A 52,274-nucleotide genomic window follows, 5' to 3' on the forward strand; every position below is an offset into this window, starting at 1 on the left:
ACCTGGGACGTCTCGATCCCGCCGGCCGCCCGCAGCTAGTTGTGGACGGCGGCCCACCAGTTCAAGGAGGCGGCGAACACCAGCCACGCCACGTAGGGCAGCAGGAGCAGGCCGGCAGTCCTGCTGATCGGGCCGAACTGCAGGACAGTAATGGTGACCGCGGCAATCAGCGCCAGGATGATGGCCAGCGCCAGCCACAAGGCAGCGGTGCCCAGCGTGGGATACAGGCCGAAGAACACCGGCGTCCAGACGAGGTTGAGTACGAGCTGGATGGCGTAGGCGGTCAGCGCGGGCCTGGTCTTCGCTGTCCTCTTCCGCCACACAAGCCATGCCGCAACGGCCATGGCCGTGTACAGCACGGTCCACACCGGTCCGAACACGAAGTTCGGCGGCGACCAGGGTGCTTTATCCGCCGTGGAGTACCACCCCTCCACGTTGTTGATGGTGGCCAGCCCGCCCAGCGCCGCGACCAGGAAGGACGCTGCCAGCAAGCCGGCCAGCACGGCCGCCTGGACCCCGCCGCGATACGGCACCGCGTTTTCTTCCGGCGGCGGCTTCAACTGTTCCCGGTCTTGCTGCATCCTTCCACCCTTGCGAGCCCCGGTGCCGGAGTCAAGGCGGAAGGCCGGTCCATCCGCAGGCTTTAGACTTGAGGCTGCATGTCCGCACACATCCACGAGTACCGAAACCGCGCATCAACCCGATTGGACACGGCCCCCTTGCGAGAATTCACCGCACGTTTTGCCACCGCCGAGGAAATTGAAAACTGGGACAAGCACGTCACGGCCAACCCGAACGGCGGCAACATGCTGCAGTCGGCCGCTTACGCCACGGTGAAAAACGGCAGCGGCTGGAAGGTCCGCTTCCTGGTGCTGGAAAACCCGGAAACAGCAAGCTACAACCTGGTACTGGAAAAGAAGTTCCCCGTGCTCGGCCGGCTGTGGTACCTGATCAAAGGCCCGGACCTTGCCGCGGCGGAAGATCTGAAGGCTGCGCTGCAAGCCTGCGCCGCGCTTGCCCGCGGGCGCAAACTCAACGTCTTCACCATCAAGATCGAACCGGACATTATCGACTCCACTGATGCCCGGGCGCAGCTGGCCACCGCCGGACTGGTCAAGGCGCCGAACATCCAGTCCAACGACTCCACCGCCCTGCTGGACATCTCCGGATCCGAAGAAACAGTCTTCAAAAACATCTCCTCCCGCGCCCGCAATGCGATCCGGCGGGCCGAACGGGAAGGCTGCGAAGTTGTGCGCATGGAACAGGGGCCCGAAACGTACCGCGCCCTGTACGACCTCATGGCGGACACGGTCAAGGCCAAGGGCTCGATGCCGCTGCGCAGCTATGAGTACTACGCCGCCTTCTGGGACGAATTCTGCAACCGGGGCCAGGGGAACTTCTTCTTTGCCTACGAGGACGGCAAGCCCAGTGTGGGCGCCTTCGTGATCAATTACGGCGCCAAAGCGACCTACAAGGACGGCGGCTCCATCCAGAACCGCAAACAATACGGCGACTCGCACCTGGTGCAGTGGGCAGCAATCCGGCGCATGCAGGAACTCGGCTGCATCGAGTACGACTTCTGCGGCACGCCACCGGCCTCGAGGATCAAGGACAAGAGCCACAACCTTTACGGCATGGGCATGTTCAAAACCAGCTTCACCAAAACGGTTACGGACTTCGTGGGCTGCCACGACTACGTGCTCTCGCCACTGCGGCACCGTCTCTGGGTCAAGGGCGCAGAAAGGGTGTTCCGCCGGATTGAAACGGCGCGGACCGGCCAGCAGTTCTACTGACCCCCACCTGTCCCGCGGCGCCGGCACCGGCACTGCGCCGCCCCAAGCCCCTCCCGCACCGCGGCGCACTGCCACGCCGCGAGAACACCGAAGAAGGTAACCCCTTGAATCCAGTCCCCACCGCCACCGGCCTTGAGTTCGCGGTCCTCAGCGATGCCGAGTTCGAGGCCTTCGCCCTGAAGCATCCGCAGAACAGCTTCCTGCAGTCCGTCGACTTTGCCCGGTTCCAGCGTGCCCGCGGCCAGGAGGTGGAACTCTTCGGCGTGCGCAGTGGCGGCGAACTCGTGGCAGCCGGCAAGCTGAACTACACCACGACGCGCCTTGGCTACACGGTCTGCGAATGCGCGAAGGGGCCGCTGGTGGACTACGCGGACACGGAACTGGTGCGCGCCGTCGTCGAACTCCTGCGGAAGCGAGCCGCCGAACGCAAGGCCGCCGAGCTGCGCATCTTCCCGAACGTCCACTACATTGCCCGGGACGAGGACGGTGCAGAACACCCCGAAGTGCTGGACAACCGTCCCCTCGTGGCGCAGCTGGAGGAGCTGGGGTTCCGGCACCAGGGCCTGGACATGGACTTCGTGAACGTGAACTGGATGTTCATCAAGAGCCTCGAAGGCATCCGGGACGCGGAAGAGCTGATCATGAGCACCAGCTACCGCACCCGGAAGGCAATCCGGAAGGCAGAGAAGAACGGTGTGTTCCTCGAGCAGGCCACGCTGGAAACGCTGGACGAGTTCTACGCCGCCCTGAGCCGGGCCGGGGACGAAAAGGGCTTCGTATACCGCGAGCGGGCCTACTACGAGCACCTGCTCCGCACCACGTCCCCCGAGTTCACCAAGCTCATGATGGCCAAGATCGACATCCCGGCCTACCGCAAGTCCATCACCGACCGCCTGGCCACTGAGTCCGCCACTGCCGCCGACCTCCGGCGCGAAGTGGAAGAGACCGGCAGCAAGAAGAAAGCCAACCGGCTCAAGGTGGTCCAGGACCTGGTGGACAGCTACGAGCGCAGCCTCAAGGACATCGAGCGGTTCCCGGACTCCGTGGGCGTTGCCACGGTGGCCGCCATCCACTTCGTCTGCTACGGCGACGAGGTGGTCTGCGTGATCGGTGGCACCGTCCAGGACTACATCTACTTCAACGGCGCCACGTCACTGTACTGGGGCATGATGCTGCACGCCCTGGAAAAGGGCTACCCGCGCTACAACTTCTACGGAACGTTCGGCATCTCCGGCCAGGACCAGGAGGGCCACGGCGGCTACGAGTTCAAGAAGGGCTTCGGCGGCGAAGTGGTCCAGCTGGTGGGTGGCTTCGCGATGCCCGTCCGGCCAGCCGTGTTCCATGCCAACCGGCTTGCGCGGGCGGCCGTCGCGGCGGCCCGCACCGTGCTGGGCAGGCTGCCCGGCAAACGCACATCCTGACCGGCACTCCGCACCGTATCCACACCGCCCCGGGAGGAGGGAACCCATGACCGACCGGCCCGAGCGCCCCGCGGCAGACCGCCCGCAGCGGGCAAAACCTGAGCCCGCAAAGCCTGAACCGGCCACCACAGGACCGGAACGCGCCGGAGCCGGACGTTCCGGCGCCGGATATCCCGGGGTCCGGCCGCACACCGACGGGCTGCCAAAGACGCAGCCGCTGACGGCTGCCCAGATGAGGCAGAACGCTGCGGCCAAGAAAATGCTGCGCCGGCTGGTCCAGGGCGAAAACCCGCCGACGGCGCCGCTCAGCATCGTGGACCGTCTGGCCGGCAGTCCCTACGCAAACCCCACCATCCAGGTGGGTGGCGTGGACACCTCGGCGCGCAAGACGCTCGACTTCGCCCTGCACCTGGCCGAGACCATGTTCCGCTACGGCGCCGGCGCGCTGGAGGTGGAAACCAGCATCATCGCGGTCACCGCGGCACTGGGGCTGAAGAACATCGAGGTGGACATCACCAACCAGTCCGTGGGCATCAACTACGCCCCCAAGGACCAGACGCCCATTGCGCTGCTGCGCGTGGTGCGGTCCTGGACCAACAACTATGCGGGCCTGGCCAAAGTGCACCAGCTGGTGACTGACATTGTGGCCGGGGGAGTGGGCCGCGACGAGGCCATCCGCAGGCTGAACGAGGCAATCACCAGCCCCAAGCCCTTTCCCCGCTGGATGGTCACAGTGGCCTTCGGCATTTTCGCGGCGGCGTTCGTGGGCGTGCTGGGCGGCGGCCCGGTGTCCTCGGCCATCGCGTTCGTTGCCAATATCGCCATCAGCCTGCTGGCGCGCCAGCTGGGACGGTGGCGCGTGCCTGACTTCTTCATTACCGCCAGCTGCTCCTTCGTGGTGACCCAGCTGGCCCTCCTGCTCTGGCAGTTCGGCCTGACCACCTCGCCGGCGATCGTGGTGGTGGGCGGCATCCTCCTGCTGCTTCCGACCGGGCGCCTGGTCTCGTCCGTGCAGGACGCCATCAACGGGTTCCCCGTCACGGCTGCCGGGCGGTTCCTGTCAACGCTGCTGACCTTCGGCGCCATCGTTGCGGGCATCGCCGTCGCGTTTGTCGTGGGTGAACTGACGGGGATGCAGCGCATCGACGTCACCCAGACGTTCCCGCCGGCCTATGACCTGTGGGTCCTGGTGATCCTTGTGGCGGTGGCTGTGATGGCCATCGGCATCACGGAACAAACCACTTGGCAGCTCCTGCTGCCCACCGCGGCTGTGGGCGTCGCCGGCTACTTCGTCCTGCTGGGCGGCGGGCTGCTCGGCATCGGTGACCGCTTCTCGCCCGCCCTCGCCGCAGTGGTGATCGGCCTGCTGGCGCGCGTGGTCGCCCTCCGCCTGGGGGCGCCGCAGCTGGTGGTGGCAGTCCCCGCGGCGCTGATCCTGCTTCCGGGCCTCACCATTTTCCGTTCCATGTACGTGCTCACCATCGAGGAGGCCGAGATCCTGCTGGGCGCCGGCGGCATGCTGAGCGCGGGCGCCATTGTGCTGGGAACGGCCGGGGGAATTGTCCTGGGCGACACCCTTGCGCGGCCCCTGACCCGGAGCCTGGCGAGCAACGAGCGGCGCCGCGCCCGCCGCCGGTAGTCCGGCACGCGGGCGGTTCCGGGCTGCGGGGCCGCGGGTCAGATCTGGCCGACCGGGAGCTTCTTTTCGGCCTGGAACACGTCCTCCACGCGTCCCTGCGCCCAGTAGCCGGACAGCGACACCTGCCTGCGTTCCAGGCCGCGCTGGGCGAAGAAGATCTCCCGGAGAGCCTTCATATAGCCCCGCTCGCCGTGTGCAAAAACGTCCACCGTCCCGGCCGGCCACTCGGCGCCGGCCACAGCGCTGACCAGCTGGTCGCTGGACCCGGCAGGTACGCCGTGACGGAACAGCCAGGTGATCTTCACGCCGGCGGGTGCGGAGAGCGGCTGCACGTCGGCGTCGGAATCCACCTCGAGGAAGGCCAGGCCTGTCGCCTCCGGAGGCAGCGCCTCCAGGCTTGCCGCGATGGCAGGCAGTGCTGCCTCGTCGCCGGCAAACAGGTACCAGTCAGCCTCCGGGTTTGGGTTGTAGGCGCCACCCGGACCGGTGAAGGTCAGCGGATCGCCGGGCTCGGCCTTGGCCGCCCAAGGGCCGGCCAGCCCCTCATCGCCGTGCACCACGAAATCTATGGCCAGTTCCCGGGCAGCGGGATCAACCCAGCGCAGAGTGTACGTGCGGGTGTAGGGCCACTGCTCGCGCGGCATGGTGTCCCGGATGCTCCACAGGTCAAGGGGAGCGGGGTATTCGACGCCGGGCTGCGGAAAGACAATCTTCACGTACCGGTCCGCGAAGCCGTTGTTGACGAAGTCGGCAAAGCCCGGCCCGCCGGCCACGATGCGCACCATGTGCAGCGAGAGCTGTTCCCGGCGGAGCACTTCAAGGCTGATCTGGGGACGGCTCTTTTTGGTGGCGGTGGTGGCGGCGGGAACAGTGCTCATAAGGCAAGCCTAACCTTAAGGAACCGGTGGAAGCTCCCAGGTTACGTCCCCTGCACCCTGCTCCCGCAGGAGCCGGTTCACCTGGCTGAAGGGCCGGGAACCGAAGAAACCGCGCGACGCGGACAACGGGCTCGGATGGGCGCTGGACACCACCGGCGTATCGCCCAGCAGCGGCCGGACGGACTCGGCCTCCTTGCCCCACAACAGCGCCACCAGCGGCATCGGTGCGCCGTCCGGGGACTGCCGGGCGGCAACTGCGGCGACGGCCGCCGTCGTGATTTTCTCCCAGCCCTTGCCCCGGTGCGAGCCCGCGGCACCGGCGCGTACCGTCATCACCCGGTTCAGCAGCAGCACGCCCTGCTCCGCCCAGGCGGACAGGTCGCCATGGACCGGGCCGGGATGCCGAGGTCCGCCTCCAGTTCACGGTAGATGTTCGCGAGGCTGCGGGGGATGGGCCGGGTGCGCTTGTCAACGGAGAATGAAAGGCCGACGGCGTGACCCGGCGTGGGGTAGGGATCCTGGCCCACCACCAGGACCTTCACGCCGGCAAGGGGCTGGCGGAACGCGCGCAGGACGTTCGACGGCGACGGCAGCACCTGGTGCCCCGCCGCCACCTCATCCGCCAGGAAACCGAGGACGGCACGAAGCTCGGATTCCACTCCTGCCAGCGCCCCGGCCCAGTCCGGAGCCACGAGGTCCGCAAGCGGACGCCGCGCGAGTTCTGCGAACCCGTCCGTTCCGGCAGGGTCCTGGTCCAGTTCGAACAAGGCGTCTGATTCAAGCACCGTCCCATTCTTGCAGGGGAGTTGAGTCGCCGGGCCACGGACAGGACTCCGGCGCAAATGACAAGGCTGTTATTCGTCCGTAGCATGGGGGTAGGACATTTTCCCCTAGACCTCGAAGGAGTGTGCCGTGGCGGAACCGGCCCGGGAACATCTGCCCGAGGAATTGCCGGAGCAGGAACCACGGAACACCCTGCTGGCGGACTTCAGGCTGCGCGAGTCACCGCTCAGCGAACGCGAGCAGCAGATGCTGGCGCTTGAGCGCCAGTGGTGGAAGTACGCAGGGGCCAAGGAACAGGCCATCCGGGAGCACTTCGACCTCTCTGCCACCCACTATTACCAGCTGCTGAACGCCCTGATCGACCGCGAGGATGCACTCGCCCACGATCCCATGCTGGTCAAGAGACTGCGTAGACTACGTACGTCCCGCCACCGGGCCCGGACTGCCCGGCGCCTGGCTCCGACGCCTAGGACCCCCGCGCCCCCAGCAGCAATTTCCCAAGGAAGTCAGCCATGACCAGATACGCCCGCGACGAATTCGACAAGGTCCCGGAAAACCCGCAGCGGCAAGGTGTGCACCGCACTGCTTCCGCACCCTCGCGGGTACGCCTCTGGCCCATCCTGGCAGTAGGGGTGGCGGCGCTGGCCATCGGGCTGGTGTCGTTCCTGATCCTTCCCAAACTTGGCTTTAACGGCACTGGCGCGCAGGTATCCTCCAGCCAGGAAGCGGCCCCGCTGGCGGAAACGGGCACAACGCCTTCCGCTACTCCCGAGAGCACGCCGGAGCCCACCACGGACGCCGTGCCATCGGCGTCAACCGGGCCGTCGCCCAGCCCCGAGGCAGTACCGGAGGTCACCACGGCGGCGCAGGCGCAGGTGGTCCTTGACCGGACCCAGCCCGTCGCCGTCTTCAACGCCACCGGAACGGCAGGCCTGGCCGGCCGGGTGGGCGGAACCGTCCAGGCGGACGGCTGGACCCTGGGGCAGGTTGGCAACTGGGCCGGAGCGCCGCAGCAGGGTTCCACGATCTTCTACGCAGGACCTGAACAGCTGGCCAACGCCCAGGCCCTTGCGCGGCTGCTGGGCGTCAGCACGCTGGTCAGCAGCACCGACTTCCAGGTTCCCCTGGTTGTGGTGCTGGGTCCCGGATACCGCTAAGCATTGCCGTTCGGCCGGTTACGCGTGAATAACTATTCCCGGCCCCACTCCGGGACACCTGCAGGGCAAACCCGGCATTGGCTAAAGTGAAGTCCAGGGTCCGGTCCGGGGCAGGCAAGCGCAATTCGGGCTCCTGGGTCCCCGGTCTCTACGGAAAGAGTTGGTCAGCATGGCACAGGGAACCGTGAAATGGTTCAACGCGGAAAAGGGCTACGGCTTCATCACCGTTGACGGATCCGGAGACGACATCTTTGTCCACTGGTCCGCCATCCAGGGTGAGGGCTACCGCGCGCTGGATGAGGGGCAGCGCGTTGAGCTTGAAGTCGGCGAAGGCGAGAAGGGCCCGCAGGCCGAAAGCGTCCGGCCCGCCGAGTGAAGCTTTTTCCCCTTTCCGCCGTCCATGTCCGTCCGGCGCTCGCCCTCTCCGCGTGCGCCCTCCTGGCTGCCACCGCTTGTTCCGGTGTCACCGGCAACGCCCGGGTGGAATCAGTCGAGGCGTCCGGCGATGGCATCCTGCGGGTTGGCCTGGTCCTGGACAGCACCGGTGACAGCAGTTTCCTCAATGACTCCCAGCTTGCCGCGGCGAAGCTCGCGGTCAAGGAGATCAACGCGACCGGCGGGCACAAGGGCAGGCCGGTGGAACTGCTGCCGGTCGAGGCGGGCCAGGATGCTGCGGCACAGGCACATGCATTGGTGGCGGGCAAGGCAGACGTTGTCATTGGACCCACCGATTCGAGCCACGCGCCCGCCGTCATTGATGTTCTCTCCCGTGCCAGGACGCCGCTGATCTCGCCGGCCAACACCGCAGCAGGACTTACCGGGACGGACTCCGGCGGCTACTACTTCCGCACTGCCGCCGCGGACGTCGCCCAGGCACCCGTCCTGGTGAAGCTTGCGAAGAATGCCGGTGCGGCCTCCGTTTCCGTCGTGTACCAGGAAGGGGCCTACGGCAAGGACGTTGCCGATGCCATTTCCGAGGCGGCGGCCCAGGCCGGATTGGAGGTGGCGGCATGCGAGGAGTTCCCGTCGGGGGAGGCGGGCAAGGCCGCCGGCGCGGCAGGGGAAGCCGACGCCGATGCCGTCATCCTGGTGGCCCGCGAAGGAGCCCAGGGTGCACTCGCGGAACTGGACAATGCCGGGATCGACGGGCCCCGCATCATCCTCAGCGACGGAGCCTTCGCCCGCTACGGGTCCAAGCTGGGCGCCAAAGCACTGGAAGGCGCCCGTGCAGTGGTCCCCGGCCAGCTTCCCTCCGCCGGATTCCAGGAACGGCTGCTCGCCGTCGACGGCCAATTGAAGGATGTTTCCTTCGCCGCAGAGACCTACGACGCCGTCACCCTCGCGGCCCTGGCCGCGGCCAGGGCCCAGGACGACGCCGGCCGTTCCATCGCCGCCAACCTTCTCAGTGTGTCCGGCGGCAGCGCCGGCGGGTCCGCCGAGGCCCCCGCCTGCTCCACCTACAAGGACTGCGTCACCGGGCTGGCGACGGGCGCGGGGATCAATTACGACGGCGAATCCGGCCCCGTCGCGTTCGACGCCAACGGAGACATCACCACGGCGAACTTCTCGGTCTTCACCTATGGTGCGGACAACCTGCCGGCCCCCAGCGGCAGCGAGACAGCGGGCCGCCCTGGGAACTGACGAGCTGATCGCCGTCAGCGAATAGACCCCGCCGCCCCGCCGCTTCCGGCGCCTTTCGCTTGCACTCTCACGTAGGGAGTGCTAATTATTGACTTAGCACTCTGACGTACCGACTGCTAACGCAAAGCCTGCTTCAAGCCGGCGGCGCGCGGCACCGGGCAAAGAGCGAAGAAACACCTGACTGGAGTGAGGTCCGCACCCGGAGGCATACAGAGGCCGCCGGCAAAGGACCGTCCGTCGCGGGCACTGCAGCGAAGGTTCATTCTTAACGACCGTCCCGAAAGGACCACTGCCGTTATGGCCAAGATCATTGCATTTGATGAAGAGGCACGCCGCGGCCTTGAGCGGGGCCTGAACACCCTCGCCGACGCCGTTAAGGTCACCCTCGGCCCGCGTGGACGCAACGTCGTCCTCGAAAAGAAGTGGGGCGCCCCCACGATCACCAACGATGGTGTTTCCATCGCCAAGGAGATCGAGCTGGATGATCCCTACGAGAAGATCGGCGCTGAGCTGGTCAAGGAAGTTGCCAAGAAGACGGATGACGTCGCAGGCGACGGCACCACCACCGCTACCGTGCTGGCCCAGGCCCTGGTCAAGGAAGGCCTGCGCAACGTTGCCGCCGGCGCCGACCCGCTGTCCCTGAAGCGCGGCATCGAAAAGGCCGTTGACGCTGTCACCGCCGAGCTGCTGAACTCCGCCAAGGAAATCGAAACCAAGGAAGAGATCGCCGCCACCGCCTCGATCTCCGCCGGTGACGACGAAATCGGTGCCCTGATTGCCGAAGCCCTGGACAAGGTTGGCAAGGAAGGCGTCATCACGGTCGAGGAATCCAACACCTTCGGCCTGGAGCTCGAACTCACCGAAGGCATGCGCTTCGACAAGGGTTACATCTCCGCTTACTTCGTCACCGACGCAGAGCGCCAGGAAACGGTCCTCGAGGACCCGTACATCCTGATCGTCAACTCCAAGATCTCCAACGTCAAGGAACTGGTTGCTGTCCTGGAAAAGGTCATGCAGTCCAACAAGCCGCTGCTGATCATCGCCGAGGACATCGAGGGCGAGGCCCTGGCCACCCTGATCGTCAACAAGATCCGCGGCACCTTCAAGTCCGTTGCCGTCAAGGCTCCGGGCTTCGGCGACCGCCGCAAGGCGCAGCTGGCCGACATCGCCGTCCTCACCGGCGGCCAGGTCATCTCCGAAGAGGTTGGCCTCAAGCTGGAGAACGCCGGCCTGGAACTGCTGGGCAAGGCACGCAAGGTTGTTGTCACCAAGGACGAGACCACCATCGTTGAAGGTGCCGGCGACGCCGACCAGATCGCTGGCCGCGTGTCCCAGATCCGTGCCGAGATCGAAAACTCCGACTCCGACTACGACCGCGAGAAGCTGCAGGAGCGCCTGGCCAAGCTGGCCGGCGGTGTTGCAGTCATCAAGGCCGGCGCCGCAACCGAAGTTGAGCTGAAGGAGCGCAAGCACCGCATCGAGGACGCCGTGCGCAACGCAAAGGCTGCCGTTGAAGAAGGCATCGTCGCCGGTGGCGGCGTGGCCCTCATCCAGGCCGGCGCAAAGGCATTCGCCAACCTGCAGCTCTCCGGCGACGAAGCAACCGGCGCCAACATCGTCCGTGTTGCCATCGACGCCCCGCTGAAGCAGATTGCCTTCAACGCAGGCATGGAGCCCGGCGTTGTGGTGGACAAGGTCCGTGGCCTGCCCGCAGGCCACGGCCTGAACGCCGCCACCGGCGAGTACGTCGACCTGCTGGCTGCCGGCGTGAACGACCCCGTCAAGGTGACCCGCTCTGCCCTGCAGAACGCGGCCTCCATCGCCGGCCTGTTCCTCACCACTGAGGCAGTCGTGGCCGACAAGCCGGAGAAGAACCCCGCTCCTGTCGGCGGCGGCGACGACATGGGCGGCATGGGCGGCTTCTAGCCTTCCTGCCGGGCCAGTCCCGCAGCTACAAGAAATGCGGCCCCTCTTTCGAGGGGCCGCATTTTTGTTGTCGGGTGATGCCAGGGGGAGGTTACTTCCGTGCGCTCGAGAGCATCCCTTCCACTTCCTTCTTGAAGGCTTCGGCGGCAGCCTGGGGAGTGAGCCGGTCGTAGAGAACTTCGTCCGTGTACCGCTTGATGACGTTCTGCACGCTGCCGGCACCCACCGGCGGGACCGGCGGTGCGTCCTTCATGTCCGGAGCAATGTCCTTGAGGAAGGACACCACGGTTGTGTCTGCGGGCTTCAGGTCAGGCGTGATGCTTTCGACAATCTCCGGGTTGGTGGGCACGCCACGGTCCGTCATCAGGATGGCGCCTGCCTCGGGACTGTTGGTCAGGTAGTTGATGAAGGTGGCGGCCTCGTCGGGGTGCTTGGAGCGGGACGAGGCGGACCAGAACATGGTGGGCTTGTAGTACATCCCGTTGTCCGCGGCGGATCCGTCAATGCTGGGAGCGCGGAGCATCTTGATGCTGCTGCCCGTGGTGGACTCCAGCGAACCGAGCTGGTTGGTCCACCACCAGGCCATGCCGACCCTGTTGGTGCCGAACAGGCTTTCCTCCAGGCCGGCGCCCGAATCCTCGGTGGCCACGGTTGCCGGCGGGCTGGCCTTGGAATCGCGCTGCTCCTCCAGCCGCTCCCAGAAGGACGCAGCTGTTGCCGTGTCGAAGTCCAGTTTGCCGTCGGCGGAGTAGAGGTTCTCGCCATGTTGGCGCAGCCAGATGATCAGGTCCGCCTCGTTGCTGCCGTACGCGGCCCCGTAGTTCTTCCCGTCACCAGCCGCGCTGATCTTCGAAGCCGTCTCCATGAAGTCGTCCCAGGTCCAGGTGGTGTCGTCCGGGAGGGGTACGCCCGCCGCCTCGAAGACCTTGGTGTTGGCCATGATGACATAGGCATTCTGGCCGGTGCTCAGGCCGTACTGCGCACCGTCGTACTGGCCTGACGCCAGGGCTTCCTTGTCCAGCTTTGAGGTGTCGATCCCGTCCTGCTTTCCCAGGTCCAGGAGGGCACCCCGCCCGCCGTACTCGGCGATGTACTTCTGGTCCATCTGGATGACGTCGGGAGCATCATTCGCGGCAGTCTTGGTGGCGAGCTTGTCCCAGTAGCTGGACCATTCGCCCGGTTCTGATTCGATGTTGATGTTGGGATGCTTCGCCTCAAAAGCGGTGATGACCTTTTCGGTCTGGGCATTGAGGTATTCGTTGCCCCACCAGGCGAAGCGCAGGGTGACCTGCTCGTTGCCGCCTGAGCCGCCGGGCGCACCGCAGCCGGTAGCAAGGATGGAGAGGGCCAGGGCCGCTGCGCCGAGCTGGAATTTCCGCCGGCTCACAGTCCGAATCGTCATTGATGTGCCTTCCTGAATGCCGCCTTCCTCCTCTGAAGCACCCATGCCCAGGAATAAGAAAGCGTTTTCTCGAGTAGTACTGCGATTGTTTCCCGAATGGCTCCCGCCCGTCAAGAACTTTCGGTAAACGTTTTCCCACTTGTCTTGGCTCCGCGCTGCGCAGGGGAAGCTGGCACGTGCCGCCATTGTCGCGCCGGTCTGGCAGGATGGACCGGTGACGATTACTGCAGCGGCTGACGGTTCGGCCTTGGGAAATCCCGGCCCGGCCGGCTGGGCCTGGTACGTGAATGACGACTGCTGGCGCGCTGGTGGCTGGCCCCACGGGACCAACAACCAGGGTGAACTGATGGCGGTGCTGGACCTTCTGCGCGCCACAGCCCATCTTCCGGGGGAGGACCTGCGGATCCTCTGCGACAGCCAATACGTCATCAACTCGATTACCAAGTGGATGCCGGGATGGAAGCGCAAAGGCTGGCGCAAGGCCGACGGCAAGCCCGTCCTGAACGTCGAGCTCCTGAAGGAGCTGGACCGGGAGCTTTCCGGCCGAAAGTACACGTTCGAATGGGTCAAGGGGCACGCCGGGCACGAGCTGAATGAGGCGGCTGATGAACGCGCCCGTGCTGCGGCCACGGCCTATCAGCAAGGCGTTGCCGCGCGCTCAGGTCCGGGTTTCCCCGGCGGACACCACCCCTCTTCCGGAGCTGCCGCTGCGGGATCCCGGCCAGCACCGGAATCCCGGCCCGCAGAGGCAGCTCCGGAAGCGCGGCAGGGTGCGGGGACGCAGCCGGTTGCCACCACTCCCGGTGCCGCCGGATCCGGCCGGACACCGGGGTCCCTTCCTCCGGGAAGCGTGGACGAACCTGACCTGTTCAGCCAGCTCGAAAGCGACGCTTTCGACGTCGCTGAAGCCAAACGTCAGGCCTCGCCGCCCGAAGCCCTCGTCGAGGAGCTGGAGCGTGAGCTGCTGGGCCCGCTGGTGCGCGGTGACATCGGCCGCACGGCCGTCCTGTTGCACCCTGATTTTATGGAGATCGGCAGCTCGGGGCGGGTGTGGACGCGCGATGCCATGATGATGGCGCTTGAGGAGGATCCCGGGGAGCGGACCGATATTGAGATCCTGGGCGCTGACCGGATCGGGACCGGCGCCGTCCTGCTGACCTACCGGAGCTTTACCCGCTCCGGAACCGTCCTTCGGAGTTCGCTGTGGGTCCTGGACGGAGACCGCTGGCGCCTCCGGTTCCACCAGGGGACACCGGAAGCTAAAACGCACGCCGCGGAGGCACAACCGCCCGCCTGGCTGGCTAGCTGAAACGCTGGGTGTTGCCCTGTTCGGCCTGGGCGTAGGTGGCGGCAGCGGATGCCAGGGCGGCGTTGATGGATGCCAGGGCGGCCTCGACCCGGCCCTGGGTCATTGTCCACTCGGCGATCAGGGCCTGGAAGTTGGTGGCGGCAGAGCCGCGCCAGGACCCCTGGAGTTCATCCAGTCCGTGCTTCATGGCCTGGACGTCAGCGCTGATCCTGTCCACGGTTGCCTGCACGTTGGCGGACTTCAGCTGCAGCAGGTCGGTATCGACGGAGATGATGCTCATGGCAGTGCCTTTCGCGATGGTGGGCAGCAGAAGCTTCCCCGCCCGGCCTTTCCGGGTACTGCAACGAGCCTAGGGACGCCCGTGCGCCCCGCGCCAAGGGCGAACGCTATATGTGGATAACCTCGCCGTCGCTGCCTTGGGCATCGGCCTGCTCCGGGTGGTCCTCACGGCAGGGCAGGCTGACCACCAGGGTGGCACCGCCGCCGTCGGTCTGGGCCACCCGGACTGAACCGCCGTGGGAGCCCACGATCGCGGCAACGATGGCCAGGCCCAGGCCGCTGCCGCCTGTTTCACGGGTCCGGGAAGTGTCCGCCCGGTAGAACCGTTCGAACACCTTGGAGGCGTCCTCGTCCGATATCCCGGGCCCGTGGTCACGGACCTCGATGACGGACAGGGATTCACCGTTCGCGCGCCGGACGCCCACGGCGAGTTCGATGGGGCTGCCCTCGGGGGTGTAGCGGAGGGCGTTGCCCACCAGATTGCCCACCACCTGGCGAAGCTTGGCTTCGTCACCGAGCGCTGGCGCGGGGGAGGCGGGGCCGCCGTCGAGCCCGGTCAATGAAATGACGCGCGAGCGGTCGCTGGCCTGGGTGTCCACTACGGCGTCGTGCGCAATCAGCTGCAGGTCCACCGGCTTTTGCTGCAGCGGACGCTGTTCATCCAGCCGGGCCAGCAGCAGCAGGTCCTCCACCATGGATCCCATCCGCTTGGCTTCGCTTTCGATCCGGCCCATGGCGGTGGCCACGTCCTCGTCGGTGGCCAGGGCACCATGCCGGTACAGCTCCGAAAAACCGCGGATGGTCACCAACGGCGTCCGCAGCTCGTGGGAAGCATCGGCGGCGAACCGCCGCATCCTCGCTTCCGAGGCTGTGCGGGCCGCGAACGCTGTTTCAATGTGCGCAAGCATGGCATTCAGCGAACTGCTGAGCCTGCCGAGTTCCGTGGCTGGATTCTCCACCTCCACGCGCCGGGACAGGTCGCCGGCGGCAATCGCTGCCGCCGTCTTTTCCACCCTGGCCAGGGGCCGGAATGCCCGGGACACGGTCCAGGAGGCTATCAGGGAAGCCAGGAGCAGGGTAAGCAGGCCAACGCCCGTGACCACCAGGCTGGCATGTTTGAGGACGTCGTCCACGCTCTGCAGCGGCAGGCCAATGACCACGACGCCGGCGCCCTGGTTGGTCTGGACCGGAACGGCGACGACCCGCCAGTTTTCGCCGTCCGTTCCGCGGACCTGGTACGGCACCACGCCCCGTGCCTGTGCCGCCACCACTGACATGGACTTGATGTCGGGGTGGATATTGGGGTCGCCGCCGAACGGTATGGGGTCCTCGCCGGGGGCGAACAGGAGCAGGGAGTAATCCGTGGGCACCGGATTGGGTGCCTGCAGCTGGCTGAACGAGCCCTGGTTCCGGGCCACGCCGACGGCCGCGTTCAGCTTCTCATCCACCTGGCCCTGCAGGTAGCTGTGCAGCAGCGCGAGGGTGCCGGCCCCGGTCACCGTCAAGGCCACAATCAGCAGGGCCATGATCATGGCCACCAGCTGCGTCCTCAGGGAGGAGGACTTCCACCGATCCAGCAAGGTCAGCGCTTTTCTGCCGTCCGGAGCACGTAGCCCACGCCGCGTTTTGTCTGGATCAGGGCCGGCGCCTCGGGATCGATGTCCACCTTCCGGCGGAGGTAGGAGATGTAGGACTCAACGATCGACGCATCGCCGTTGAAGTCGTACTCCCAGACGTGATCGAGGATCTGTGACTTGGACAGCACGCGGTTGGGGTTGAGCATGAGGTAGCGGAGCAGCTTGAACTCGGTGGGGGAGAGTTCAATAACGGTGCCGCCGCGGCGCACCTCGTGGGCGTCGTCGTCGAGCTCAAGGTCTCCTACCCGGATGACGGCGTCGTCGTCCAGCAGCGGCTGCGTGCGGCGCAGCACGGCGCGGATCCGGGCCACCACCTCGTCCAGGCTGAAGGGTTTGGTGACGTAGTCGTCGCCACCCACCGTTAGTCCCGTGACCTTGTCCTCGGTGTCGTCCTTGGCCGTGAGGAAGAGGACAGGGAAGTGCTTCCCGGAGGCGCGGAGCTTCCGGGTCACCGTGAACCCGTCCATGTCCGGCAGCATGACGTCCAGCACGGCCAGGTCGGGCGCGTGCGTATCCGCGGCGGCCAGCGCGTCCCGGCCGTTGGCGGCGGAGACAACCTCGAACCCGGCGAAACGCAGCGAAGTGGAGAGCAGCTCACGGATGTTGGGTTCATCGTCGACAACGAGGAGCTTGGCTTCGGGGCCGGTCTTGTTCATGCTCCCATCATGCTCCCAGTCTCTGGGAGTTGTCTGGACGTTGACTGGAAAGTGGCTACCAGCCCATGGTGCCCGGGCCGCCCTTGAACGGGCCCGCCACGCGGTGCGTGATCCACCCGCCGTAAAAGCCGCCCGCCTGCGGGCGCACGCGCTCGCCGTCCACCTCGCAGTAGTCCATCTTCCCCGGATACACAGCCACCCGGTCCGCCAGCTCCTCGTAGCCGGCCATGGGCTCCGGATAGAACCAGGCTGCTCGTTCCGCAGCAATTCCGCCGCCGACGACGGTCAGGTAGCTGGCAGGCCCCTTGAACTCGCAGAAACTGCTGCCGTCGGCAGGGATGAGGGACCCCGGCCGGAAGTCTTGCCGGCGGAAGTAGTAGACAGGCGGGTGGCTGGTTTCAAGAACCCGGAGAGAGTCCGTGGTGTCCAGGACCAGCTCCCCGCCCAGGACGATCCGGACCCGTTCGTTGCTGGGTTCAACCCTGGGCGGCCGTGGATAGTCCCAGACCGATTCCTGGCCGGGAAGGGGAACCTCAGGGGTTTTGCGTGGGTGCATGCCTCCAGTTTCCACCCTGGATGGGCGGAATGGAGGTGGCCTGCACGAGAGGGCGGGGTCCCCGACATCCGCCGGAAACCCCGCCACTAGGGTCGCGGGTTAGGGGACGCTGTTGTCGATGGTGAACTGCTCAACACCACAAGCAGACGTTGCCGGGTCGTTGAAGGCATCGCCGCTGTAGCTGGATGCCCAGCGCCAGGTTCCCTCTGCGGTGGCATGGAACGTGGTGTTCGTGGTGGCTGCGGTCCCGTTGGAGACATTGACCGTTTGCGTGTACGCCGGGGTACCCGCGCAGGTCGCATCACTCGGGGAGTAGAGGTTGAACGTTACGGTTCCCGTTGGTGTGCCGATTCCTCCGGATAGTGTCAGGTTGTCGTTCGGGATCAAGTCTTGGGCGGTGGTGATGGATGGCTGGCCTTTGGTGAACTTATTGGTGTAGGTGCAAGTGACGTTCTGGCCAGGGCCGAGCACGATCGATACCTGCTGTCCTGTGATAGTCACGCCGGTGGCCGTGCTGCAAACTAGGGACACAAAGCTCCACGGTGCAGTCTGGGCACCCTCCGTGACGGAGTACGTTCCTGCAGCAAGTCCGTTGTAAGCCTGGGAGCCACCGTTGACCAAGGAGAAGCTGGCAGGCGTCAGGTTGGTCGTTGTGTAGTCGAAGGACTTCGTTCCGGGCACGGGCTCGTCTTGAGTCACCTTATTGATGGTGATGCTTCCGCAGTTGCTGATGTTGACCGGAACTGGCGCAATGAAGTCCTTCAGCTCCGCGGGGAACGACGAGGAGGACCGGCTCTTAACAAATGCGCTGCCGAATGCCTCACATTCGCCTTCCTCGAACACGCCGGCGTCGGTCAGGTTGATGGCGGCTTCACCAAACAAGCCGATGCCGAGAGTACCGCCCGCGATTGGTTCAGTGACTGAGACTGTGTTTACGGCAGCTTCAGCAACTGGAGGTACGCCGGCCGGTGGGTTTGTCAGGTTTTTGTTTTCGCCCCAACAAGGCAGAGTATTGGCGGCAAAGCAGTCGTCCGCAGAATCGCCGTTACCCGCCGTGAGCCAGGTATTGAGTCCAATCGTCGGTGTGCCGCTGCCAGCGAAATCATAGGTGACCAATAGATCGCCCGCGGTACGGTTGAGGTCTACGTCTCCCGTGGACGCCGAAGTAAAGCCCGCTGTGGGATTCTTGCTGATCTCGAAGTCCAGGTTGGCGTTGCCGATGTTGACCAGTCGCTCCCAAGCCAGGTAGAGGAAGATATCCCCGTTCGCTGCTTGCTCAGACGCCTCGTAGAAGCGGGTGAGGTCGTTCTTGTTCGGAGGAATGGAACCGGTGACTACCGTAGTGGCTGGATCATCCTCTTTGGTGCCCTGGCCGAACGAATTATCAGTCCGCCCGGGGTCCCGGTCTACACCTGTGCTGCGGCCGGGTACGTTGGCCCAGTCAATATTCCCTGCGGTATTTACAACAAGGTTTCCGTCATTGCCTTCGAAGGTGCTGTCCGGAAGCACAGCCTGTGCCCCGGTCATTCCAGCAAGGACAAACCCTAGACAGGCGAGTCCAGCGCCCCAGCGGGCGCGCGTGATGTTTTTCATGGGTGACGCTCACTATCTAAGTGGCCGATGAAAACCAGGCGTGACCCGGTGGTCCGCCCGTTGATCCCCCAGCAACTCTCCCCAATATTGGATCGGCCGTCGCCCCTGGAAGGGGTGACGGCCGGACTACTCCGGTCGTCGCTTCTTCGCGGCGGATCGAAGTCGGCTGGGCAGCACGGAGCCAGCCGTCATTGCTGGAGGTGCGCCGTGGATAAAGCTGGGCAGTGCGTGCATGAGTGCAACGTTCTGTGAGGCGGACCAGGCAGCGGAAGCCAAGCCCTGGTCCTGATCTGAGCTCAGGACCTGTTACCGATATGTAACCCAGCGCTTTGAGTGTACGCCCGGGACCATACCGTGACAACGACGTCCCGCTGGAAATGTGGGTCACCGCAGAAGGATGTTTTGGGACACCTAAATACTGGGTTCACTTCGACTGATGCCCACCATGGTCACCGGTAGCTAGCCCGGCTGGCCGACGTCCTTGGCATCCATGATCCGGTACGCGTAGCCCTGTTCTGCCAGGAACCGCTGGCGCTTCGCTGCAAAATCCTGGTCCAGGGTGTCCCGCGCCACCAGCGAATAGAAGCGTGCTGCCCGGCCGTCCTTCTTCGGCCGCAGCAGCCTTCCCAGCCGCTGTGCCTCCTCCTGCCGGGACCCGAAGGAGCCGGACACCTGGATGGCCACGGAGGCCTCGGGCAGGTCGATGGAGAAGTTGGCGACCTTGGACACCACCAGCGTCTGGATGTCGCCGGCGCGGAATTCGTCAAAAAGCCGCTGGCGTACCTTCACGGAGGTGTCGCCCTTGATGACGGGAGCCCCCAGGCGCCCGCCGAGGTCATCCAGCTGGTCGATGTACTGCCCGATCACGAGCAGTTGCTCCCCGGCATGTCTGGCCACGAGTTCCTCCACCACCTGGGTCTTGGATTCGGAGGTGGAGCACAGCCGGTACTTGTCGGCGTCGTCGGCCATGGCGTAGGCCACCCGCTCATCCTTGGACAGGTCCACGCGGACCTCCACGCAGTCCGCGGGGGCGATGTACCCCTGGGACTCAATGTCCTTCCACGGGGCGTCGTAGCGCTTGGGCCCGATCAGGCTGAACACCTCGCCTTCCCGGCCGTCCTCCCGGACCAGCGTGGCGGTCAGCCCAAGGCGGCGCCTTGCCTGCAGGTCGGCCGTCATCCGGAAGATCGGGGCCGGCAGCAGGTGCACCTCGTCGTAGATGATCAGGCCCCAGTCGTGGCCGTCCACCAGTTCCAGGTGCGGATACAGGCCGCCCCGCCGGGTGGTGAGGACCTGGTAGGTGGCGATGGTGACCGGCCGGACTTCCTTGACCGCACCGGAGTACTCGCCGATCTCGTCGGCGGTCAGGGATGTGCGCTTCAGCAGCTCGTCCTTCCACTGCCGGGCGGCAACGGTGTTCGTCACCAGGATCAGGGTGGTGGTGGAACCGGTGGCCATGGCTGCCGCCCCCACCAGGGTCTTGCCCGCACCGCAGGGCAGCACCACCACGCCGCTGCCGCCGGCCCAGAAGTTTTCGCTGGCCAGCCGCTGGTATGGCCGCAGCTGCCAGCCGTCCTCGTTCAGCGCGATCAGGTGCGGGGTCCCGTCCACATATCCCGCCAGGTCCTCCGCCGGCCAGCCGATCTTAAGCAGGAGCTGCTTCAGCTGCCCCCGCTGGGACGCGTGCACAACCACCGTTTCGCCGTCGATCCGGGGCCCCAGCAGGGGCTGGATTTTCTTTGCCCGGATCACTTCCTCGAGGACCGGGTAGTCGTCCGTCCGCATCACCAGGCCGTGCTGGGGATCCTTTTCCAGGCGGAGCCGGCCGTACCGCGACATCGTCTCCTCGATATCGATCAGCAGCGAATGTGGCACGGGGAACCGGGAGTACTTCAGCAGCGTGTCCAGCACCTTCTCCGCGTCGAGTCCCGCGGCCCGGGCGTTCCACAGGCCCAGCGGCGTGAGCCGGTAGCTGTGCATGTGCTCGGGCGCCCGTTCCAGCTCTGCGAACGGGGCGATGGCATGCCGCGCCTCGGTGGCCAGCTCGTGGTCCACCTCAAGCAGGATGGTTTTGTCGCTTTGGACGATCAGGGGTCCGTCGTTCACGCGGGGGAGTCCTTCACTGGCGCAGTTCCTCTGCGGCCTCAACATCGATGATCCGGTGGATGGACAGGACGCGCTCCGTCTCCTTTGCAGGGTCAAACACCCGGACGCGTCCGCCGCTTACGGAGAGGGGAACAACAACTTCAAGGTTGGCATTCCCCAGGCTGTCCACCACGTTCATGCTGATCCGCTGCTTCAGTCTGATGGCCCGCTGCAGTACCTCCAGCCCCAGCTGCGTGGCCGCTTCGCCGGCATGGTCACCGCCGGGCTGGCGTACGACGGCGGCGCCCGCCTGGCGCAGTACCGCCAGCTGGGCAGCCACGTCCTCGTCCGCCGGAGCCGAGCGGGGCGGCGTGTAGACGGGACGGAGGCTTTCCTGCGGAACGGGGTTCCGCCGGAGCCTGATGGCAGGGTCCTCAGTCCCTTCCACGGCAGGCGACAGTCCCAGGCTTCGCAGGACCTGGGCCGCCTGCCGCGGTGGTGCCGTGGAGATGAGGACCGTGGGCGCAATCCTGACCAGCCCCAGCCCGGCCGCCTTGGGCCCGGACAGGAGCTCGAGCAGGGCCGCCTCGTCCTCGCTCTGGATAAAGCTGGCCGCCTGCCCCACCCGCACGCGGCCGTGCCGGGAGGCGGTGTCCTCCACCAGATATTGCAGCGGCTGGGGCACCGCGGTGGCGGAGTGCTCCCGCAGGAACTCCAGCAGCCCCGGGGCGTCATAGCCGGAATCAAGCGCGCGGCGGACGGAGCTGTCCGTGAACCTGTAGATGGTGGCCGGCCCCTGGCCTTCGGCGTCGGCCATGACCAGGAGCTTTTCGGTCAGTTCAGGGGCAAGGTAGCCGGGAGCGACGGCCGTGAGGTCCGCCTGCAGGAGCACGTGGTTCAAGGCAGCAGGAAGGTGTTCACCCAGGATCGCCAGTGCCGCGTCCGGGCGGTCCTCCGCGAAGGCGCTGCCCAATTGCGTCAGCGCCCCGGACCCCACCAGCCCGAGCAGTTCGGCCTCCGCCAGAACCCCGCGGATCAGCGAACTGAACCGCCGCGCCATCCGGGGCTGGGCCCACTCAGCGCGCTGGAGGACGGCGGCGGCGTCCAGCACGGGAGCCGCGCCGTCCTGCGCCACGGCTTCAGTGGTGAGTTCGTGCAGGATCTCCAGGATGCGCTTGCGGATTACCGGGGCGTCGGGGCGCTGCGGCTCGGCGGACAGCGGCACAATGGTGCTGCCGGCAGCGGTGCGGTGTCCAGCGGGCAGTCCCTGCGCGCCGTTGACAGGCTGGCCCACCATGGAGGGGACCCTTTCGCTGGCCAGCCAGGCGTTCACCAGCCACAGCCATTGTTCCTGCCGCGGCAAGCCAAGCCACTCGAGCTCCGGCGGCTGGACCCAGGACGACGAGTCCACGTCCAGCCGGATCAGGCCCGCCAGCCCGCACAGTTCCAGCAGCAGCCCAACCCGGGCCTGCTCAACACGGAGCAGCTCGGCAAGCCGGCGGGTTTCCCGGACCCCCACCCCGCCGCTGCGCAGCGTCACCAGGGGCTGCTCCCGTACTGCATGCAGGAGTTCACCCACCAGCCTCAGCGTCTCGGAGATGGCGCTCATCGCCGCGTTCCTCCGCAGCACGGCAGTGGTCCAGCCCAGTTCCGGGACAGGCGGTGAAAGGGCGAAGTCATCGATGATCACGCCACCACGCAGGGACAGTCCCACGCTGTGCGGCAGCTCCACGTGTGCCGCATCGAGCGGCACCAGCAGGCCGCGGGCCAGGAGCCAGTCAATCGGCCCGACGTCGGAGCCTTCCGTCGTGACGGACGCCTTGCGTTGCGCCTGGGGGACGGCACCCATGGCCCAGTTCCGGAACCTGCCGAGCAACGCCGTCGTCCGTTCCGGCGCACCGGCGAGGATGCCTTTCAGCGCCTCGGGAGAGGACGTCCAGTGCTGCAGTGCGAGGGCTGCCTCCATGGGGGTGGTGGCGTCCTGGATGGCGGCGCCGCTGTGGTGCAGCTCGGAAACCAGTTGGACGGCGCGCTGGGCGAACGCCGGCTGGAGGCGCACCAGTTCCGTGTAGCTCCGGCCCAGGCCCGCCGGGTAAAGCCCCACAACGTCCTTGAGGCACCCGACCGGCAGGTAATAGTGCTGCCGCGAGGCGGAGGCGGGCGTCCCGTGCGGAGGTGCCGCCCGGTGCACCAGTGCCATTTCCTGCAGCCCGGCCAGGATCTGCTCGACGGTGGCCACGGTGCACCCGAGATCATCTTGCGCAGCCCAGCGGCAGAAGCACTGTGCTCGGTATCCGTGTTGGTGCACAGGTGAAGGGTTTCCAGCACCTGCATCTGTGGCCGGTTGAGCCGTTCAAGGGCCCGCTGGACGCTGACCCGGGAACTTGCCCGGGCAGCGAGGGCGGAGAAATCGGGAACAGCGGGGGAGAGCAGGTCCGGCCGCGCGGCGAACAGCGCACGCAACGAGTCGTCGCTGCGTGACTCAAGATCCTTGCCGAGCGCGCGTATGAGGGACATCAGTCCCAACGTTACCGCTGGTCCGGCTTTCCTGCCCGGCGCCGCCCGGCAACACTGTCGAGGACGAGGAAGAGCATGAGGAGGAACGCCACCGGCAGGCCGTACAGCGCCGCGTAGGTCACCCATGACGGCGCCACCGAGCCGGCAAAAGCGAGGGCCATCACTGCTCCCACTGCCGCCAGGGAAAGCACTGCAATGACTGCGGCCGCGATCATGATGGGCCGCCGGTAGCGCGAGGGTGTCATGGACGTAACGCTACAGCGCCCCGGGCGCCCGGCGTGAACGCTGTTACCCGGCCCCTGTTGAAAGCGTGAATAGGGCACCGGGCAGGATAACCTTGAAGGATACAGACCAACACGGTTAGAGCGGCCATACCTTGAACCCGCACAACAATGCGGATGCGGTGGCGGCTGGCTGTGTCTCATGACAGTAGAAGAAGAAGGTTGATTACGTGCCTACCGGCAAGGTCAAGTGGTATGACAAGGACAAGGGCTTCGGGTTCCTCGCAGGCGAGGACGGCCAGGAGGTTTTCCTGCCCAAATCGTCGCTGCCTGAGGGCGTGACGGAGCTCAAGGCCGGCACCCGCGTGGAGTTCGGAGTGGCCGACGGCCGCAAGGGCGCCCAGGCCCTGGGCCTGCGGGTGCTGGACAAGACGCCGTCCATCGCCAAGGCCAAGCGGCCCTCCGCCCGGGACCTCGCGCCGCTGGTCCAGGACCTGGTGAGCGTGCTGGACAACCTGTCCGGCACGCTGTCCAAAGGAAAATACCCGGAAGGCAACAAGGGCAAGGCCATCGCGGCTGCCCTGCGTAAGGTTGCCGACGAGCTGGACGTTTAGCAGCCGATGAGTCCGGAAGCTGAACAGCCGCAGACGCAGGTGCAGGACACTGCAGGCGCCGCGACCGCTCCTGCCGCGGGAACAGCCCCGGCGGTGGCCAGGAACGCGCCCAAGCGCCGGGCCGGCGTGCCAGTATGGCGGACCGGCAAGCCGGACGCCTTCCTCGCCGGTGCCGTGGAGACGGCCCGCACCGCGCTGGAAGGCATCACCGCCGCCGCGGACATCGGACGGCACCTCGCAGCCAAGAGCGAAGGCGACCGCCTGGTCACGCACCTGTTCGAGTCCAAGCTGGCGGGCTACGTGGGCTGGCAGTGGTACGCGGTGGTGACGCGCAACTCCCGTTCCAAGGTGGTCACCGTCAGCGAGCTGGGCCTGCTGCCGTCCGAGGACTCGATCCTCGCTCCGGAGTGGGTGCCGTGGGCTGAGCGTGTCCGGCCGGAGGACGAGCAGCAGCAGGAGCCGGAAGCCACCGAAGCTGACAGCGAACCGGCGTCCGGCGCAGCGGTTGCGGAACCTGACGCTGATGCCGGGTTCACCGGATCCGACGCCTCCGATGCCGATTACACGGATGAACCTGCCCCGCAGCCTTCGGCGAACGACGCCGGCAGGGAGTAACTGCTGGACGTCCCCTTGACGGGAAACACAGACGGCGCCGTCCGGGCGAAACCCGGGCGGCGCCGTCCTACTTAAGGAAAGGCTACTTGCGGAGTTCGCCCACCACGTAGTCGATGCTGGCCAGCAGTGCGGAGACGTCATCCGGCTCGATGGCAACGAACGTCGCAATCCGGAGCTGGTTGCGGCCAAGCTTCCGGTACGGCTCAGTGTCCACGATGCCGTTGGCGCGCAGGACCTTGGCTACAACGGCGGCATCCACGGATTCATCGAAGTCGATGGTGGCAATGACGTTGGAGCGCTCATCCGGGTTGGCCACGAAGGGCGTGGCGAACTCGGCGGCGTCGGCCCAGCTGTAGATGCGTCCTGCCGAGTCGGCCGTCCGGGCGGCAGCGAAGTCCAGCCCGCCGTTTGAGTTCAGCCACTGCACCTGGGCGTCCAGGGTCACCAGGGTGGACAGGGACGGGGTGTTGTACGTCTGGTTGAGGCGCGAGTTGTCAATGGCCGTCTGCAGGTCCAGGAAGTCGGGAATCCAGCGGCCGCTTGCCTTGATCCGCGCGGCGCGCTCCAGGGCAGCGGGGGAGAACAGCCCAAGCCACAGGCCGCCGTCGGAGGCAAAGTTCTTCTGCGGGGCAAAGTAGTAGACGTCGCTCTCCGCCACATCGACGTCCAGGCCGCCGGCCGCGGAGGTGGCATCCACCAGCACCAGGGAACCCTCATCCGCACCTGCCACCCGCTTGACCGGAGCGGCTACGCCCGTGGAGGTCTCGTTCTGCGGCCAGGCATACACGTCAACGCCGGCTTCTGCCTGCGCCGCGGGCCGGGTGCCGGGCTCGGACTTGATGATGGAGGAGGCGTCCAGGAACGGCGCCTTGTTGGTGGCGGCCGCAAACTTGGAACCGAACTCACCGAAGGACAGGTGCTGTGCCTTCTTCTCCACCAGGCCGAAGCTGGCAACATCCCAGAACGCAGTGGAACCGCCCACGCCCAGGACAACCTCGTATCCTTCCGGGGCGCGGAAGAACTGGCTGAGGCCCTCGCGGACTGAACCGACAAGGTTCTTGACCGGTGCCTGCCGGTGGGAGGTGCCCAGGATGTTCTTCGATGCGGCGGACAGCGCATCAATCTGCTCCTGGCGGACTTTGGAAGGTCCGGCGCCGAACCGCCCGTCCTTGGGAAGGAGGTCGGCAGGAATAGTGATGCTTGGTTCGCTCACGGGGGCTCCAATTTCGGCGTGGACGCGGCTGAGGTCCGGACGGGTGGATGGTCGCTGGCGCGCAGTCGGCGATGACTGCATCGAAGGCCTTTCCCATTCTGCCTGAACAGCTGTTTGGGCGGGAACCGGAACCGTCATAGTCCAGCCACTGAGACGGCCTCGCGGGCGGCTTCCAACTATTCGGACTAAGTCAAAATAGGCTAAGCTAGCCAACGGACTACGTCGCGGTGAACAGCGATACGGTGGGACAACGCAAGGTACTGCGCTCGAGGAGCTGAGCTGGATGACGGATCTGATCGACACTACGGAGATGTACCTTCGGACCATTCTGGAGCTGGAAGAAGAGAACATCGTCGCCCTGCGGGCCCGTATCGCGGAACGCCTGCGCCACTCGGTCCCACGGTGTCCCAGACCATCGGCAGGATGGAGCGTGACGGGCTGGTGGTGGTCTCCGGCGACCGCCACCTGGAGCTCACCGAAATCGGCCGCAAGCGCGCCACCGAGGTCATGCGGAAGCACCGCCTGGCGGAGCGGCTCCTGGCCGACGTGATCGGGCTGGACTGGGCCTATGTGCATGACGAAGCCTGCCGCTGGGAGCATGTGATGAGCGAACGGGTGGAGCGGCGCATCTACGAGATGCTGGACCATCCCACCGAATCGCCATACGGCAACCCGATTCCGGGCCTTGCCGCGCTTGGTGGCCAGCCCTCCCTTGCCTCCACCGATACGGTGACCAGCCTCCTGGAAGCCATGAAGTCCTACGGGCCTGCGTCGGAGGTCACGGTCAGCCGGCTGGCGGAGCCCATCCAGGTAGAGCCGGAACTGCTGTCCCAGCTTGATGAGGGCGGCATCCGCCCGGGCGCCGCGGTAACCCTGGAGCGCGTGGGGGACTACATCTCGGTCCGGGTGCCGGGCATTGAAGGCGCCCTGGAACTTCCGCCTGAAGTTGCCGCGCACGTGTTCGTTCACGTCCGCTAGGAAGTCTTTCCGCCGCAGCGTGACGTCGGTAACGCCAAGATAACGGAATTGTTACCAAGGGCCTTAAGCCCCTATAGTTGAACCGAGCGTTGATACAAAAGCGTTACCTGATCCGGAGCCGAGCTCTGCCAGCGGATCGGGAGCACGAGTCAATAACTGGCAGAGGCGGGGGAACCACAAGCGGCAGCGGGGGACTGCCTTGGGGTGAAGTCCGTCAGCAGCAAGCCTCTTCCAGTGAAGGAATCCCTCAGCGGGATATCTCTGTGCCGAAGCTTGCTTACGGCGGACCGGGTCTTTGAACTCTCTGACCCGAATCCGACAGCTAACTTCGCAGGCTTTCCAGAGAGGAATCCTTCTTGTCCATGCAGACCTCCAGGGGGCGCCGCCGCGCGGCAGGCCCCGCTTCGGCGCCGCGTGTCGTCGAAGTCATCCACACGGAGCGCCCCCGCGATCTCCACCGTGATGCGCGCCGCCGTCGGGGTCCGTTCCGGCAGATCACCGAGTTTGCCTCGGCGAGCGGTATTGGCCAGAAGGCCGGCGTGGCCCTGGCTGCCACCGGCCTGGTGCTCACCGTCACTGTCCCGGCCACCAGCCCGGTCATGGCCACCGATGAGGCGGGCATAGCTCCAGTTGCAGCCTCGGCCGTCACCCCGCAGCCCGCGATTTCTGCCGAGGCCGGGGCCCAGATCGACTTCAGCCGCTCGGCCGTCGTGACCCAGGCAGACCCGGACGGCAAGCTCAAGCAGCTCCTGAGCGCACAGTCCGCCGGCGCCGTTTCCCGGGCCGCTTCCGCAGGAAGCCTGGGCGCCCCGCTGGCGTCGATGAGCACAGCCTCCCCCTTCGGTTACCGCGTCAGCCCCATCACCGGCGGATCCGGCGACTTCCACCGCGGTCAGGACTATGTTGCCCAGTGCGGCACCTCTGTCCTCGCGGCCGCCACCGGCACCGTAACGTTCGTCGGCTGGCACCAGTTCGGTGGCGGCAACCGTGTGGTGATCGACCACGGTAACGGCCTGGAGACCACTTACAACCACCTCTCGTCGTTCAATGTGTCCGAAGGCCAGACGGTCTCGCGCGGCGACGTTGTGGCACTGAGCGGCACCACCGGAGCCTCCACCGGCTGCCACCTGCACTTCGAAGTGCAGGTCAACGGCGAAGTCGTGGATCCGACAGGCTGGCTCTAGTCAAATGATGGCTGACTCTCGAATTAGCGTGACCAGTCGTGACCTGAATGTGACATTCGCTCGAAACTCCTGTACCGTCTAACTCGCGTCAACTTTTCCGAAGTTGACGCTCTTGTGCGGATTGCCTAACTCTGCCACCGCTCAAGGTCCGTTCGCATTTCATCGTCTGGCAGGGGCGGGGGAACCAATTTTGGCCTTCTTCACGGAAGGCCTTGGGGTTAAGTCGCAAAGCTTCCTTGAAGCGGCGCGGCCGGGTGACTCCCATCCGAATCCGACAGCTCACCTCGCAGGCATTGGGAGAGGCTACCTTCGTGTCTTCACGCCAGAATTCTGCGCGCCACCGTGCGCAACCGGTTCGTACCAACCCTTTGGACGCAGTGTCCAAGGCCGTTAGTGCCAACGCCGGGACAGTGGGTCGCCAGGCTGCTGTAGTTGCAGCCGCGTCCGGCCTTGTCCTTGGCATGGGACTGCCGGCCACCGCCGCGGACACCACCGCCGGCATCTCCGCTTCCACCGAGTCCGGTTCCGCGCAGACCGCCCTTGCAGTCACCGCAGCACCCACCGCCACCGTGTCCTTCGAGCGGCCGGTGGTCACCACCGTCGCCGCTCCCGTTGTCGAACGGGTGACCCCGCAGTCCACCTCTGACGACGAGGACGAGGCCGCCGCTTCCACCGCATCGACCGTGGCGGAAAAGGCTGTTGCTGCCACCGCTTCTGCGGCAACTTCCGGCCTCGCCGCCATCGCCTACACCGGCATCGGCAGCCCCTACGTCTGGGGAGGCACCAGCCCCACCTCCGGTTGGGACTGCTCGGGCTTCACCCAGTGGGTTTACGCCCAGGCCGGCATCAGCATCCCCCGCGTGAACGCATGGACCGCCATGACCCCCACCTCCACCCCCCAGCCGGGTGACCTGGTGATGCAGAACGGCGGCGCGCACGTCGGCATCTACGTCGGCAACGGCATGATGATCAGCGCCCTCAACCCTTCCCAGGGGACGCTTCTGCACTCCGTAGCCGCCACCGGCTCCTCCTCCTTCTACACCCTCGCAGGCTAATAGTTCTTGGGGCTTCGGCCCCGGGAACTATTTCTTGCCCGCAATTTTTCGCTAGATCACCATCCCCGTTCGGGGCGCGCCGACGTACCCCCAAGATGCCGGCGCGTCCAAACTCTCGGTTGCCCACAGGCCCGAGGAAATCGAAAGAGAGAACTGATGACTACTCGTGCTACCGCACGGCACCGCGCCGAGGTCACTAAAACCAGCTCGATCGCCATCATTGCCAAGGCTGTGGGCGACAACGCCGGCGGCGTAGGACGCCAGGCCGCCGTGATCGCCGCGGCTTCCGGTCTCGTCCTGACCAGCGGCATCGCGGCCAACGCTGCCGACGCCAACTTCCAGCGCGACTCGGCCCCGGCGTCCGCCCTGGAAGTTGAATCCGCTATCGAAGCGCCCATTTCCGCGGCTTCCACCATCGCCATCACCTACGAGAAGCCGGCCGTGACCACCACGCCTGCTCCCGTGGTTGTGGAAGAACCCGAGGTTGAGGTGGAGGAAGCCGCGCCGGCCCCTGCCCCCGCTGCCCAGCCGGCTGCCGCTCCCAAGGTCACCGCCACCGTTTCCGCTGCGTCGGCCCCCGCCGCACCGGCTTCCGCCAGCGGCAAGGGCGCAGCCATCCTGTCCGCCGCGTACGCCCAGCTTGGTGTCATGCAGGACTGCACGATGCTGGTTACCAACTCCCTGGCCGCGGTCGGCATCAACTTCCACGACTGGCCCGCAGGTTACCTGTCCCTGGGTCGCACCGTGAGCGCGGCCGAGGCCCAGCCCGGCGACCTGATCTACTACGCTGACGGCGGCGCCGGCATGGCACACATCGCTGTTTACGCAGGCAACGGCCAGGCAGTCCACGGCGGCTACAACGGCAACCAGACTGTTGTCTTCAGCGCCAACGTTGGCTCCGGCCCGGTGTTCATCCGCGTCGACTAGAACCCTCCGTTTCCGGCCGAAGCCCCCGACGGCCGGCGATGGAGCAAGGACCCCTGCCCGCAAGACAGGGGTCCTTCCCCTTTTAAACTGCAGCGGCAGCCGCCTCGGGCAGGCGCGTGCTTGCGCCGTTGGCGGTGGCCTGCTGGCGGGTCCGGGACAATTCTTCCGGGACGGCGATTACCTGATAATGCGCTTCTGTGTTTACTCTTGTGATGTCGATCCATAGCCCGGACATGCCGAGGGCAGCCGGCCCTCGTGCCCCTGACGGGTGCGGCCGTGAAGAGGTACGTGCATGCGCACTCTCGTTCTGAATGCTGGATATGAACCGCTGGCGGTTGTGACTTTCCGCCGGGCGCTGGTGCTTGTGCTCACGGGCAAAGCGAGCGTGGTGGCCGAAGGGGACGACCCCGTGGTGGGTCCACAGGAAATACTGGGCCGCCCCTCGGTAATCCTCCTCAACCGCTACATCCGCCCGCGCTACAACCAGGCCACCGCCGTCAGCCGCCGGGGTGTGCTGAGACGCGACGGGCACAAGTGCGCGTACTGCGGCAAGGCTGCGCACACGATCGACCACGTCCACCCAAAATCACGCGGCGGAGCCGACTCCTGGGAGAACCTCGTGGCAGCCTGCCTCCGCTGCAACAATGCCAAGGGTGACCACACTCCCGCGGAAATGGGCTGGAAGCTCCGGTTCGTTCCGGAACCTCCGCGCGGCACCATCTGGCAGATCAAGGAACTGGAGAAGCCCACCACCGCGTGGGACCCGTTCCTGCTGCCGGAGCGCGCTGCCTGACGGGTCCTTTCCTGTTTATGCGTCCCTGCCTGCGCTGGCTAGGCTGGAACCGTGCAAGATCCGCTGCCGCATTTTGATGCCCTGATCCTCGCCGGAGGCCGGTCCTCCCGGCTGGGCGGAGTACCCAAACAGCACCTGCTTTTCCGTGGCGCCACCTTGCTGGAACGTTCCCTCGATGCGGCGTCCGGTGCCCGCCGGACTGTGGTGGTCGGACCGGATCCGGGGCGCCTGCCGGAAACCGTCCTATCCTGCCGGGAGCAGCCCGAATTTTCCGGTCCCGCCGCCGCCATCGCTGCGGGGCTGGAGGTACTGTCCCGGGGCGGGGGAGAAGCCGAGTACACGTTGGTGCTTGCCTGCGACATGCCACTGGTGGCCGACGCCGTGGTCCGGCTCTCCTCCGCACTGTCAGCGGAACCGGCTGATGGCCCCGGCAAGCCGGACGTGGTCATGGCCGCAACCGACGACGGCACGCCCCATGGCAGGGCCCAGCCGCTCGCCGGTTTTTATCGCACGGCTGGGCTAAAAACGCCGTGGAGGATCTCGCTGCCCGGGGAGCCTTAATCAACGGCTCCGTCCGCTCGCTCCTTGCTAGTCTGGACGTGCAGCTTGTCACCGTACCCGCCGCGGCCACAGCCGATGTGGACACATGGGACGATGCCGCCGCGCTAGGGATTGCCGCCGGCCACCAGGACGATGACCAGGGCCGGCGCAGCCGCAGTTAACTTGGGAGGCAGTTCATGAAAAGCCAGGAAGAGACGCTGGAGGAATGGTGCAGGTCACTGCTCCAGGCCTATGAACTCGAAGACGTCCAGGTGGATGTCAATGCCATTCTCTCGCTTGCCGGAGTGGCCGCCCATTCTGTAGTGCGCCCGGCCGCGCCGCTGACCACCTTCATTGCAGCTACGCCGCCGGCCTCGCCTCCGGGGCAGGCCATGCAACAGACGCCGCCTCCATGGACTCGGCCCTTGCCGTGGCCCGCTCCCTGGCCGCCGACTACGATGCTGAAGCCGCCGGGACCCCCGGCGAATGACCGAGGACGCCCCCTCAGGAGCTGGCGAATCCGAAGGGCAGGAAGCGCACCACCATCTGGCCCACACCTGGAAGAAGCCCGGCAGGCAGCCTTTGATGCCGCCACGCCGATCCCTGCCGGGCCTGTAGCACTCGGGCTGGCCCTGGGACGCAGGCTGGACCAGGACATTGTGGCACTGCAGGACATGCCGCACTATGCCTCCTCCGCGATGGACGGGTGGGTCGTCAACGGGACAGGGCCCTGGATTCCCGCCGAGCCCGGGACCAGGCTGGCGCCGCACCAGGCCAGCCCCATCGTGACCGGCGGCCTCATACCACCCGGAGGGAAGGCCGTCCTCCGCAGCGAGAATGCCGTACTCGCCGAGGACGATGACGGGCTGCCCATCCTGACAACGGGCGGCAGTGCCCGCCCGGGTGAGCCCCGAACAGGCCAGCACATCCGGAAGGCAGGCGAGGAAGCCTTGGAAGGCGACCTCCTGGTGGCTGCCGGCGTGGAGTTGAACCCGGCCCATCTGGCCCTTGCGGCCCTCGGCGGATACGACGAGCTGCGTGTCCAGGGCAAACCGCTGGTGCGGCTCCTGCTGACAGGCTCCGAAGTGGTGGCGCAGGGGCTTCCCGTTCCGGGCCAGGTGCGGGACACGTTCGGTCCGCAGCTTCCCGCAGTGGTCACGATGCTGGGCGGCATCCCCGGCGGCCAGCAAAAAATCGGTGACTCCTATCCCGAATGGCTCGCGGCCCTGGAGGACGTGGTTCCGGAGGTGCCGGGCGTGCCGGACCTGCCTGCCGACGTCGTGATTACGACCGGCGGGACCGGACCTTCCGGCACCGACCACCTGCGCAGGGCGGTGGCCGAGCTGGGCGGGCGGCTCCTGGTCGACGGCGTGGCCATGCGGCCAGGCCACCCCGCCGTGCTGGCCGAGCTGCCGGACGGCCGGTTCGTGCTGGGGCTGCCGGGCAATCCGCTGGCCGCGATGATGGCGCTGTGCACGGTAGGTGCTCCGCTGCTCGCTGCACTGGGTCACGGGACCATGCCGGCCGTGCAGCAGGTACCCTCCGGCACAGTAATCGAACCGGATCCCGGCCGCACGCGGCTGATGCCGTTCCGCCTCCTGTACGGCATGGCGTCGCCTGCCCAGCACACGGGGCCGGGGATGATGCGTGGGCTGGCCTCGGCTGACGGGGTAATGGTGGTGCCGCCGCACGGCGTGCAGCTGGGCGAACCCGTGCCGGCCTTTGCGCTGCCCTGGGGCCCGCCCATTCCCGCGCCTGAGGCAACCCCCGCCAAAGCGAAGCCGAAAAGCGGCCGGGCTGCAGCCAAGCCGCCTGCGGGTCCGGTGGACTGGAGTGCCCTGCTTGGGTAGGCAGGATGTCCCCGCCCCGCAGGAGTCCCCGAGCGTTCCGGGCAGCCGCCCGCTTCGGTTGAGCGGGGGCACTGCGGTTGCCATGATGGAGCTATGAACAGGCAGGAAGCATGGGACGCGTAACCCAGCGCCGCAAGGTGCACAAGTATTTGCTGGACGGCTCGCCAAAGGCCCTCGAGTTTCCGGTCCGGCACCGGGAGGACGTCCTGGCGGTGGAGGAACCGCTGGAGATCCGGCTGGGACGGATGTCCTTCTCCGTCACCATGCGTACTCCGGGCGACGACTTTGACCTGGTGGCTGGATTCCTGGTGTCCGAGGGCGTCATCTGGAGCGCCGACCAGCTGGTGTCCCTGCGGTTCTGCGCCGGCGAGGACGAAAACGGCATGCAGACCTTCAACGTGGTGGAAGCCCAGCTGCGGCCCGACGTCCCCCTTCCGGACACGGGACGCAACGTCTATACCTCCAGTTCCTGCGGCATCTGCGGTACGGACTCCATAGACTCGGTCCGGAAATCCTCGCACTACAGCCCCCAGGACGATCCCGTCACGATGGACGCGCACGTGCTTGCGTCGCTGCCGGCGCTGTTGCGGGAATCCCAGCGCGTCTTTGAGGAGACCGGGGGAGTGCACGCGGCCGGGCTGTTCAGGATCAATGACGACGGCGGCGCCCAGCTTCTCTGCCTCCGTGAGGACGTGGGGCGGCACAATGCCGTGGATAAGGTGGTGGGCTGGGCCCTGCGCGAAGGCCTCCTTCCACTGCGCGGCACGGTGCTGCAGGTCTCCGGGCGGGCATCCTTTGAACTGGTGCAGAAAGCCGCCCTGGCCGGAATTCCCGTGCTCTCCGCGGTCAGCGCGCCGTCCAGCCTGGCGGTGGAACTCGCGGAGGCGAGCGGCTTGACGCTGGCGGGCTTCAGCAGGGGAACCAGCCTCAACGTGTACGCCGGCGACGCACGGGTGCTCAGGCCGGTGGCTGAGGTTCCGGCGTCCTGAGGCGGTTGCAGATGCCCACGGATGATCCTGGAGGGGTTGGATAAGAGGCTACTAGCGGGTAGATTTGTCCATCGAATGGACACCATGGTCCACTTCCACACTCTAAAAGAGGGCACACATTGCATGATGACCGCCGGATAACGGAAGTCCGCCTCCACAGGTTTGTGCGTGAGCGCATCACCCCTTCCGTCTACGGCCGGATCCTCCCCCTTGCCTTGAGCAGCTGGGATGTGCCGGACGAACCGGTCCCTGCACTGGAGGCCATGCGGCAGGAATTCCACCCGCAGGAGCATGGCGCCGCCTGGGGCAAACCGTGGGGCACCAAGTGGCTTCGACTCCAGGGTGAGGTCCCCGAATCCTGGGGCACAGAACCGGACACCACGGTGGAAGTGCTGGTGGACCTGGGATTCACCATCGAGACGCCGGGATTCCAGTGCGAGGGCATCGCCTGGCGGCCGGACGGAACCATCATCAAGGCCGTCTCGCCGCGGAACCAGTACATCCCGTTGAAACTGCTGGGCGGCGGCATGGCGGTGGACTTCTATGTGGAAGCTGCGGCAAATCCCGACGTTGCCCAGGGCTGGACCTTTGCCGCAACCCCCTACGGGGACAAGTCCACTGCCGGAACGGCGCCGCAGTACAGGCTGGGGACCATTGCGATCGCTGAACTGAACCAGACCGTATGGGAGCTCCAGCAGGACGTCTGGACCCTGGCAGGACTAATGGAGCAACTGCCGCTGGAGCTTCCCCGCCGGCACGAAATCCTCCGCGCCCTTGAACGCATGATGGACGTCATGGACCCGGACGACGTTGCCGGAACGGCAGCTGCCGGCCGCGAAGCCCTTGCCGGCGTCCTGGCCAGGCCTGCCTATGCATCCGCCCACCAGCTGGTTGCCACCGGCCATGCCCATATCGATTCCGCCTGGCTGTGGCCGGTCAGGGAAACCATGCGCAAATGCGCGCGGACGTTTTCCAACGTTGTGTCACTGATGGACGACAACCCGGACTTCGTCTTCTCCTGCTCATCCGCGCAGCAGCTGGCATGGATCAAGGAGTTCTACCTGAGCTCTTCAGCAGGATCCGGGAAAAGGTATGTTCCGGCCAGTTCGTGCCCGTAGGGGGCATGTGGGTGGAATCGGATACCAACATGCCCGGCGGCGAGGCCATGGCCCGCCAGTTCGTGGAGGGCAAGAGCTTCTTCTTGTCGGAGTTCGGCATCGAATGCCGTGAAGCGTGGCTGCCGGATTCGTTCGGATACTCCGCAGCACTTCCGCAGATCGTGAAGTCCGCAGGCAGCCGCTGGTTCCTGACCCAGAAGATCTCCTGGAACCAGACCAACCGGATGCCGCACCACACCTTCAACTGGGAGGGCATTGACGGTACCCGCCTCTTCACGCACTTCCCCCCGGTGGACACCTACAACTCCGAACTCAGCGGCCGGGAGTTGGCCCACGCCGAACGGAACTACCGGGACCACGGGCGGGGAACAGTGTCACTGGTTCCCTTCGGCTTCGGCGACGGCGGCGGCGGACCTACCCGGGAAATGCTCGCCGCTGCGGCCCGCACCGCCGACCTGGAGGGATCGCCGAAGGTCCGGATCGGGTCCGCGGAGAGTTTCTTCCGGCAGGCCGAACAGGACTACACCTCGCTGCCCGTCTGGGTGGGGGAGATGTACCTTGAGCTGCACCGCGGAACGTACACCAGCCAGGCCCGTACCAAGAAGGGCAACCGGCGCAGTGAGCACCTGTTGCGGGAAGCCGAACTGTGGTGCGCCACGGCAGCGGTCCGGACCGACGGCGCCTACGCCTACCCGGCCGCTGAGCTGAAGCGCCTCTGGCGGCTGGTGCTGCTGCAGCAGTTCCACGACATTCTGCCCGGCAGTTCCATCGCCTGGGTCCACCAGGATGCCGAGCGCAACTACCAGGCGATCGAGGCCGGACTGGAAGCGCTGATCGGCCAGGCCGCTGCTGCGGTGCTCGGCTCGGGGGAGCGGGAGTTCCTCCTCAATGCCGCGCCGCATGCCAGGGATGGCGTGCCCGCCCTGGCGGCGGGAGAACCGGCCTTTTCTTCCGAAGCCGTCAGCGCAACGGCCGAAGCAGGCGGATACGTTCTGGACAACGGCGTCATCCGCGCGGTGCTGGACGCGAACGGCCTCCTGACATCCCTGCGTGATTACGCCAGCGGCCGGGAGGCCATCGCCCCTGACCAGTACGGCAACCTGCTGGAACTGCACCGCGACACGCCCAATGAATGGGATGCCTGGGACATCGACGAGTTCTACCGGCGCAACGTCACTGCGCTGACCGGTGCGGAATCTGTCCGGCTGGAAGGCGAAGGCGGGGCCGCCGTCGTGGTGGTGGAACGGCTGGCCGGAGCCTCTTCGATCACGCAGCGGATCACGCTGGCGCCCGAGAGTCCGTCGCTGTCGATCACCACCTCGGTGGACTGGCAGGAACGGGAGAAGCTTCTGAAGCTAGGGTTCGCCCTGGACATCCGGGCCGACCGCTCGGCTGCCGAGACGCAGTTCGGGCACGTCTTCCGGCCCACCCACATCAACACGTCCTGGGAGGCGGCGAAGTTCGAGATCTGCGCGCACCGCTGGATCCACGTTGCCGAACCCGGCTACGGGGTGGCGGTCTCCAACGCGTCCACCTATGGCCATGACGTGGCCAGGAACGTCAGGGAGTCCGACGGCGGCACCACCACCACCGTGCGCCTGTCCCTGCTGCGCGCTCCCAAGTTCCCGGACCCGGAGGCCGACCGCGGGCTTCATGACCTGACCGTCACCATTCGTCCCGGCGCCGGCATTGCCGAGGCTGTCCAGGAGGGCTACCGCACCAACCTCGCACCCCGGATGGTCCGCGGGGCCGCGCCCGTTGAACCGCTGTTCTCGGTAACCAACCCAGCCTTGGTGATTGAAGCGGTCAAGCTGGCTGAGGACGGGTCGGGCGATGTGATCGCCAGGCTCTACGAGTCACTGGGGGAGCGCTCCACCGGGAGGGTCACTGCCAACTTTGCTTCAGCGGCTGTCCGCGCCGTCGATCTGCTGGAGCGGGACGTCCAGTCACCAGGGGTAGAGGCCGGGGCCGGTGGTGCCACCCTGCAGCTGCGCCCGTTCCAGCTGGTCACGCTGAGGTTCACCCGCGCATAAGTTCCACAGAATTTCTGGCTGATATGGCGACTTCAAGGCCCCTGAAGTCGCCATATCTGGCCAAAAACTCAAGCGAAATGGGCCTTAAATAGGCTGAGTGGGGGCGGTCCCCAACGGCCGCCACCACTCATCCCCCAATGTGTGCAAAGGCCCCCGGGACAGGGAGCGTTCAAGAATTTATCCCCGTTCGTAAACGCCCCTCGGTCCCACCTTCACACATTCATGATTGTTTCACATTCTAATGATTTTGTGAAAGCCGCTTGGTTACTTTTCGGTAGATGTCCTTTGCCTGCCCATGCTCTTGCCGTTTTGCACCCTTGCGGCCCAGATCAGCGCAAGCCCGATCACAAAGCACAGCACCGCCGTGTAGTTCACCACGAACTCCACGGCGTCCCAGGACCGGGGAATGAACGGGAACAGCAGTGAGAGGGCGATGGCGACTCCGCCCAGCGCCAGGAGCCCGGCCGCTATCCGCACGAGGACGGGCAGGCGGCTCCGCACTGCACGGACCATGGCAGGCAGGAGCACCAGCGAAATATAGGACGGGTAGGCCCGGCCGGCTGCCCCGTAGTACTCCACCAGGACGGCGTTGCGGGCGTCCCGCCGGGCCGGTCCCACGAGCCCTGCCGACGATCCTGCGGTGTCCATGAGGAAGAACACGGCCACCATCGCCACGGAGATGGCCAGCAGTACGATCATCCCCGCCCTTCCGGTGATGAGCCGGTAGGCGCCCTCGGCACCGAACCCCTTGGTGACGCGGATGCCCAGGAAGAAGATGGTGGCGAAGATGACGAACCGCAGGAGGAGGTTTGCCAGATTGATCCCGCCTAGCGCCTGGTCGATCACCACGTAGGGCGCCTCGATGCTCAGCAGGATGGCGAGGGTCATCAGGGCGAAGATATAGAAGGGCGACCGGTTCTCACCCCGCAGCAGGCTGGGTACCCGCGCTATGGCGGTCAGGCCGCAGACGGCCAGCGTGGCCCATTGAAGGATTTCAATCATCCCAGGTTCTCCCAGATCTTTTCTGTCTGTGCTTGGTCCTGCTCTTGGCGCCGCAGTACTTTCCCCAGCGCCTGGAGCCGGTCCCCGGCAAGGGTGGTGAGGTCGCCGTCGGACATGCTGTCCAGGGCCGCCTGGCGCGCACCCGGCGGCCAGCCTGCCTCTTCCTCCGTGATCAGCCCGGTGGCCACCAGGCCCCCTGTGGGCCCCACCCCGGCTGCCCGCGAGGTTGCGAGGGCAAGTTCCGGGGAGAGCCGGTTGGCAGTCAGCTGGGCGGAGTAGTTCTGGGGCGCCACCCCGGTGGCAGCCGAGACGCGGTGCCGCACCTCGCCGTCGTCAATGGCGTCCACCCAGTTCTTCACGGAGGTTGCATGCGGGGCGGGGCTGAGGGCGGGCGGCTGTGGTCGTGGCCTCCCCGCGGGGTCCATGGCGGGGCGCGCAAGCGCTGCCTGCAGCAGGTCCGGGGTCGAAATCTGGCTGATCAGCTCGCAGCGGGTAGGCGGCGGGAGCGGGCCGGCCAGTTCGCGGTAGTCATCGAAATACGCCAGTGCGGCGACCGGATTGACGCTGTAGGCCCGGGCGATGCTGACCACGGTGGTAACGGAGACCTTGCCCCTGACCAGCTGCTGGGCGAGCGTTGTCCTCTTTATCCCGGAGACCCTGCAGACGTCTGCTGTGCTGGCATCGGGGGCGATGCCTTGCAGCCAGCGCTGGAACGCCTTGGCGGGAAGGATCATGGGGTGCTCTCTGCAGAACGGACGGTGAATCAATTTTAGCGTGCCGCCAAACCTCGCCGATTTTACCGCCGGTGCTGTTTCGACTATGCTTGATGGTCGAGCCCGTTGGTCCGTACACCCCCCCAAGTCCGGACCAGCGGGTTCTTTCATGCCCTGCGCCGGGATCCCCGGGATCCGTACGGCGGCGCCGGCCCTGCTCCGGCAGGAAACCGGGCTGGACCGGTGAAAGGATGGACCAATGACTGCAACCCTTGTTGCCAAGGACATCGCGGGCGGACATGACCACCGCCAGCTCTTTGCAGGACTTTCCCTGACCGTCGCTCCCGGCGATGTTGTGGGCGTGGTTGGCGCCAACGGCGCTGGCAAGACAACCCTGCTGCGGATCCTCGCCGGTGCGGACCAGCCGCAGGCCGGGACTGTCAGCATGGCTCCGGCCGACGCGTTTGTGGGCTGGCTTCCCCAGGAGCACGAGCGGGTGCCGGGGGAGAACGTGGCAGCCTACATTGCCCGCCGCACGGGCTGCGCCCAAGCTACCGCCGACATGGAATCCACTGCGGAGGCACTGGGCGGCGGCGCACCGGGCGCCGACGATGCCTACGCCAGGGCCTTCGACCGGTGGATGGCCTCCGGCGCCGCCGACCTCGACGACCGCATCCCGGCCGTCCTCGCCGATCTCGGCCTGGAAGCGGGCGCCGACGCCCCATGACCGGCCTCTCCGGCGGCCAGGCCGCCCGGGTGGCGCTGGCTGCCCTGCTGCTGAGCCGGTTCGACGTGGTGCTCCTGGACGAGCCCACCAACGATCTGGACCTGGCCGGGCTCGCCAGGCTGGAGGACTTCGTAAAGGGGCTGCGCGGCGGCGTGGTCCTGGTCAGCCACGACCGCGAGTTCCTGGCCCGGTGCGTCACCACCGTGGTGGAGCTGGACCAGGCACAGAACGCCGTCTCGGTGTACGACGGCGGGTATGACGCCTACCTGGAGGAACGTGCAGTCGCTCGCCGCCACGCCAGGGAGAAGTACGAGGAGTTCGCCGCCACGAAGGCCGACCTGGTGTCCCGTGCCCGGACCCAGCGGGAGTGGAGCTCCCAGGGTGTCCGCAACGCCATGCGGAAAAGCCCGGACAACGACAAGATCCGCCGCGCGGCCAGCACCGAGTCCTCGGAAAAGCAGGCGCAGAAGGTCCGGCAGATGGAATCCCGGATCGCGCGGCTGGATGCGGTGGAAGAACCGCGGAAGGAATGGCAGCTGCAGTTCTCCATCGGCCAGGCCCCGCGGTCCAGTTCCGTGGTAGCCACCCTCCGCGACGCCGAGGTCCGCCAGGGCGGGTTTACCCTGGGACCGGTCAACCTGCAGCTCAACGCGGGGGAGCGGATCGGCATCACCGGTCCCAACGGTGCAGGCAAGTCCACGCTGCTCCGCCTCCTCCTCGGCGCCGTTGAGCCCGACGCCGGCAGCGCGTCCATGGGCGCCTCCGTTGCCATCGGCGAAATTGACCAGGCACGCGGGCTGCTGCAGGGGCACCTGGCCTTAGCTGACGCCGTCGGGGAAGTCCTTGGCGACATGACCCCGGCGGAGGTCCGCACCCTGCTGGCCAAGTTCGGCCTAAAGGCCGACCACACCGGGCGGCCCGTTGATTCCCTCTCGCCAGGGGAACGCACCCGGGCCGCGCTGGCCTTGCTCCAGGCGCGCGGCGTGAACCTGCTGGTCCTGGATGAACCCACGAACCACCTCGACCTGCCGGCCATCGAGCAGCTCGAAGAGGCACTGGACAGCTACGAGGGTGCCCTGCTGCTGGTGACCCACGACCGCAGGCTGCTCGAGAACGTCCGGCTGGATGTACGTTGGGAACTGGACAACGGCACGGTCACCAAGCAGCACATCTCAAGCAGCATGAGGACCGACAGTTAGGGAACTACTTTGACCGCGGAGCAGTATCGATGAGCATGGAACAGGTGGCCCGGGGTTCCCTTTACAACCTCGTCAGGGCCAAGAGCGGATCCAAACCGTTCTCCAAGGAAACCCTCAAGCGGGTCCTGGCCTTTGCCCGGCCGCACCGCGGCAAACTGCTGGCCTTCGTGGCCATGTCCGTTGCGATGGCCTTCCTTGCCGTGGCAACCCCGGTCCTGGCCGGCCAGGTGGTGGACGCCATCGTGGCACGCGCCAGCGAGGGCGAGGTCATCCGGCTGGCCCTGCTGATCGCCGTCGTCGCTGTGGCCGAGGCGGGCCTGGGCCTGGTCAACCGCTGGCTGTCCTCCACCATCGGCGAAGGCGTGATCCTCGACCTGCGCACCCGCGTCTTTGACCATGTCCAGAAAATGCCCATCGCCTTCTTCACCCGCACCCGCACGGGCGCCCTGGTCAGCCGCCTGAACAATGACGTCATCGGCGCCCAGTCCGCATTCGCGGGGACCTGTCCGGTGTGGTCAGCAACGTGGTGGCCCTGGTCCTGACCCTGGCGGTCATGCTGGGCACCTCGTGGCAGGTGACGGTCCTGGCCATGGTCCTGCTGCCGGTGTTCCTGGTCCCCGCCCGGCGGATGGGATCGAAGCTGGCGGACCTGCGCCGCGAGGCGGCCGAACACAACGCGGCCATGGGCACGCAGATGACCGAACGCTTCTCCGCCCCGGGCGCCACCCTGGTCAAGCTGTTCGGCCGGCCGGCCGACGAATCCCGGGAGTTCGCCGTCCGCGCCGGCCGGGTCCGTGACATCGGCATCCGGACGGCCATGCTGCAGTTCACCTTCGTGACGGCACTGACGCTGGTTTCCGCCCTTGCCCTGGCACTTGTCTACGGCCTGGGCGGCTGGTATGCCATCACCGGCCAGCTGGCCGCGGGCGACGTGGTGGTCCTGGCTCTGCTGCTCACCCGGCTGTACGCTCCGCTGACGGCGCTTTCCAACGCGCGGGTGGAGATCATGAGCGCCCTTGTCAGTTTTGAGCGCGTGTTCGAGATCCTGGACCTCAAACCGCTGATCCAGCAGAAGCCCGGCGCCGTTCCGGTACCGCCGGGTCCCGTGTCCGTGGAATTCGACGACGTCCGCTTCGCCTACCCGTCCGCGGACAAGGTGTCACTGGCCTCACTGGAGGAAGTGTCCACCCTGGACACCCGCGGCGGCGAGGAAGTGCTGCACGGTATCAGCTTCCGGGTGGAACCCGGGCAGACGGTGGCGCTGGTCGGGTCCTCCGGCGCCGGCAAATCCACCATCGCCCAGCTGCTGGCCCGGCTGTACGACGTCGATTCCGGCGCCGTCCGGCTGGGCGGCAGCTTGCCGGGTTCCGGCCTGGACCTGCGGGACGCCACCTTCGACTCCCTCCGGGACACGCTGGGCATGGTCACCCAGGACGGCCACCTCTTCCACGAGACCATCGCCTCCAACCTGCGCCTGGCCCGGCCCGACGCCACCGAGAAGGACATGTGGGACGTCATCCGGCAGGCACGGCTGGAGACGATGATCCGGTCCCTGCCGGATGGGCTGGAGACCGTGGTGGGGGAGCGCGGCTACCGGCTCTCGGGCGGTGAGCGCCAGCGCCTCACCATTGCCCGGCTGCTGATCGCCCAGCCCCGGGTGGTCATCCTGGACGAAGCCACCGCGGCGCTGGACTCCACCAACGAGGCAGCCGTGCAGGCAGCCCTGGGTGCCGCACTCGAGGGGCGCACCGCCGTCGTGATTGCCCACCGGCTGTCCACCATCCGCGCCGCCGACGCCATCCTGGTGGTGGAGGACGGGCGGATCGTGGAGCGGGGCACCCACACCGAGCTGCTCGCCGCCGACGGCCGCTACGCGGAGCTGTACCGCACCCAGTTTGCCGAGGCGACAGCCGTGGCGCAGGAGGCAGTCCCCGAGCTGTAGGGGTTCCGCCGGCGGCGCGGACTATGCGCCGCTACGCGCCTGCGTCCCGCGCCGCCGCCAGTTCCGGAAGGATATGGTCCGTCAGCAGCGGGGCCAGGTTCGCCGGCAGCGTGGCGCCGTTGTCGAGGGCAGCCAGGTCCAGCCAGCGGATCTCGGCGATTTCGGCGGACGGGTGCGCCTGCCAGGTGCCGGGTGCCCGGAACACGGTGGCCTCGATATCCGTCGCGGCCTCGTTCGCGGCGTCCGCGATCCAGACGCCCATCAGCTCCAGGTCCTGCGGATCGATGACGATGCCCACTTCCTCGGCGAGCTCACGGGCTGCCGCCTGGACAGCTGATTCGCCGGCCTCCGGTTTGCCGCCGGGATGCATGAACATTTCCGTGCCGCGCTTGCGGACGGTCAGGAGCCGGCCGGAGGGGTCGAAGACGCAGACGGCGGACACCACGATGCGGGCTTTCATGCGGCCCCGCCCCGGACCAGGTGCGATGTCAGCAGCAGGTCCTTGCGCGGTCCGGTCACGTCCCAGCTGTAGCTGAAGCGGTCAGGGCCATTAAAGGTGTAGGCCACGCGGTAGGTGTCGGGATCGCACCAGTGGTTGTCCAGGTTGGCTTGCGGGGTGAAGCTCATCCGGTGGAAGGGCCGCCCGTCGGGAAAGAACACGTCCAGGGCGTCGGGCCGCCCGGCGGGCCGCAGCAGGTATTCCCGGAAGGCGGGGCCGGTGAAGGAGGGCCAGCGCATGGTGCCTTCTTCGCGGAAGGCCAGGCCGCCGTCGTCGTCGGGGACGAAGCGTACGACGCCGGTGAAGGTTCCGCGGGTGCCGTTGGCCCGGTCCAGCATGTCGCGTTCGACCGTCCACAGGCCTGCTTTCTGGGCAGTACCCGCAGCGGGCCCCAGCAGGTAGGCGCGGAGTTCGAACTCCGGGGGAGGAACGTTCAAGTGCCCTCGATTGGAATCGAACCAACGACACCGGCTTTAGGAGAGCCGTGCTCTATCCACTGAGCTACGAGGGCTTGCATCCGACAGGACCGGCAGGGCCGTCCGAACGGACACGCATACCAGCATACAAGGTGCCAGGCCGTACTACGCTCAAGGCATGACTCCAGCACCGTCCACGGCGCCCGCGGCGGCGTTCATTCCGGATACCGCGTCCACCCGGCAGTACATCGGTGCGTGGTCGGTGTTGAGCGTGCTGCAGTATTTCGCCGCCGAAGCTGCGGTGATCGCGGCATGGGCCGGCCCCCGTCCCTATGACCTGCGGACCGGCTACATCAGCGACCTGGGTGCCTGAACTGTGGCATCTTCGACGGGCGGGAGGTCTGCTCCCCGCTGAATTGGCTCATGAACGCGTCGTTCGTGGTCCAGGGCCTGGGAATGCTGCTGGGTGCCATCCTGCTGAGCTCGGGCCTGCTGTGCGTGGCGGCGCGGGCGGGGGCGCGGGTACAGCCTGGCCGCAGCAAGCCGTGGCTCGCAGCGGTCTGGGTGCGGATCCTGACCGGAACAGCCGGGGCGGGCACCGTCATTGTGGGTCTGGTTCCCGAGGACGCCGGCTCCGGCTGGCACTTCACCGGTGCCATCATGTACTTCCTGGCCGGTGCCGCGGCATTGCTGGTGCTTGGCATCCTCTGGCTGCGGAAGTCGGCCATGGCCTGGTTCATCCTGGCCTGCGGCGGCGTGTCCCTGGCCGCGCTGGTGACCGGCGGCCTGACCAGGATGGACATTCCCGAGCCCGGAACACTCGAGCGCATCATGGGCTACCCCGTCACCGTGGGCATGGCGACGGCGGGCCTGGTGATTGCGCAGCGGGTGCACCGGCACCGGAAGCAGGCCCGGGCGGCAGCAGCCGTCAGCTAGCAGCCTTCTTGCTCCGCGCCTTCAGCAGCACGGCCGCGCCGCCTGCCACCAGGCTCAGGACCAAAAGCACCCACCCGGCAATGGTGAGGCCGGACGCCAAGGCAACCTGGCCGGCGTCGGGCGCTTCGGCAGCCAGGACGCCGTCAATGGCAACGTTGCCCCAGAGCCGGACCACCACGAACAGCAGCGGCAGCGCCCACAGCGCCCAGCGGAACGCCTTGCGGGCGACGTTGGTGCCGATCAGCAGCAGCCACGTGAAGCCGAAGATCAGCGGGAACAGCGTGCCGGCGGTCTTGTGAACGTAGTTGAGCTGGCCGAGCGCGTCAGCGTCCATCACCGCCTGAAGCTGGCCGATGTAGCAGGGTCAAAGCCGCCGATGAGCGAGTCCGGCATTGCCAGCCCGCCGGTCAGCTGCCGGAGCTGGTCCAGGGTCAGCAGGTGCAGGTACCAGAACAGGAACAGGCTGGCCACGACGCCGGCGATCAGGATCAGGTTGCTGTTGCTCTGGGCTTTTTCCGGTGTCCGGCTGGTGGTCGGGTTGATCACCGGCGGCAGGTGGTGCTGCGGCACCGCCGCCTTGGCGCCGTGCTTCTTGATCCGCTGGGCAGGGGTCTTGGCCATGGCACCATTATTCCGCCCCATACACTGAAGCCATGACCATTGGCCGGCACAGCGCTGTTGAACTTGACCCTTCGTTGGACGACCACCAGCTGGCGGCAGCCTGGTGCGGGAGGCCGGGCAGCTGGCACTCCTGATGCGGATGGCCGGGCTGCAGTCCCAGCAGAAGACATCCATTTCCGACGTTGTGACGGCCGCGGACCACGCCGCCGAGGCCTACGTGCTGGAGCAGCTGCAGCGCTGCCGGCCGGAGGACGGAATCCTGGGTGAAGAGGGCGCATCCGTGCAGGGCAGCAGCGGGCGGACCTGGGTCATCGACCCCGTGGACGGCACCTACAACTTCCTGCACGGCTCCACGTACTGGTGCTCCGCCATTGCCCTGAAGGACGAAACCGACGTGCTGCTCGGGGCCATCTACCAGCCGGAGGAGGACAAGCTCTGGCTGGGCGGGCGCTCGCACCCGGCCACCCTCAACGGGGAACCGCTCACGGTCTTCCACGACAACCGCGGCCAACGCAACGGAACTGCCGTCGCCGAACTGGGCGCCGCCACCTACATCCATCCCCGCTGGCTGATGGACCCGATGTGCGCCATGCCGTGGCACGCCGCCGCAACCTCCGCGGCAACCCTGCGCATGCTGGGTTCGGGCTCCTGCGACCTGGGCAGGGTGGCGGACGGGCAGCTGGGCTGCTGGTTCCAGCACAGCTGCCCGGAATGGGACTGGCTGCCGGGCAAGGCCATCGTCCGCGCCGCCGGTGGCGCCGTGGACACCGTCCGGGTCAACGGCCTGGAATGGTTCATGGCAGGAGGCACGACGGCGGTGCGGGAGTTGCGTGCGGCCCTCGAGTCGGCCTCGGTGGCCTAAGCCGGGGAGACGGGGCAATGCCGGCAGATTCCGTGGCGTAATCCACAGGCCGGAAGTGGGTGTCGGTCCCACCGCCTAGACTTGTAGGCACCATGGATATGTTGTTTGACCCGTACTCTGACGGACCGTTCAAGGCCGCTCCCGCAGCTGCTGCCCGCACCAAGGCGCACCCGGACGGCCTCGCCACGGCGGCCGGTCCAGGTGGCAGCGTTCCCGCCGGGGACCCTGCCGGAATCCATGAAGCAGGCGGCGGGCACCCGGGTGCCGGGCCGGACCGGCAGCACCATGGCAGGCCCCGGCTCGATGCCGCCAAGCTCCTGGAAGGGCTCAATCCGCAGCAGGAGGAAGCGGTCAAGCACGCCGGTTCCGCGCTGCTGATCGTGGCCGGTGCGGGTTCCGGCAAGACCCGCGTCCTCAGCAACCGGATTGCCTACCTGATTGCCACGGGCCGTGCCCACCATGGCGAAATCCTGGCCATCACCTTCACCAACAAGGCCGCCGCGGAAATGCGGGAGCGCATCGAGGCGCTGGTGGGTGGCCGCGCCAAGATCATGTGGATTTCGACCTTCCACTCGTCCTGTGTGCGGATCCTGCGCCAGGAGGCTGCCAATGTGGGCCTGAAATCAAACTTCTCCATCTACGATTCAGCGGATTCCCTGCGGCTGGTCACCCAGGTGTCCAAGGCCCTGGACCTGGACCCCAAGAAGTTCGCCCCCAAAGCCATCCAGCACAAGATCTCGGCGCTGAAGAACGAGCTCATCGACGCCGATTCCTACGCCTCGGCCGCGAACTACAACGATCCCTTCGAGCAGGCCGTTGCCGAGGTCTACAAGGGCTACACGCAGCGGCTCCGCCAGGCCAACGCCATGGACTTTGACGACCTCATCGCCGAGACCGTCTTCATGTTCCGCGCGTTCCCGGCGCTCGCCGAGTCCTACCGCCGCCGGTTCCGGCACGTCCTGGTGGACGAGTACCAGGACACCAACCATGCTCAGTACGCGCTGGTGCGCGAGATCGTGGGGGAGGGGCCCGGGGCGTCGGAGCTCACCGTGGTGGGCGACTCGGACCAATCCATCTACGCCTTCCGTGGTGCGGACATCCGCAACATCGTCGAATTCGAGAAGGACTATCCCGAGGCCCGCACCATCAAACTGGAGCAGAACTACCGCTCCACGCAGAACATCCTCAGTGCGGCCAACTCGGTCATCTCCCGCAACCCCAACCGCCCCGAGAAGCGGCTGTGGACCGCGGAAGGGGAAGGCCACAAAATCATCGGGTATGTGGGCGAGAACGAGCACGACGAAGCCCAGTTCATCGCCAAGGAGATCGACCGGCTCCAGGACGAGGACAACCTGCGCCCGGGCGACGTCGCCATCTTCTACCGGACCAATGCACAGTCCCGGTCCATCGAGGACGTCCTGGTCCGGGTGGGCCTGCCCTACAAGGTAGTGGGCGGCACGCGCTTCTACGAGCGGAAGGAAATCAAGGACGCCCTCGCGTACCTCCGGGTCCTGGTCAACCCCGACGACGACGTCAACCTCCGCAGGGTCCTCAACGAACCCAAGCGGGGGATCGGCGACCGCGCCGAAGGCGCCGTCGCCGCCCTTGCCCAGCGTGAGCGGATTTCGTTCATGGCCGCAGCCCGCCGTGCCGAACAGGCCCCGGCCATGGCCACCCGCTCCGTCAACGCCGTCCTTGGCTTCGTGAAGCTGCTGGACGACCTCGCCGAGGTGGCTTCCGGGTCCGGCGCGGCCGCCGCACTTGAAGCGGTCCTGGAGCAGACCGGCTACCTGGCGGCACTGCGGGCAAGCACCGATCCCCAGGACGAGTCCCGGGTGGAGAACCTGGCCGAACTCGTCGCCGTCGTCCGTGAATATGAGCGTGACAACCCGGAAGGGACGCTGGAGGCGTTCCTGGAGCAGGTGTCCCTGGTGGCCGACGCGGACCAGATCCCGGACGCCCCGGGCGCCGACATCGACTCCGCGGTGGCCGAAGCCAAGCGGCTGGGCGTCGTCACCCTGATGACTCTCCACACTGCCAAGGGCCTCGAATTCCCCGTGGTGTTCCTGACCGGCATGGAGCACGGGCTGTTCCCGCACCAGCGCTCCGCCACGGACCCCAAGGAACTGGCCGAAGAACGCCGGCTGGCCTACGTGGGGCTCACCCGCGCCAGGAAACGGCTCTACGTCACCCGGTCCGAGGTCCGGAGTATGTGGGGACAGAGCCAGTACAACCCCGCCAGCCAGTTCCTCGAGGAAATCCCCGCCGAGCTTCTGGAGTGGAAGCGGGAAGGCACCAGCAGGCAAGCGGCCTGGAGCGGCGGCGGGTCTATCGGCTCGGGCAAGTACAGCGGATCGTTCTGGGGTGCGGGCACCTCCCGCGGAGCCAATGCCGACCCCTCGGCCGGGTTCAACGCCGACGTCCCCGCAGTCATCGCCCGGAACCGGGTGCAGCCGCAAAAGGAAATCATCGCCGTCAGCGTGGGGGACAAAGTCAACCACACAAGCTTCGGCAACGGGACCGTCCTGGCCCTGGAGGGGGCCGGGGACAAGACCGTGGCCAAGGTGAAATTCGACGGCGGCGAGAAGCGCCTCCTGCTTCGCTACGCGCCGCTGACCAAACTGGACGCCTAAGAGCCCTGCCAAAACCTGATGCAAGCTCGGTGCTTAGGCGCGCCAGAAAAGACCTTCCGACTTAAGGTGGCCCCGCCGTCGTGGGCCACTTTGGGCGGCGAAATTCGCAAAACGGGCCCGGACTGCGGCGTGTCCGTGTCGAAGTGCCCCAGTAGGGCGCGGGCTGGGGAAGATGACTTCGGGCAGCGCCACTGGCGGGCATAATGGAGCGCATGCGACGGACTGTTTGGGGGATGCTCGCCGCCCTTTTCCTGGCCACTGCCACCGGGTGCACTGTCACCACTGAGGATCCCGGCTACGTGCCGCCGCCCCCGCCCGCGCCGATGGACCAGCTGGAACAGGCCGCCCTGGCCAGCCCCCAGGATTTCTCGAACGGTGAGGACACCCTCTCGTTCATCACCGAAGACCGCACTGTGGCCTGCTCCCTCACGTCCGCCCGCGGGGAGCACATCAACCTCCCGTACGAAACAAACGGCTACAGCGATTCAGCAAACAACAGGCTTGCCATCGTCCCGGTTGCGCACTGCGAACTGGCAACCTACCCCAAGCCCGACGCGGACGACGTCAGGGACGACTGTGCCGGAACCGGGCTGGGCTACCTGGGCGGGGTCGCGCTGCTCACTCCGGACAAGGCCTGGTACGGGGAGTGCCGGTCCGGCGTCACACAAATGGAGGCAACCTACGGGCCCAACGGTAGCCGCACAGGTCCGCTGGCCCAGCTGCCGGTCCTGGCCGAGGGGCAGAACCTGGAACGCAACGGGCTGCGGTGTTCGGCCTACAACGGCGGCGTGGCATGCGGAAACGTCTCTGCCGGCGTCGGATTCTTCGTGTCAACCGAGCGTTACGAACTGATTCCCGGACCCGGTGAAGAGGCCTCCCCGGCGCCTTCCGAGGGCTCAAAAACCCCGTAAATCCGCGGTTTTTCTACGCCTCATAGAATAGTGTCCTTACTCACATAAGCGGTAGTCTGGGACGGGCCGGTCCCCATAAAGGACTAGAGTTCCCAGAGGAGCATTACGCCGCGTGGCTCGTTTCCAGACAGGCCGCCGGTGCGTGCAATCCGCAGCCCGGTCATCGTCTATCGATGGTGTCCGGCTGTATAGAAACTACTTCGACGTAGAAGGACACTAAACCGTGGACCTGTTTGAATACCAGGCGCGCGATATGTTCGAGGCGCACGGTGTACCCGTGCTGGCCGGCATCGTGGCGTACACCCCAGAAGAAGCAAAGGCAGCTGCCGAAAAGATTGGCGGCGTCACCGTCGTCAAGGCACAGGTCAAGATCGGCGGCCGCGGCAAGGCCGGCGGCGTGAAGGTCGCAAAGTCCGCTGACGAGGCACTTGAGCACGCCACCAACATCCTGGGCATGGACATCAAGGGCCACACCGTCAAAAAGGTGATGATTGCCCAGGGTGCGGACATCGCCGAAGAGTTCTACTTCTCCGTCCTGCTGGACCGGGCCAACCGCAACTACCTGGCCATGTGCTCGGTTGAAGGCGGCATGGAAATCGAGCAGCTCGCCGTCGAACGCCCGGAGGCGCTGGCCAAGGTCGCCATCGACCCCGCCGTCGGCATCGACCAGGCCAAGGCGGACGAGATCGTCGCCACGGCAGGCTTCGCTGAGGAACTGCGCGGCAAGGTGGCCGACGTCATCCTCAAGCTCTGGGACGTCTTCAAGAAGGAAGACGCAACCCTGGTGGAGGTCAACCCGCTCGTCCGCACCGGCGCCGGCGAGATCATCGCCCTTGACGGCAAGGTCTCCCTCGACGAAAACGCGGAGTTCCGCCACGCCAAGCACGCGCTGCTTGAGGACAAAGACGCTGCCGATCCCCTTGAGGCCAAGGCAAAGGCGCAGGACCTCAACTACGTCAAGCTCGACGGCGAAGTCGGCATCATCGGCAACGGCGCCGGCCTTGTAATGTCCACCCTTGACGTCGTTGCCTACGCCGGTGAAAACCACGGCAACGTCAAGCCCGCAAACTTCCTGGACATCGGCGGTGGAGCCTCCGCCGAGGTCATGGCTGCCGGCCTGGACGTCATCCTCGGTGACGAGCAGGTCAAGTCCGTGTTCGTTAACGTCTTCGGCGGCATCACCGCCTGCGACGCCGTCGCCAAGGGCATTGTCGGTGCACTGGCCGAGCTGGGCCACACCGCGAACAAGCCGCTGGTAGTCCGCCTTGACGGCAACAACGTCGAGGAAGGCCGCCGCATCCTGAACGAGGCCAACCACCCGCTGGTTACCCTGGCCGCCACCATGGACGAGGGCGCCGACAAGGCCGCCGAGCTCGCCAACGCAGCTAAGTAAAGGGACGCACCATGTCTATCTATCTGAACAAGGACTCCAAGGTCATCGTCCAGGGCATCACCGGCGGCGAAGGCACCAAGCACACCGCCCTGATGCTGAAGGCCGGAACCAACATTGTTGGCGGCGTCAACGCCCGCAAGGCCGGCACCACGGTCCTGCACGGCGACCAGGAAATCAACGTCTACGGCACCGTCAAGGAAGCATGGCGGAAACCGGCGCCGACGTCTCCATCGTCTTCGTTCCGCCGGCATTCACCAAGAACGCTGTTGTTGAAGCTATCGAAGCAGGCATCGGCCTGGTAGTGGTCATCACCGAAGGCGTGCCGGTCCAGGACTCCGCCGAATTCTGGGCCCTGGCCCAGTCCAAGGTGGACGCCGACGGCAACCAGGTCACCCGCATCATCGGACCGAACTGCCCCGGCATCATCACCCCGGGCGAGGCGCTGGTGGGCATCACCCCCGCCAACATCACGGGCAAGGGCCCCATCGGACTGGTTTCCAAGTCCGGCACCCTGACCTACCAGATGATGTACGAACTGCGCGACCTCGGCTTCTCCACCGCCATCGGCATCGGGGGCGACCCCATCATCGGCACCACGCACATCGATGCGCTGGCCGCATTCGAGGCTGACCCCGAGACCAAGGCAATCGTCATGATCGGCGAGATCGGTGGCGACGCCGAAGAGCGTGCCGCCGACTTCATCAAGGCCAACGTCACCAAGCCGGTTGTCGGCTACGTGGCAGGCTTCACCGCGCCGGAAGGCAAGACCATGGGCCACGCCGGTGCCATCGTCTCCGGTTCCGCCGGTACCGCCCAGGCCAAGAAGGAAGCCCTGGAGGCCGCAGGCGTGAAGGTCGGCAAGACGCCGTCCGAGACCGCCAAGCTGCTGCGCGAGGTTTACGCAGCCCTCTAATAGATCCAGATATCGACGCGGGGTCACTCCCGGCCCAATATTCTCCTTGGGATGGGCCGGAAGTGACCCCGCGTTTGTTTTAAGTACGACGACGTCCGGCGCCTT

Annotated in this window: 35 protein-coding genes, 1 tRNA gene, 12 pseudogenes and 2 riboswitches; of the genes and pseudogenes, 29 read left to right on the forward strand and 19 right to left on the reverse strand. The window is 66.5% G+C overall.

Annotation, left to right across the window (positions count from 1 at the left end; genetic code table 11):
• Positions 1-35 precede the first annotated feature (35 nt).
• Positions 36-581 (reverse strand): TspO/MBR family protein, encoded by a 546-nt coding sequence (locus tag G205_RS11620; protein ID WP_009358131.1) that lies wholly within the window; start codon positions 579-581, stop codon positions 36-38.
• Positions 582-659: 78 nt separating this feature from the next.
• Between G205_RS11620 and G205_RS11625 the strand changes: the two genes are divergently transcribed.
• The 3 genes from G205_RS11625 (at position 660) to G205_RS11635 (ending at position 4,853) form a co-directional block, all read left to right on the forward strand.
• Positions 660-1,793, forward strand: coding sequence for a lipid II:glycine glycyltransferase FemX (locus G205_RS11625; RefSeq protein ID WP_083875056.1), 1,134 nt, complete (start codon positions 660-662; stop codon positions 1,791-1,793).
• A gap of 104 nt (positions 1,794-1,897) precedes the next feature.
• Positions 1,898-3,214 carry a peptidoglycan bridge formation glycyltransferase FemA/FemB family protein gene (locus tag G205_RS11630; RefSeq protein ID WP_009358133.1) on the forward strand — a complete coding sequence of 439 codons (1,317 nt, stop codon included), beginning with the start codon at positions 1,898-1,900 and terminating at the stop codon, positions 3,212-3,214.
• A gap of 232 nt (positions 3,215-3,446) precedes the next feature.
• On the forward strand, positions 3,447-4,853 hold the full coding sequence (locus G205_RS11635) for a threonine/serine exporter family protein (protein WP_035752866.1): 1,407 nt from the start codon (positions 3,447-3,449) through the stop codon (positions 4,851-4,853).
• A gap of 38 nt (positions 4,854-4,891) precedes the next feature.
• On the opposite strand, the gene G205_RS11640 is transcribed toward G205_RS11635, so the two are convergent.
• Together G205_RS11640 and G205_RS11645 are read right to left on the reverse strand one after the other, a co-directional pair.
• Complete coding sequence (locus G205_RS11640; RefSeq protein ID WP_009358135.1) at positions 4,892-5,731, reverse strand: siderophore-interacting protein; 840 nt, start codon at positions 5,729-5,731, stop codon at positions 4,892-4,894.
• Positions 5,732-5,746: 15 nt separating this feature from the next.
• Positions 5,747-6,516, reverse strand: a pseudogene (locus G205_RS11645) (uracil-DNA glycosylase).
• A 127-nt stretch (positions 6,517-6,643) separates the two neighbouring features.
• On the opposite strand from G205_RS11645, the gene G205_RS11650 reads away from it, so the two are divergent.
• The 5 genes from G205_RS11650 to groL all read left to right on the forward strand — a co-directional run bounded on the left by G205_RS11650 (position 6,644) and on the right by groL (position 11,238).
• Positions 6,644-7,030, forward strand: coding sequence for a DUF3263 domain-containing protein (locus G205_RS11650; RefSeq protein ID WP_009358136.1), 387 nt, complete (start codon positions 6,644-6,646; stop codon positions 7,028-7,030).
• Positions 7,027-7,671: a LytR C-terminal domain-containing protein gene (locus G205_RS11655; RefSeq protein WP_009358137.1), complete on the forward strand. Its 645-nt coding sequence runs from the start codon at positions 7,027-7,029 to the stop codon at positions 7,669-7,671. Before G205_RS11650 ends, G205_RS11655 begins: the two co-directional genes overlap by 4 nt.
• A gap of 169 nt (positions 7,672-7,840) precedes the next feature.
• On the forward strand, positions 7,841-8,047 hold the full coding sequence (locus tag G205_RS11660) for a cold-shock protein (protein WP_009358138.1): 207 nt from the start codon (positions 7,841-7,843) through the stop codon (positions 8,045-8,047).
• Entirely contained in the window at positions 8,044-9,312 is a 1,269-nt protein-coding gene (locus G205_RS11665) for an ABC transporter substrate-binding protein (RefSeq protein WP_009358139.1), read from the forward strand. Before G205_RS11660 ends, G205_RS11665 begins: the two co-directional genes overlap by 4 nt.
• A gap of 297 nt (positions 9,313-9,609) precedes the next feature.
• A complete protein-coding gene (gene groL / locus G205_RS11670) occupies positions 9,610-11,238 on the forward strand; it encodes a chaperonin GroEL (protein WP_009358140.1) in 1,629 nt (542 codons plus the stop codon).
• A 91-nt stretch (positions 11,239-11,329) separates the two neighbouring features.
• Here groL and G205_RS11675 read toward each other — a convergent pair whose 3' ends face one another.
• Positions 11,330-12,640 (reverse strand): ABC transporter substrate-binding protein, encoded by a 1,311-nt coding sequence (locus G205_RS11675; protein ID WP_009358141.1) that lies wholly within the window; start codon positions 12,638-12,640, stop codon positions 11,330-11,332.
• A 214-nt stretch (positions 12,641-12,854) separates the two neighbouring features.
• On the opposite strand from G205_RS11675, the gene G205_RS11680 reads away from it, so the two are divergent.
• Positions 12,855-13,949, forward strand: a complete 1,095-nt coding sequence (locus G205_RS11680) for a ribonuclease HI family protein (protein ID WP_009358142.1) — start codon at positions 12,855-12,857, stop codon at positions 13,947-13,949.
• Here G205_RS11680 and G205_RS11685 read toward each other — a convergent pair.
• The 8 genes and pseudogenes from G205_RS11685 to G205_RS11720 form a co-directional block, all read right to left on the reverse strand.
• On the reverse strand, positions 13,942-14,229 hold the full coding sequence (locus G205_RS11685; RefSeq protein ID WP_009358143.1) for a WXG100 family type VII secretion target: 288 nt from the start codon (positions 14,227-14,229) through the stop codon (positions 13,942-13,944). The two genes, G205_RS11680 and G205_RS11685, sit on opposite strands and share 8 nt — an antisense overlap.
• Before the next feature lie 106 nt (positions 14,230-14,335).
• Positions 14,336-15,808, reverse strand: coding sequence for a sensor histidine kinase (locus G205_RS11690; RefSeq protein WP_009358144.1), 1,473 nt, complete (start codon positions 15,806-15,808; stop codon positions 14,336-14,338).
• Between the two features lie 2 nt (positions 15,809-15,810).
• Positions 15,811-16,521, reverse strand: coding sequence for a response regulator transcription factor (locus G205_RS11695; protein WP_009358145.1), 711 nt, complete (start codon positions 16,519-16,521; stop codon positions 15,811-15,813).
• 55 nt (positions 16,522-16,576) lie between these two features.
• Positions 16,577-17,077 carry a DUF427 domain-containing protein gene (locus G205_RS11700; protein WP_009358146.1) on the reverse strand — a complete coding sequence of 167 codons (501 nt, stop codon included), beginning with the start codon at positions 17,075-17,077 and terminating at the stop codon, positions 16,577-16,579.
• 99 nt (positions 17,078-17,176) lie between these two features.
• Complete coding sequence (locus G205_RS11705) at positions 17,177-18,670, reverse strand: hypothetical protein (protein WP_152419570.1); 1,494 nt, start codon at positions 18,668-18,670, stop codon at positions 17,177-17,179.
• Between the two features lie 459 nt (positions 18,671-19,129).
• Positions 19,130-20,776 (reverse strand): DNA repair helicase XPB, encoded by a 1,647-nt coding sequence (locus G205_RS11710; RefSeq protein WP_009358148.1) that lies wholly within the window; start codon positions 20,774-20,776, stop codon positions 19,130-19,132.
• Positions 20,777-20,789: 13 nt separating this feature from the next.
• A pseudogene (locus tag G205_RS11715) lies at positions 20,790-23,272 on the reverse strand (helicase-associated domain-containing protein).
• An 11-nt stretch (positions 23,273-23,283) separates the two neighbouring features.
• The gene (locus G205_RS11720; RefSeq protein ID WP_009358150.1) at positions 23,284-23,517 is read right to left on the reverse strand and encodes a hypothetical protein; all 234 of its coding nucleotides are present in this window, start codon (positions 23,515-23,517) and stop codon (positions 23,284-23,286) included.
• Between the two features lie 206 nt (positions 23,518-23,723).
• Between G205_RS11720 and G205_RS11725 the strand changes: the two genes are divergently transcribed.
• The gene (locus G205_RS11725; protein WP_009358151.1) at positions 23,724-24,107 is read left to right on the forward strand and encodes a cold-shock protein; all 384 of its coding nucleotides are present in this window, start codon (positions 23,724-23,726) and stop codon (positions 24,105-24,107) included.
• Between the two features lie 6 nt (positions 24,108-24,113).
• The gene (locus tag G205_RS11730; RefSeq protein WP_009358152.1) at positions 24,114-24,722 is read left to right on the forward strand and encodes a DUF3027 domain-containing protein; all 609 of its coding nucleotides are present in this window, start codon (positions 24,114-24,116) and stop codon (positions 24,720-24,722) included.
• 82 nt (positions 24,723-24,804) lie between these two features.
• Here the strand turns inward: G205_RS11730 and serC are convergent, their stop codons facing one another.
• A complete protein-coding gene (gene serC, locus G205_RS11735; RefSeq protein ID WP_009358153.1) occupies positions 24,805-25,935 on the reverse strand; it encodes a phosphoserine transaminase in 1,131 nt (376 codons plus the stop codon).
• Positions 25,936-26,218: 283 nt separating this feature from the next.
• On the opposite strand from serC, the pseudogene G205_RS11740 reads away from it, so the two are divergent.
• The 10 genes and pseudogenes from G205_RS11740 (at position 26,219) to G205_RS11780 (ending at position 37,402) form a co-directional block, all read left to right on the forward strand.
• A pseudogene (locus tag G205_RS11740) lies at positions 26,219-26,913 on the forward strand (iron-dependent transcriptional repressor DtxR).
• Between the two features lie 137 nt (positions 26,914-27,050).
• A riboswitch (cyclic di-AMP (ydaO/yuaA leader) is annotated at positions 27,051-27,265 on the forward strand.
• 10 nt (positions 27,266-27,275) lie between these two features.
• Entirely contained in the window at positions 27,276-28,097 is an 822-nt protein-coding gene (locus G205_RS11745; protein WP_009358155.1) for a M23 family metallopeptidase, read from the forward strand.
• A gap of 128 nt (positions 28,098-28,225) precedes the next feature.
• Positions 28,226-28,404, forward strand: a riboswitch (cyclic di-AMP (ydaO/yuaA leader).
• A gap of 70 nt (positions 28,405-28,474) precedes the next feature.
• Positions 28,475-29,152 carry a C40 family peptidase gene (locus G205_RS11750; protein WP_009358156.1) on the forward strand — a complete coding sequence of 226 codons (678 nt, stop codon included), beginning with the start codon at positions 28,475-28,477 and terminating at the stop codon, positions 29,150-29,152.
• 156 nt (positions 29,153-29,308) lie between these two features.
• Positions 29,309-30,079 carry an NlpC/P60 family protein gene (locus G205_RS11755; protein WP_009358157.1) on the forward strand — a complete coding sequence of 257 codons (771 nt, stop codon included), beginning with the start codon at positions 29,309-29,311 and terminating at the stop codon, positions 30,077-30,079.
• A gap of 292 nt (positions 30,080-30,371) precedes the next feature.
• Positions 30,372-30,872, forward strand: a complete 501-nt coding sequence (locus tag G205_RS11760) for an HNH endonuclease (protein ID WP_009358158.1) — start codon at positions 30,372-30,374, stop codon at positions 30,870-30,872.
• Between the two features lie 51 nt (positions 30,873-30,923).
• A complete protein-coding gene (gene mobA / locus G205_RS11765; protein ID WP_235046898.1) occupies positions 30,924-31,433 on the forward strand; it encodes a molybdenum cofactor guanylyltransferase in 510 nt (169 codons plus the stop codon).
• 176 nt (positions 31,434-31,609) lie between these two features.
• Positions 31,610-31,714 (forward strand): annotated as a pseudogene (locus G205_RS22850) (DUF6457 domain-containing protein); the annotation flags it as partial.
• Positions 31,715-31,898: 184 nt separating this feature from the next.
• Positions 31,899-33,262, forward strand: a pseudogene (locus tag G205_RS11770) (molybdopterin molybdotransferase MoeA).
• Positions 33,263-33,372: 110 nt separating this feature from the next.
• On the forward strand, positions 33,373-34,251 hold the full coding sequence (fdhD, locus tag G205_RS11775) for a formate dehydrogenase accessory sulfurtransferase FdhD (RefSeq protein ID WP_009358160.1): 879 nt from the start codon (positions 33,373-33,375) through the stop codon (positions 34,249-34,251).
• Positions 34,252-34,370: 119 nt separating this feature from the next.
• Positions 34,371-37,402, forward strand: a pseudogene (locus G205_RS11780) (alpha-mannosidase).
• 264 nt (positions 37,403-37,666) lie between these two features.
• On the opposite strand, the gene G205_RS11785 reads toward G205_RS11780, so the two are convergent.
• The gene (locus tag G205_RS11785) at positions 37,667-38,404 is read right to left on the reverse strand and encodes a hypothetical protein (protein WP_009358161.1); all 738 of its coding nucleotides are present in this window, start codon (positions 38,402-38,404) and stop codon (positions 37,667-37,669) included.
• Complete coding sequence (locus tag G205_RS11790; protein ID WP_009358162.1) at positions 38,401-39,138, reverse strand: hypothetical protein; 738 nt, start codon at positions 39,136-39,138, stop codon at positions 38,401-38,403. The genes G205_RS11785 and G205_RS11790 overlap by 4 nt, the downstream gene beginning before the upstream one ends.
• A gap of 238 nt (positions 39,139-39,376) precedes the next feature.
• Between G205_RS11790 and abc-f the strand changes: the two are divergent.
• Both abc-f and G205_RS11800 read left to right on the forward strand, forming a co-directional pair.
• A pseudogene (gene abc-f / locus G205_RS11795) lies at positions 39,377-41,043 on the forward strand (ribosomal protection-like ABC-F family protein).
• Between the two features lie 29 nt (positions 41,044-41,072).
• Positions 41,073-42,985, forward strand: a pseudogene (locus G205_RS11800) (ABC transporter ATP-binding protein).
• Between the two features lie 31 nt (positions 42,986-43,016).
• On the opposite strand, the gene G205_RS11805 reads toward G205_RS11800, so the two are convergent.
• The 3 genes from G205_RS11805 to G205_RS11815 form a co-directional block, all read right to left on the reverse strand.
• Positions 43,017-43,445: an NUDIX hydrolase gene (locus tag G205_RS11805; protein WP_009358163.1), complete on the reverse strand. Its 429-nt coding sequence runs from the start codon at positions 43,443-43,445 to the stop codon at positions 43,017-43,019.
• Positions 43,442-43,921: a DUF6314 family protein gene (locus G205_RS11810; protein WP_009358164.1), complete on the reverse strand. Its 480-nt coding sequence runs from the start codon at positions 43,919-43,921 to the stop codon at positions 43,442-43,444. Before G205_RS11810 ends, G205_RS11805 begins: the two co-directional genes overlap by 4 nt.
• Before the next feature lies 1 nt (position 43,922).
• Positions 43,923-43,995: transfer RNA gene (locus tag G205_RS11815), tRNA-Arg, on the reverse strand.
• Between the two features lie 83 nt (positions 43,996-44,078).
• Between G205_RS11815 and G205_RS11820 the strand changes: the two are divergent.
• Positions 44,079-44,836 (forward strand): annotated as a pseudogene (locus G205_RS11820) (DUF998 domain-containing protein).
• Here the strand turns inward: G205_RS11820 and G205_RS11825 are convergent.
• A pseudogene (locus G205_RS11825) lies at positions 44,829-45,457 on the reverse strand (hypothetical protein). The pseudogenes G205_RS11820 and G205_RS11825 sit on opposite strands and share 8 nt — an antisense overlap.
• A gap of 32 nt (positions 45,458-45,489) precedes the next feature.
• On the opposite strand from G205_RS11825, the pseudogene G205_RS11830 reads away from it, so the two are divergent.
• The 5 genes and pseudogenes from G205_RS11830 (at position 45,490) to sucD (ending at position 52,169) form a co-directional block, all read left to right on the forward strand.
• A pseudogene (locus G205_RS11830) lies at positions 45,490-46,319 on the forward strand (inositol monophosphatase family protein).
• A 92-nt stretch (positions 46,320-46,411) separates the two neighbouring features.
• Positions 46,412-48,952: a DNA helicase PcrA gene (pcrA, locus tag G205_RS11835; RefSeq protein WP_035752865.1), complete on the forward strand. Its 2,541-nt coding sequence runs from the start codon at positions 46,412-46,414 to the stop codon at positions 48,950-48,952.
• A gap of 203 nt (positions 48,953-49,155) precedes the next feature.
• Entirely contained in the window at positions 49,156-49,863 is a 708-nt protein-coding gene (locus G205_RS11840; RefSeq protein ID WP_235046899.1) for a hypothetical protein, read from the forward strand.
• Between the two features lie 223 nt (positions 49,864-50,086).
• Positions 50,087-51,256 carry an ADP-forming succinate--CoA ligase subunit beta gene (sucC, locus tag G205_RS11845; RefSeq protein ID WP_009358168.1) on the forward strand — a complete coding sequence of 390 codons (1,170 nt, stop codon included), beginning with the start codon at positions 50,087-50,089 and terminating at the stop codon, positions 51,254-51,256.
• A gap of 11 nt (positions 51,257-51,267) precedes the next feature.
• Positions 51,268-52,169 (forward strand): annotated as a pseudogene (sucD, locus tag G205_RS11850) (succinate--CoA ligase subunit alpha).
• Positions 52,170-52,274: the final 105 nt, after the last annotated feature.

Origin of the sequence: Arthrobacter nitrophenolicus (genome assembly GCF_000332815.1) — a bacterium.
In the GTDB taxonomy this organism is placed as follows: Bacteria; Actinomycetota; Actinomycetes; order Actinomycetales; family Micrococcaceae; genus Arthrobacter; species Arthrobacter nitrophenolicus.

Excerpts from the sequence above, each read along its gene's own strand:
- G205_RS11620 (WP_009358131.1), bottom strand. The coding sequence starts at position 581 with ATGCAGCAAGACCGGGAACAGTTGAAGCCGCCGCCGGAAGAAAACGCG.
- G205_RS11625 (WP_083875056.1), top strand. The coding sequence starts at position 660 with ATGTCCGCACACATCCACGAGTACCGAAACCGCGCATCAACCCGATTG.
- G205_RS11635 (WP_035752866.1), top strand. The coding sequence starts at position 3,447 with ATGAGGCAGAACGCTGCGGCCAAGAAAATGCTGCGCCGGCTGGTCCAG.
- G205_RS11640 (WP_009358135.1), bottom strand. The coding sequence starts at position 5,731 with ATGAGCACTGTTCCCGCCGCCACCACCGCCACCAAAAAGAGCCGTCCC.
- G205_RS11655 (WP_009358137.1), top strand. The coding sequence starts at position 7,027 with ATGACCAGATACGCCCGCGACGAATTCGACAAGGTCCCGGAAAACCCG.
- G205_RS11660 (WP_009358138.1), top strand. The coding sequence starts at position 7,841 with ATGGCACAGGGAACCGTGAAATGGTTCAACGCGGAAAAGGGCTACGGC.
- groL (WP_009358140.1), top strand. The coding sequence starts at position 9,610 with ATGGCCAAGATCATTGCATTTGATGAAGAGGCACGCCGCGGCCTTGAG.
- G205_RS11675 (WP_009358141.1), bottom strand. The coding sequence starts at position 12,640 with ATGACGATTCGGACTGTGAGCCGGCGGAAATTCCAGCTCGGCGCAGCG.
- G205_RS11685 (WP_009358143.1), bottom strand. The coding sequence starts at position 14,229 with ATGAGCATCATCTCCGTCGATACCGACCTGCTGCAGCTGAAGTCCGCC.
- G205_RS11695 (WP_009358145.1), bottom strand. The coding sequence starts at position 16,521 with ATGAACAAGACCGGCCCCGAAGCCAAGCTCCTCGTTGTCGACGATGAA.
- G205_RS11700 (WP_009358146.1), bottom strand. The coding sequence starts at position 17,077 with ATGCACCCACGCAAAACCCCTGAGGTTCCCCTTCCCGGCCAGGAATCG.
- G205_RS11705 (WP_152419570.1), bottom strand. The coding sequence starts at position 18,670 with ATGAAAAACATCACGCGCGCCCGCTGGGGCGCTGGACTCGCCTGTCTA.
- G205_RS11720 (WP_009358150.1), bottom strand. The coding sequence starts at position 23,517 with ATGACACCCTCGCGCTACCGGCGGCCCATCATGATCGCGGCCGCAGTC.
- G205_RS11730 (WP_009358152.1), top strand. The coding sequence starts at position 24,114 with ATGAGTCCGGAAGCTGAACAGCCGCAGACGCAGGTGCAGGACACTGCA.
- G205_RS11745 (WP_009358155.1), top strand. The coding sequence starts at position 27,276 with ATGCAGACCTCCAGGGGGCGCCGCCGCGCGGCAGGCCCCGCTTCGGCG.
- G205_RS11755 (WP_009358157.1), top strand. The coding sequence starts at position 29,309 with ATGACTACTCGTGCTACCGCACGGCACCGCGCCGAGGTCACTAAAACC.
- G205_RS11760 (WP_009358158.1), top strand. The coding sequence starts at position 30,372 with ATGCGCACTCTCGTTCTGAATGCTGGATATGAACCGCTGGCGGTTGTG.
- fdhD (WP_009358160.1), top strand. The coding sequence starts at position 33,373 with ATGGGACGCGTAACCCAGCGCCGCAAGGTGCACAAGTATTTGCTGGAC.
- G205_RS11785 (WP_009358161.1), bottom strand. The coding sequence starts at position 38,404 with ATGATTGAAATCCTTCAATGGGCCACGCTGGCCGTCTGCGGCCTGACC.
- G205_RS11790 (WP_009358162.1), bottom strand. The coding sequence starts at position 39,138 with ATGATCCTTCCCGCCAAGGCGTTCCAGCGCTGGCTGCAAGGCATCGCC.
- G205_RS11805 (WP_009358163.1), bottom strand. The coding sequence starts at position 43,445 with ATGAAAGCCCGCATCGTGGTGTCCGCCGTCTGCGTCTTCGACCCCTCC.
- pcrA (WP_035752865.1), top strand. The coding sequence starts at position 46,412 with ATGGATATGTTGTTTGACCCGTACTCTGACGGACCGTTCAAGGCCGCT.
- G205_RS11840 (WP_235046899.1), top strand. The coding sequence starts at position 49,156 with ATGGAGCGCATGCGACGGACTGTTTGGGGGATGCTCGCCGCCCTTTTC.